Annotated in this window: 42 protein-coding genes and 5 pseudogenes (1 of these 47 running past the window's edge); 33 read left to right on the top strand and 14 right to left on the bottom strand. The window is 49.8% G+C overall.

Annotation, left to right across the window (positions count from 1 at the left end; all coding sequences use genetic code 11):
* Positions 1-1,042, top strand: a pseudogene (gene pflB / locus DXA97_RS01580) (formate C-acetyltransferase); it begins 1,210 nt to the left of the window's first position.
* A gap of 118 nt (positions 1,043-1,160) precedes the next feature.
* Positions 1,161-1,912: pseudogene (gene pflA, locus DXA97_RS01575) on the top strand (pyruvate formate-lyase-activating protein).
* Positions 1,913-2,001: 89 nt separating this feature from the next.
* On the opposite strand, the gene nagB reads toward pflA, so the two are convergent.
* Entirely contained in the window at positions 2,002-2,733 is a 732-nt protein-coding gene (gene nagB / locus DXA97_RS01570) for a glucosamine-6-phosphate deaminase (RefSeq protein WP_118718330.1), read from the bottom strand.
* A 153-nt stretch (positions 2,734-2,886) separates the two neighbouring features.
* Between nagB and nagA the strand changes: the two genes are divergently transcribed.
* Positions 2,887-4,188 (top strand): N-acetylglucosamine-6-phosphate deacetylase, encoded by a 1,302-nt coding sequence (nagA, locus tag DXA97_RS01565; protein WP_118718329.1) that lies wholly within the window; start codon positions 2,887-2,889, stop codon positions 4,186-4,188.
* Positions 4,189-4,357: 169 nt separating this feature from the next.
* Here the strand turns inward: nagA and DXA97_RS21445 are convergent, their stop codons facing one another.
* The 4 genes from DXA97_RS21445 to DXA97_RS01555 all read right to left on the bottom strand — a co-directional run bounded on the left by DXA97_RS21445 (position 4,358) and on the right by DXA97_RS01555 (position 6,994).
* Positions 4,358-4,642: a hypothetical protein gene (locus DXA97_RS21445; protein WP_279221114.1), complete on the bottom strand. Its 285-nt coding sequence runs from the start codon at positions 4,640-4,642 to the stop codon at positions 4,358-4,360.
* Positions 4,642-5,058: a hypothetical protein gene (locus tag DXA97_RS21440; RefSeq protein ID WP_279221113.1), complete on the bottom strand. Its 417-nt coding sequence runs from the start codon at positions 5,056-5,058 to the stop codon at positions 4,642-4,644. Before DXA97_RS21440 ends, DXA97_RS21445 begins: the two co-directional genes overlap by 1 nt.
* 5 nt (positions 5,059-5,063) lie before the next feature.
* A complete protein-coding gene (locus DXA97_RS21435; RefSeq protein WP_279221112.1) occupies positions 5,064-5,738 on the bottom strand; it encodes an SLC13 family permease in 675 nt (224 codons plus the stop codon).
* Between the two features lie 335 nt (positions 5,739-6,073).
* Positions 6,074-6,994 carry a LysR family transcriptional regulator gene (locus DXA97_RS01555; protein ID WP_118718328.1) on the bottom strand — a complete coding sequence of 307 codons (921 nt, stop codon included), beginning with the start codon at positions 6,992-6,994 and terminating at the stop codon, positions 6,074-6,076.
* A gap of 307 nt (positions 6,995-7,301) precedes the next feature.
* Here DXA97_RS01555 and DXA97_RS01550 point away from each other — a divergent pair, with 307 nt between their 5' ends.
* Complete coding sequence (locus DXA97_RS01550; RefSeq protein WP_118718327.1) at positions 7,302-8,642, top strand: enolase C-terminal domain-like protein; 1,341 nt, start codon at positions 7,302-7,304, stop codon at positions 8,640-8,642.
* Positions 8,643-8,778: 136 nt separating this feature from the next.
* On the opposite strand, the gene DXA97_RS01545 is transcribed toward DXA97_RS01550, so the two are convergent.
* Complete coding sequence (locus DXA97_RS01545) at positions 8,779-9,687, bottom strand: LysR family transcriptional regulator (RefSeq protein ID WP_118718326.1); 909 nt, start codon at positions 9,685-9,687, stop codon at positions 8,779-8,781.
* 271 nt (positions 9,688-9,958) lie between these two features.
* On the opposite strand from DXA97_RS01545, the gene DXA97_RS01540 reads away from it, so the two are divergent.
* From DXA97_RS01540 to DXA97_RS01525, 4 genes are all read left to right on the top strand, one after another.
* Positions 9,959-11,422, top strand: coding sequence for an NAD(P)/FAD-dependent oxidoreductase (locus DXA97_RS01540; protein WP_118718325.1), 1,464 nt, complete (start codon positions 9,959-9,961; stop codon positions 11,420-11,422).
* Positions 11,419-12,654 carry an FAD-dependent oxidoreductase gene (locus tag DXA97_RS01535; protein WP_118718324.1) on the top strand — a complete coding sequence of 412 codons (1,236 nt, stop codon included), beginning with the start codon at positions 11,419-11,421 and terminating at the stop codon, positions 12,652-12,654. Before DXA97_RS01540 ends, DXA97_RS01535 begins: the two co-directional genes overlap by 4 nt.
* On the top strand, positions 12,648-13,010 hold the full coding sequence (locus tag DXA97_RS01530) for a DUF1667 domain-containing protein (protein ID WP_118542411.1): 363 nt from the start codon (positions 12,648-12,650) through the stop codon (positions 13,008-13,010). Before DXA97_RS01535 ends, DXA97_RS01530 begins: the two co-directional genes overlap by 7 nt.
* A 129-nt stretch (positions 13,011-13,139) precedes the next feature.
* A complete protein-coding gene (locus DXA97_RS01525; RefSeq protein ID WP_118718323.1) occupies positions 13,140-15,785 on the top strand; it encodes a hypothetical protein in 2,646 nt (881 codons plus the stop codon).
* Positions 15,786-15,872: 87 nt separating this feature from the next.
* Here DXA97_RS01525 and DXA97_RS01520 read toward each other — a convergent pair whose 3' ends face one another.
* Positions 15,873-16,790, bottom strand: a complete 918-nt coding sequence (locus DXA97_RS01520) for a LysR family transcriptional regulator (RefSeq protein WP_118718322.1) — start codon at positions 16,788-16,790, stop codon at positions 15,873-15,875.
* A 261-nt stretch (positions 16,791-17,051) separates the two neighbouring features.
* On the opposite strand from DXA97_RS01520, the gene DXA97_RS01515 reads away from it, so the two are divergent.
* Positions 17,052-18,839, top strand: a complete 1,788-nt coding sequence (locus DXA97_RS01515; protein WP_118725484.1) for an alpha/beta hydrolase-fold protein — start codon at positions 17,052-17,054, stop codon at positions 18,837-18,839.
* 305 nt (positions 18,840-19,144) lie between these two features.
* Positions 19,145-20,383 (top strand): NAD(P)-dependent oxidoreductase, encoded by a 1,239-nt coding sequence (locus tag DXA97_RS01510; RefSeq protein WP_118718320.1) that lies wholly within the window; start codon positions 19,145-19,147, stop codon positions 20,381-20,383.
* A 61-nt stretch (positions 20,384-20,444) separates the two neighbouring features.
* Here the strand turns inward: DXA97_RS01510 and DXA97_RS01505 are convergent, their stop codons facing one another.
* Positions 20,445-21,377, bottom strand: a complete 933-nt coding sequence (locus DXA97_RS01505) for a LysR family transcriptional regulator (protein WP_118718319.1) — start codon at positions 21,375-21,377, stop codon at positions 20,445-20,447.
* 212 nt (positions 21,378-21,589) lie between these two features.
* Here DXA97_RS01505 and DXA97_RS01500 point away from each other — a divergent pair, with 212 nt between their 5' ends.
* Both DXA97_RS01500 and DXA97_RS01495 read left to right on the top strand, forming a co-directional pair.
* Positions 21,590-22,906 (top strand): lactate racemase domain-containing protein, encoded by a 1,317-nt coding sequence (locus DXA97_RS01500; RefSeq protein ID WP_118718318.1) that lies wholly within the window; start codon positions 21,590-21,592, stop codon positions 22,904-22,906.
* Positions 22,907-23,149: 243 nt separating this feature from the next.
* Positions 23,150-24,238 (top strand): iron-containing alcohol dehydrogenase family protein, encoded by a 1,089-nt coding sequence (locus tag DXA97_RS01495; protein WP_118718317.1) that lies wholly within the window; start codon positions 23,150-23,152, stop codon positions 24,236-24,238.
* A 207-nt stretch (positions 24,239-24,445) separates the two neighbouring features.
* Here DXA97_RS01495 and DXA97_RS01490 read toward each other — a convergent pair whose 3' ends face one another.
* Positions 24,446-25,354 (bottom strand): LysR family transcriptional regulator, encoded by a 909-nt coding sequence (locus DXA97_RS01490; RefSeq protein WP_118718316.1) that lies wholly within the window; start codon positions 25,352-25,354, stop codon positions 24,446-24,448.
* A 380-nt stretch (positions 25,355-25,734) separates the two neighbouring features.
* The gene (locus tag DXA97_RS01485; RefSeq protein ID WP_118718315.1) at positions 25,735-26,607 is read right to left on the bottom strand and encodes a hypothetical protein; all 873 of its coding nucleotides are present in this window, start codon (positions 26,605-26,607) and stop codon (positions 25,735-25,737) included.
* Between the two features lie 98 nt (positions 26,608-26,705).
* Here DXA97_RS01485 and DXA97_RS01480 point away from each other — a divergent pair, with 98 nt between their 5' ends.
* From DXA97_RS01480 to DXA97_RS01455, 7 genes are all read left to right on the top strand, one after another.
* Entirely contained in the window at positions 26,706-27,827 is a 1,122-nt protein-coding gene (locus DXA97_RS01480) for a hypothetical protein (protein WP_118718314.1), read from the top strand.
* A 113-nt stretch (positions 27,828-27,940) separates the two neighbouring features.
* Entirely contained in the window at positions 27,941-28,378 is a 438-nt protein-coding gene (locus DXA97_RS01475; protein WP_118718313.1) for a tripartite tricarboxylate transporter TctB family protein, read from the top strand.
* Between the two features lie 18 nt (positions 28,379-28,396).
* A complete protein-coding gene (locus DXA97_RS01470) occupies positions 28,397-29,878 on the top strand; it encodes a tripartite tricarboxylate transporter permease (RefSeq protein ID WP_118718312.1) in 1,482 nt (493 codons plus the stop codon).
* A gap of 447 nt (positions 29,879-30,325) precedes the next feature.
* Positions 30,326-31,291 (top strand): hypothetical protein, encoded by a 966-nt coding sequence (locus DXA97_RS01465; protein WP_243107508.1) that lies wholly within the window; start codon positions 30,326-30,328, stop codon positions 31,289-31,291.
* The gene (locus tag DXA97_RS20585; protein WP_243107507.1) at positions 31,288-31,464 is read left to right on the top strand and encodes a hypothetical protein; all 177 of its coding nucleotides are present in this window, start codon (positions 31,288-31,290) and stop codon (positions 31,462-31,464) included. The genes DXA97_RS01465 and DXA97_RS20585 overlap by 4 nt, the downstream gene beginning before the upstream one ends.
* 194 nt (positions 31,465-31,658) lie before the next feature.
* Positions 31,659-32,096: a tripartite tricarboxylate transporter TctB family protein gene (locus tag DXA97_RS01460; RefSeq protein WP_118718311.1), complete on the top strand. Its 438-nt coding sequence runs from the start codon at positions 31,659-31,661 to the stop codon at positions 32,094-32,096.
* A 19-nt stretch (positions 32,097-32,115) separates the two neighbouring features.
* On the top strand, positions 32,116-33,603 hold the full coding sequence (locus DXA97_RS01455; RefSeq protein WP_118718310.1) for a tripartite tricarboxylate transporter permease: 1,488 nt from the start codon (positions 32,116-32,118) through the stop codon (positions 33,601-33,603).
* 130 nt (positions 33,604-33,733) lie between these two features.
* On the opposite strand, the gene DXA97_RS01450 is transcribed toward DXA97_RS01455, so the two are convergent.
* Both DXA97_RS01450 and DXA97_RS01445 read right to left on the bottom strand, forming a co-directional pair.
* Positions 33,734-34,660, bottom strand: coding sequence for a LysR family transcriptional regulator (locus DXA97_RS01450; RefSeq protein WP_118718309.1), 927 nt, complete (start codon positions 34,658-34,660; stop codon positions 33,734-33,736).
* A gap of 68 nt (positions 34,661-34,728) precedes the next feature.
* A complete protein-coding gene (locus DXA97_RS01445) occupies positions 34,729-35,853 on the bottom strand; it encodes a LysR family transcriptional regulator (RefSeq protein WP_118718308.1) in 1,125 nt (374 codons plus the stop codon).
* A 215-nt stretch (positions 35,854-36,068) separates the two neighbouring features.
* Here DXA97_RS01445 and DXA97_RS01440 point away from each other — a divergent pair, with 215 nt between their 5' ends.
* The 9 genes from DXA97_RS01440 (at position 36,069) to DXA97_RS01405 (ending at position 46,059) form a co-directional block, all read left to right on the top strand.
* Complete coding sequence (locus DXA97_RS01440) at positions 36,069-36,710, top strand: SLC13 family permease (RefSeq protein ID WP_118718307.1); 642 nt, start codon at positions 36,069-36,071, stop codon at positions 36,708-36,710.
* Positions 36,707-37,351 carry an SLC13 family permease gene (locus DXA97_RS01435; protein WP_118718306.1) on the top strand — a complete coding sequence of 215 codons (645 nt, stop codon included), beginning with the start codon at positions 36,707-36,709 and terminating at the stop codon, positions 37,349-37,351. Before DXA97_RS01440 ends, DXA97_RS01435 begins: the two co-directional genes overlap by 4 nt.
* A 133-nt stretch (positions 37,352-37,484) precedes the next feature.
* Positions 37,485-38,408 (top strand): alpha/beta hydrolase, encoded by a 924-nt coding sequence (locus tag DXA97_RS01430; protein ID WP_118718305.1) that lies wholly within the window; start codon positions 37,485-37,487, stop codon positions 38,406-38,408.
* Positions 38,409-38,654: 246 nt separating this feature from the next.
* The gene (locus DXA97_RS01425; protein WP_118718304.1) at positions 38,655-39,287 is read left to right on the top strand and encodes a TetR family transcriptional regulator; all 633 of its coding nucleotides are present in this window, start codon (positions 38,655-38,657) and stop codon (positions 39,285-39,287) included.
* A 113-nt stretch (positions 39,288-39,400) separates the two neighbouring features.
* Complete coding sequence (locus DXA97_RS01420; protein WP_243107506.1) at positions 39,401-40,558, top strand: efflux RND transporter periplasmic adaptor subunit; 1,158 nt, start codon at positions 39,401-39,403, stop codon at positions 40,556-40,558.
* Positions 40,559-40,589: 31 nt separating this feature from the next.
* Positions 40,590-43,634 carry an efflux RND transporter permease subunit gene (locus tag DXA97_RS01415; protein ID WP_118718303.1) on the top strand — a complete coding sequence of 1,015 codons (3,045 nt, stop codon included), beginning with the start codon at positions 40,590-40,592 and terminating at the stop codon, positions 43,632-43,634.
* Between the two features lie 30 nt (positions 43,635-43,664).
* The gene (locus DXA97_RS01410) at positions 43,665-44,582 is read left to right on the top strand and encodes a TolC family protein (protein ID WP_243107505.1); all 918 of its coding nucleotides are present in this window, start codon (positions 43,665-43,667) and stop codon (positions 44,580-44,582) included.
* Positions 44,579-44,833, top strand: coding sequence for a TolC family protein (locus DXA97_RS20580; RefSeq protein WP_243107504.1), 255 nt, complete (start codon positions 44,579-44,581; stop codon positions 44,831-44,833). The genes DXA97_RS01410 and DXA97_RS20580 overlap by 4 nt, the downstream gene beginning before the upstream one ends.
* A 14-nt stretch (positions 44,834-44,847) precedes the next feature.
* Entirely contained in the window at positions 44,848-46,059 is a 1,212-nt protein-coding gene (locus tag DXA97_RS01405) for a TolC family protein (RefSeq protein WP_118718302.1), read from the top strand.
* Between the two features lie 3 nt (positions 46,060-46,062).
* Here the strand turns inward: DXA97_RS01405 and DXA97_RS01400 are convergent, their stop codons facing one another.
* Complete coding sequence (locus tag DXA97_RS01400; RefSeq protein ID WP_118718301.1) at positions 46,063-46,734, bottom strand: stage II sporulation protein R; 672 nt, start codon at positions 46,732-46,734, stop codon at positions 46,063-46,065.
* A gap of 109 nt (positions 46,735-46,843) precedes the next feature.
* On the opposite strand from DXA97_RS01400, the gene DXA97_RS01395 reads away from it, so the two are divergent.
* The 3 genes and pseudogenes from DXA97_RS01395 to DXA97_RS01385 all read left to right on the top strand — a co-directional run bounded on the left by DXA97_RS01395 (position 46,844) and on the right by DXA97_RS01385 (position 49,258).
* Positions 46,844-47,902 carry a D-alanine--D-alanine ligase family protein gene (locus DXA97_RS01395; protein ID WP_118718300.1) on the top strand — a complete coding sequence of 353 codons (1,059 nt, stop codon included), beginning with the start codon at positions 46,844-46,846 and terminating at the stop codon, positions 47,900-47,902.
* 5 nt (positions 47,903-47,907) lie between these two features.
* Positions 47,908-48,728 (top strand): annotated as a pseudogene (gene murI, locus DXA97_RS01390) (glutamate racemase).
* Between the two features lie 119 nt (positions 48,729-48,847).
* Positions 48,848-49,258, top strand: coding sequence for a DUF1934 domain-containing protein (locus DXA97_RS01385; protein ID WP_243107503.1), 411 nt, complete (start codon positions 48,848-48,850; stop codon positions 49,256-49,258).
* Positions 49,259-49,344: 86 nt separating this feature from the next.
* Here the strand turns inward: DXA97_RS01385 and DXA97_RS01380 are convergent, their stop codons facing one another.
* Positions 49,345-49,791 (bottom strand): hypothetical protein, encoded by a 447-nt coding sequence (locus tag DXA97_RS01380; protein WP_118718299.1) that lies wholly within the window; start codon positions 49,789-49,791, stop codon positions 49,345-49,347.
* A 203-nt stretch (positions 49,792-49,994) separates the two neighbouring features.
* Between DXA97_RS01380 and DXA97_RS01375 the strand changes: the two are divergent.
* Positions 49,995-53,851 (top strand): annotated as a pseudogene (locus DXA97_RS01375) (DNA-directed RNA polymerase subunit beta).
* A gap of 18 nt (positions 53,852-53,869) precedes the next feature.
* Positions 53,870-57,522 (top strand): annotated as a pseudogene (gene rpoC / locus DXA97_RS01370) (DNA-directed RNA polymerase subunit beta').
* Positions 57,523-57,671: the final 149 nt, after the last annotated feature.

Genomic DNA, 57,671 nt, shown 5'->3' with positions numbered 1-57,671 from the left:
GGGGCGATGACTACTCCATCTGCTGCTGCGTATCTGCTACCCAGACCGGTAAAGAGATGCAGTTCTTCGGCGCACGTGCAAACCTGGCTAAGTGCCTGCTGTATGCTATGAACGGCGGCCGCGACATGAAGAGCAGAGAGCAGGTTGGTCCGGAGTTAAGACCGATCACCTCCGAGTATCTTGATTACGATGAGGTCATCAGAAAATACGATGTTATGATGGACTGGCTGGCAGGTCTGTATGTAAATACCTTAAACCTGATTCAGTACATGCATGATAAATACTTTTACGAGGCAGCTGAGATGCTCTGATCGATACCGATGTTCGCCGTACCTTCGCAACCGGTATTGCTGGTTTCTCTCACGTAGTAGACTCCTTAAGTGCGATCAAGTACGCTAAGGTAAAAGCAATCCGTGATGAGGAAGGCATGATCATGGACTTCGAGACTGAGGGTGACTTCCCGCGTTATGGTAACGACGATGACCGTGCAGATGATATCGCAGTATGGCTGTTAAAGACCTTCCTTGAGAAGTTAAAGAAACGCCACACTTACAGAAATTCCGAGGCTACTACCTCCATCCTGACCATTACCTCCAACGTAGTATATGGTAAGGCAACCGGTAACATGCCAGATGGAAGAAGAGCAGGCGAGCCGTTATCTCCTGGTGCAAACCCGTCTTACGGCGCAGAGAAGAGCGGACTTCTTGCTTCCTTAAACTCTGTTGCAAAGCTTCCGTACGAGTGGGCTCTGGATGGTATCTCCAATACCCAGACCATCAATCCGGACGCACTGGGTCACGACGCTCAGGAGCGTATCGACAACCTGGTACAGGTTATGGACGGCTACTTCGATCAGGGCGCTCATCACTTAAACGTAAACGTATTTGGTACCGAGAAGCTGATCGACGCTATGGAGCATCCGGAGAAAGAGGAGTATGCAAACTTCACCATCCGTGTATCCGGCTATGCTGTTAAGTTCATCGACTTAACCAGAGAGCAGCAGATGGATGTAATCTCCAGAACCTGCCACGCAAGCATGTAATTTACGGACGGAAGTCTGATAAAAAACACTCCGGGGGGAACGAAAATTTCCTTATACCGGAGTGTTTTTACTTTTCGGGAGATACTATAATCATAGAAACAATACAGGAGGAGAGTTCATGGAAGAGAACAAAGCACTTGTGGGTCATGTGCATTCCCTGGAGACCTTTGGTCTGGTAGACGGACCGGGTGTCCGCACCGTGGTATTTTTGCAGGGCTGCAGAATGCGCTGCCGTTACTGCCATAACCCGGAGACCTGGAGTATGTCCGGCGGCGAAGAATGGACCGCAAAGGATCTGTTCAACCGGGTGTACCGCTACCGTACGTACTGGAAAAATAACGGCGGTATTACCGTGAGCGGCGGAGAACCGCTTTTGCAGATCGACTTTCTGCTGGAATTTTTTAAGCTGGCGAAGGCAAAAGGCATTCACACGACACTGGATACGGCAGGAAATCCGTTTACCAGGGAAGAGCCGTTCTTCGGTAAGTTCCGGAAATTAATGGAACTGACGGATCTGGTCATGCTGGATTTTAAAGAGATGGATGGCGTGCGCCATAAAGAACTGACAGGTGTTGCGAATGACAACATTCTGGATCTGGCAAGGTATCTTTCCGACACCGGAAAAGATATGTGGATCCGCCATGTGCTGGTACCTGGCTCACCGACCAGGAAGATGATCTTAAGGCTATGCGAGGTATGCTTGATGAATTAAAGACCGTGAAAAAGGTAGAAATCCTGCCGTATCACAGTCTGGGACTGTTCAAGTGGCAGAATCTGGGAATTCCGTACACGCTGGAAGGTGTACCGGCTCCGACGAAGGAAGAAGTGGAGCGGGCCGAGAAGATTCTGGGAATCAGGAAAGCAGATTAAACTGGTAATCTTATTTAAATGAAAAATAACATATGGGATGAGGTTCAGCTGCGATCATGTATCACAGTGGACTTCATCCCATATTTGATTTAGATCTCCATTTTACTTAAGGCCGATTCATCTGCCACAATCGTGACATCATTATGCAGCTGCAGAATGGATGCCGGTACCTGCGGAGTGATAGGTCCGCAGATGGTGGCTTTTAATGCATCGGCTTTGTCTTCGCCGCTGACTACCACCAGAATCTTCCTGGCCTTCATGATGCTTCCGATGCCCATGGTGTAGGCCTGTCTCGGAACATCATCTTCAGACTCGAAGAAGCGCTTGTTGGCATCAATGGTGCTTTCGGTCAGGTTGACGCAGTGGGTTTCGCGGGCGAAGGAGTCTGCCGGTTCGTTGAAACCGATGTGGCCGTTGCGGCCAAGTCCGAGAAGCTGTAAGTCTATGCCGCCGGACTGACGGATGATTTCTTCATATGCCGCGCAGGCTTTTTCCGGGTCCGGTTCCAGACCGTTAGGCACGAATGTGCGGGTTTTATCAATGTTGACATGGTCGAACAGGTTGGTGTTCATAAAATAGCGGTAGCTTTGCGGGTTTTCCGGACTTAAGCCTTTGTACTCGTCCAGATTGATACTGCTAACCCGGGCAAAATCCAGATCGCCCTTGTTGTACCACTCGATAAGCTGTTTGTAGGTGCCGGTCGGGGAAGAACCGGTGGCCAGACCTAATACACAGTGAGGTTTCATGATAACCTGTGCGGAGATGATGTTGGCCGCTTTGCGGCTCATGTCCTGATAGTTTTTTGCTTTGCAGATGTTCATAGTAAGTAATACCCCCTTATTCATTATAAAATACCCCTTCCACCTTAAGTATATCGGTTTTTTGCGGAAATACAATAGAAAAAACAGTTCAGCAAAAACTATTGTAATTCTGCGCAGAGTCAACTATACTACGCCCATAGGGGGTGCATACGCATGATCATTAAAAATGTAAAGATTTACACAGAAGAACAGAAATTTGTACCTGGCGAAATCGTGGTTCTGGGAGACCGGATTACAGAGGTGCGTGCAGATGGGAAGAAGACACAGACTGCCGCAGAAGCTCTGGAAACGGAGCCTTCAGTAAACGGATCTTCGGAAGATGAAGAAGCGGAAGAGGTCGTGGTGGACGGGGAAGGCGCTTACGCCATTCCGGGTCTTATTGACCTGCATTTCCATGGATGCGTGGGGGCAGATGTCTGCGATGGAACACCGGAGACGCTGAAAAAGATTGCACAGTATGAGGCATCTGTTGGAGTTACAGCCATTGCTCCGGCTACCATGACGCTGCCGGTGGAGGAGCTGGAGCAGATATTGCAGAATGCAGCGGCTTATAAGCGGGCGCAGGACGAACACAGGGCGGCGAATGCGGCAGCAGGTCAGAGTGTGCAGAAGGCAGAACAGGGAGCAGACGGGATGCCAGAAGGAAAATTGGAATTTCCGGAGGCAGATCTTCTCGGCCTGAATATGGAAGGCCCGTTCATCAGCCCGGTCAAGAAGGGTGCGCAGGATGAGAAAAACATTGTTCCCTGCAACGTGGAAATTGCAAAACGTTTCCTGAAAGCATCCGAAGGTCTGGTGAAATTTATTGGCATTGCGCCGGAGGAGAGCAGCGAGGCAGTTGCCTTTATTCAGGAAATGAAAGATTCCGTGGATATTTCCCTGGCGCACACCAATGCAGATTATGATACGGCCATGGCAGCCTTTGCGGCCGGGGCAAACCATGCAGTGCATCTGTACAATGCAATGCCGGCCTTTACCCATCGGGCACCGGGAGTCATCGGTGCGGTGGCAGACAGCAGGCATGTAATGGTGGAACTGATCTGTGATAATGTACACATTCATCCGGCGGTGGTGCGGGCTACCTTTGCCATGATGGGAGCGGACCGGATGATCCTCATCAGTGACAGCATGCGAGCCACCGGAATGCCGGACGGTACTTACACGCTGGGCGGCCTGGATGTCAGCGTGAACGGAAACCGGGCAACCCTGGTGGATGGCGGTGCACTGGCCGGTTCCGTGACCAATCTGATGGACTGCATGCGCACGGTAGTGAAGGTTATGAAGATCCCGCTGGAAACGGCAGTGGCCTGCGCAACAGCCAACCCGGCCCGGTGCCTGGGTGTGTATGACACCTACGGTTCTATTTCGGAAGGGAAAAAAGCAGATATCGTACTGCTGGATGAAGACCTGGAATTGAAAATGGTGATCAAGGACGGTCAACTGCCATTTCTTTAAAATACCGCCACAGTGTAAGGTATTTCAAGGTGGATGGAGCACGGGAAAATTTTGCAGTGCGCGCCGCGTATTAAAAAATTAAAAATGACAAGATGCAAAAAAGAACCTCGCCTGATAGATATATTTCCATCGGGCAAGGTTCTTTTTTGTTTCATGATAAAGCAATATTTTATTTCCAGATCATATTTAAGATCAGCAGCTCAACGATACCGACACCTGTCATGATGAAGGATACGGCTGTCTTACAGCGAAGCTGGTCTTTGATCTCGGTCAGACCGAACATACCGTTGAACACCCAGAAACCACTGTCGTTGAAGTAGCTGAATGCGATCGCGCCGATACAGGAAGCCTGTGCCAGCAGAACCGGATTTAAGCCCAGGGTGGTGATGAGCGGAGCAGTCAGGGAGGCTGCGGTGGTGATCGCTACGGTTGCGGAACCAAGTGCAAGACGCATCAGGCACCGATCAGAACCGGGATCAGGATAGCTGGGATCGGCCAAGAAACTACGGTTGCGCCGAGTACATCGCCGATACCGCTGACTTTGATGATATTTCCGAGGGAACCGCCTGCACCGGTGATCAGCATGATCATACCGGTATCCTTGATGCTGTCGCCCATGATGCTCATGAGCTCATCCTTCGGGATGTCTTTGCCAAGGCCGTAAACAGCCAGGGTGGTTCCGAGTGCAAGTGCTACGATCGGGGAACCAAGCAGGGTGATGATGCTGTAAACGAAGCTTTCTTTGTCAACGCCTACGAAGTCGCATACGGTCTTGCTCAGGATGAGAACAAGCGGGATCAGGATCGGAGCAAGGGACTCGCCCAGGCCCGGAAGCTCTTTGTTACCCATGATCTCATCTAACTGATCCATGGTCTTTAAGTACTCTTTCTTGAACTCTTTGCGGTCATAAGTACCATCTTCACGCGGGATCTGGTAGATTTTTTTGCGATCCAGTTTGCGTAGAGCAGAGCTGCGATGAGGATCGGAACAGACATCAGCGCACCGGTGATGATCATCTGGCCAACGTCAACGCCCATCATACCGGCAGCGGTTAACGGACCCGGAGTCGGCGGAACCATTACGTGGGTACACTGCAGACCGCAGGCAAGTGCCAGAGCCAGAGCAATAACAGATTTACCGGTCACGCGGGACATTGCCTTACATAACGGGGCAAAGATTACGATCGCGGAATCTGCGAAAACCGGGATAGATACCAGCCATCCGGTGATACCAAGGGCAAGCTCCTCTTTACCGCTGCCGATCTTTTTGATGAAAGAAAAGGCCATACGCTCTGCAGCGCCGGTTTTCTCGAGGATACCGCCCATCATAACGCCGAGGCCGATGATGATACCGGTACTTTTTAAAGTGTTTCCGAAGCCATCCTGAATTGCAGTGATCGCATCGGATGGGGACATTTTGCCGATCAGGCCTGTGATCAGTGCAGCAAGCAGCAGCGCGATGAAAGTGTGGGTTCTGGTCTTCATAACCAGAATGATCATGATCGCGATGCCTAAGAACAGGCCAAGCAGCATCTGGGTTTCATGTGACATATTCATACCTCTTTCTGTAATGTGCTGTTACCGTTTTGGCGTTGCCTAACAGTAACAAGTTTGCTCACTTTTTTGTCCCTGTCTGTTCCAGAAGACCAGGAAAAATTTTCCAGCAGAAACATGGTTTTAGGAACCAGGGCTTTTATCGCACCAAATAGTGGGGGATGCGGCCGCAAACCTTGTGTTGAAAGGAACTGCGGTAAGTGATAAAATAAAGACAAGAGGCATTATAACCAAATTTAATACATAAGTAAAATTAACTGTACTAAGCCATCTCTTAAAAAAATTAATAGTGTATCTTAGCTGGACTGCTTCGCAAGGCGTCTGGAACGTGCTTAATAGAGCGGTGCGGAGTTCTCCCAGTATTCCCGTGCAAGACGGATGAATTCTCTGGCACCGGAGTTTAAGTAGCCGTGCTTCTGGCAGCAGATGGCGATTTCCCACGCAGGGCGCTCCGGCAGGGAAAAGCATGCAACCCCATCGCCCAGTCCGAGGGTATAGTATCTTGGGATGATACCGCAGCACAAGGTAGACTGCACCATAGCGGCAATGCCGCCGGTGTTATTGGTCTCGAACAGGATATTGGGAACAAAGCCGGCTTTTTCGAACAGCGTGTCGCATGCAGAGCGCAGGGTGGAGGATTTATCCATCAGTACAAAGGGCTCATAGCGCAGGGCAGTCAGGTCCATGGTGGCAAGTGGCTCCCCGGGCGCAGCGGCTTTTTCTGCGAGCGGGTGGGCTGCCGGAATCATGAGTACCAGCTCTTCCTTTTTTAAAGGGTAGTAGGTATCGATCGTGCGGTCAATGGACCGGAGGGTCATAAGGCCTACATCGACCTCTCCCCTTGCGATGGCCTCCTGCTGGGCGCGTACCCGCATTTCGATCGGCCGTACATCGAGGTTTGGGTAGTTGCGGTGCAGCTCGGGGTAAATGGCGGTGAACATGCGCAGGCCGCGTCCCGGAGTCAGGCCGATGGTCAGGTGGCCTTTGCGGGCACTGACAACATCGTAAATCTTGTTGTAGGTGGTGTTTTTGATCTGAAGGGCAGTTTTGGCTCCTTCGATGTAGATTTCCCCGGCCTCCGTCAGGCGCCAGTTGGCGCGGGAACGGTGGAATAACGGGGTGCCCAGTTCTTTTTCCAGCTTGAGCAGCTGCTGATTTAAAGCAGACTGGGTGATAAAAAGTTTTTCTGCGGCTTTGGTAATGTTGTTTTCTTCCGCAATCTTTAAGATATATTCAATTTGTTTGGTATCCATGTAAACCTCCTCATGCAGATACGCAGGACCGGAGTTTCTTCCATATATAGTGTAGGTTGAAATACGGTGCTTTTCTGCGGTACGCCGCGATTGTAAATAGAATCCATAAACAGATGTGGCGGTCAGGCCACAGAATTGTCATGAACCGATTATAACAGGTTTGCAGCAGAAATAAAACAAATAAAAATATTAAGAGAAACATAAAAACTATTAATTTTACTTATTTGCTTGCAGGTGCTATGATAACATCAGCAAGAGAAATAAGAACTCAATAAATTTTTCATATAATTTTAAGGAGGGTATTTCAATGAATCAGATTCCAACAATCACAAAGATGGAAGTTTTCCCGGTTGCAGGACATGACTGCATGGAGCTGAACTTAAGCGGCGCACACGCTCCGTACTTCACCCGTAACATCGTCATCCTGACCGACAGCACCGGTAACGAGGGTATCGGTGAGGTTCCTGGTGGTGAGAAGATCACTGCAGCATTAGAGCAGATCAAAGATCTCGTAATCGGCAGCAGCATCGGCGATTACAAGCAGACCTTAAACAAAATCCGTGCTTGGCTGGCAGCTAACATCAAAGACGACAAGCGTGGTCTTCAGACCTTCGACCTGCGTGTAGGCGTACATGTAGTTACCGCAGTAGAGGCTCCGCTTCTTGACTTACTTGGTAAGTTCTTAAACGTTCCGGCAGCTGCTCTGATGGGCGACGGCATCCAGCGTGAGAAGGTTCAGTTCCTTTCTTACCTCTTCTATGTAGGAGACCGCAAGAAAACTGACCTTGAGTACGAGGAAGAACCGGATGCAGATTGCGACTGGTACCGTCTGCGTCACGAGGAGGCTCTGACTCCAGAGGCTATCGTGGCACTGGCAAAGGCTACCAACGAGAAATACGGCTTCGTAGACTTCAAGTTAAAGGGCGGCGTTTTAGCTCCGAAGGAAGAGGTTAAGGCTGTAGCTGCAATCAAGGAAGCATTCCCGGAGGCACGTGTTGACCTTGACCCGAACGGCTGCTGGAGCTTAAAAGAGGCTCTGGAAGTTGCTCCGGACTTAAAGAAGGTTCTTGCTTACTGTGAGGATCCGTGTGGTGCAGAGGATGGTTTCTCCGGCCGTGAGGTTATGGCTGAGTTCAGAAAAGCAACCATGATGCCGACCGCTACCAACATGATCAACACTGACTGGCGCCAGATGTGCCACGCAATCGCTCTGCAGAGCGTAGATATCCCGTTAGCAGATCCGCACTTCTGGACCATGGAAGGTTCCGTACGTGTTGGCCAGCTGTGCAACGACTTCGGTCTGATGTGGGGCTGCCATTCCAATAACCACTTCGATATCTCCCTGGCTATGGTTGTACAGTGTGCAGCTGCAATCCCGGGCAAGATGAACGGTATTGATACCCACTGGATCTGGCAGGAGGGCCGTGAGCGCCTGACCAAAGAGCCGATGCAGATCGTTGGCGGTTGCATCGACCTGCCGAAGAAGCCGGGTCTTGGTGTAGAGGTTGACCGTGACCAGGTTATGAAGGCTCATCAGCTGTACATGGATAAGTGCTACGGTAAGGGCGCTCGTAACGACGCTGTTGGTATGCAGTACTTAATCCCGGGCTGGACCTTCGATAACAAGAAACCGTGTCTGGTTCGCTAATCAAGCGCAAACATTCAATAGAAGTTTTAATAAAAAGAAATGCCAGATTCCGGCAAATCGCCGGAACCTGGCGTTTTTTGCTTCAGTGCATATCGTGATTGACGGTGGACATTTTGCGGCAGTTACCAGATTGCATTTATGTTTCCCAGTATTTCTTGCATAACTCCAGAAAATATTCCTCTGCATGGCTTAAGTAGGCATCTTTTCTGCAGCACATGGTAACTTCCCAACTGGGACGCTCCTCCAGGCGGAAATAGCGGATTCCTGGATCTGGTTTGGCGAATACTTCCGGAAGCAGTGCGCACCCTACCTCGGCCAGTACCATGCGGTATTTGCTGACGTTGCTGCTGGTGGAAAAGAGCACCTGTGGCTGGAATTTAGCCTGGGAAAACAGTGCTTCCTCCAGTTGATACATGGTAGAGCGGCGTGCAATGAGGATGAAGGAATCCTGTGCAAAGCGGGAAAGACTAATCTGGGGCGCAAGGGCTGCTTCACTGCTTCCGCTTTGCGCAAGTGGGTGCGAGGTTGGAATGGCCAGAAAGATTTCTTCCTCTTTCATAAGGAAATACTGGTTAGCATCCTTCTGGGCCTGGACCAGGGTGATGAGGCCCAGATCGAGTTCTCCCCGTGTGATCAGATTCTGCATGGTGCGGACATTACATTCTACGGGCTCAATGCGGATGTCCGGAAATTTCCGGTGAAACTCCGGGTAGATGGCTGTAAACATGTTGACACCGCGCTCCGGGATGAGCCCCAGGGTGATGCGGCGGCTGCCGCTTTCTTTTAAATCTTGAATCTGGCTGTAGGCATCTTTCTTTAAATTCAGGATCTGTCTGGCGGTCCGCACATAGATTTCCCCGGCCGGAGTCAGCTGCCAGTCGGAGCGGTTTCGGACAAACAGGGCGATGCCGAGTTCGTTTTCCAGCTTTTGCAGCTGCTGGTTTAAGGCAGACTGCGTGACAAAAAGCTTTTCGGCAGCTTTGGTGATGCTGTGTTCTTCGCTGATCTGAATGATATATTCTAGTTGTCTAGTATCCAAGATCATATTTCCTTTCCTATAATAAAAATACAGGCTGCGCAGAAATCTGGCGCAGGTCCCCAGGTGATGTTATACGGAATTATCAATGTTAGAAAAACTAATATAAGTATTATTTATATAAATTTGACTGACATACGTGCTTATTATACAATGTGATTATCAATAAGACAAGCTGTGCTGGAAAGGCAGCGCAGTTGGAACAGCGAGAATCCCGGGGCAGCGGTGAGTGCAGTGGGATTTTTGCAGGAACGAAGTGAGAAAGTGAGGATGGATCAGTATGATGTCCTATGATGTGATCGTAATCGGCGCGGGAGTTGTCGGTTCGGCTGTGGCACGTGAGTTATCACGCTATCAGTTAAACGCGGCAGTGCTGGAGAAGGAGCTGGATGTGGCATGCGGAAACAGCAGCCGCAACACCGGTATGCTCCACGCAGGATTTACCTACAAACCAGGCAGCTTAAAGGCAGAGTGTGCGGTGGAAGGAAACCAGGAGTTTGACCAGGTGGCTAAGGAGCTGGGTGTTCCGTTCAAGCGGACCGGAAAACTGGTTGTCGGCTTTACCGACCATGACCGCGAGAATATCTTAAAGTACAAAGCGATTGGTGAGCAGAATGGTGTCAAGGGCATGCGCATGATCGACAAGGACGAGATCAACCGCATCGATCCGAACGCAGGCGGTGAGTTTGCCATGTATGTGCCGTCTTCCGGTATCCTCGATCCGATGCAGTACACCATCGGTCTGGCTGAGAATGCATGCCAGAACGGTGTGAAATTCCATTTTGGACAGAAGGTAACCGGCATCACGAGAGATGAGGCAAAGGATGTCTGGATAGTAACGACTGAGACCGACACCTTTGAGACGAAGTGGGTCATCAACTGCGCCGGTATGTACGCATCTGAGATCTCTGAGATGCTGGGTTACCCGAATTACCCGGTAAAGGGCTTTAAGGGTGAGTATTATGTGCTGGATAAAAAGGCAGGAAAGTTCCTTTCCATCCCGGTTTACCCGGCGCCGAATGACAAGGGCGGTTTCTCCACCCACGCAACCCCAACGGTTGACGGAAACGTGCTGGTAGGACCGGACTCCTATGTGACAGAAGGCCGCGAGGACTATGTGGTGACCAAGGAGCATATGGACGGACTGTTCCGTGACGGAAGCAAGATGTTCAAACAGATGAAGCGCGAATACTTTATCCGCAATTTTGCCGGTATCCGCTGGAAACGTTACAATCCGGAGACTGGCGAGATCCTGGATTTCCTGTTAGAGTCCGATGATACGCATCCGCATACCGTAAACCTGGTTGGCATTGAGTCTCCGGGTGTGACCTGCGCATTGCCGTTAGCAAGACGTGCAGTAGCACTGTTAGTTCAGAAGGAGCAGCCGCAGAAGAACGAAAGCTTTAACCCGGTACGTCCGGTGAAGAAGCGCTTCCACGAGATGAGCCATGAAGAGCAGCAGCAGGCAATCAAAGAGAATCCGCTGTACGGCGAGGTGGTCTGCCGCTGTGAGACCGTGACAAAGGCTGAGATCCTGGATGCGATCCGCAATCCTCTTGGTGTCTGCACGGTAACCGGCATCAAGAACCGCACCCGCGCGACCATGGGACGCTGCCAGGGCGGCTACTGCGAGACCCGCATTACCGAGATGATTGAGCAGGAGAAGCATCTTGCTCCGGAAGAGGTACGCTATTCCAAACGTGATTCTTATATTTTCACAGGAAAGGTCAGGGACGTAAAATGAGAAATGTAGATGTAGTAATTATCGGCGGCGGCCCGGCTGGCCTTGCGGCAGCCCTGGAGCTTTGGAAAAAGGGTATTCATGATATTTTGATCTTAGAGCGGGAAAAGGGACTGGGCGGAATCCTGCGCCAGTGTATCCACGATGGTTTTGGTCTGACCCGTTTCGGCGAGACCTTGAGCGGACCGGAATATGCTTCCCGCTTTGCAAATCAGGTGAAAGAGCTGGGCATTCCGTACATGACAGATACCACAGTCCTGGAGCTGACACCGGACAAGCAGGTGTTCGCGGCATCTCCGGAGGGACTTTTGGAGATCCAGGCGAAAGCTGTGATCCTGGCTATGGGCTGCAGAGAGCGCACCCGCGGCGCCATCAGCACACCGGGTACCCGTCCGGCTGGCGTGTATACAGCAGGTGTGGCACAGGCTTACATCAACTTAAAGAACCGCATGCCGGGTAAAAATGTCGTGATCCTCGGATCTGGCGATATCGGCATGATCATGGCGAGACGTATGACCCTGGAGGGAGCGAAGGTACTTGGCGTATTTGAGATCCAGCCTTATGCGAGCGGACTTCCGAGAAACATTGAGCAGTGCTTAAACGACTATAACATTCCGCTGCACTTAAGCCACTCCGTAACCGAGATCCGCGGTGTGGATCGCCTGGAGAGCGTTGTGATCTCCGAAGTGGATGACAAGCTGCAGCCGATTCCGGGAACCGAGAAGGAGTATCCGTGCGATACCCTGATCCTTTCTGTCGGACTGATCCCAGAGAACGAGCTGACCTGGATGGCTGGCGCGAAAGAAGACCTGGGCACCAAAGGCGCATCCGTTGACGAGAACTTCCAGACCACCGTTCCTGGTGTGTTTGCAGCAGGAAACGTGCTCCATGTGCATGACCTGGTAGATTTCGTTTCCATGGAGGCAGAGGAGCTGGCAGACGGAGCAGCCCGCTACATCAAAGAGGGTTCTCTTCCGGAGTGCGGACTTGCGATCACCGGAGATAACATGGTAGGTCAGTTAACCCCGGCCCGTTTCAGCGGAACCGGCAATGTGACCGTGTCCTTCCGTATGAGAAAACCGGTGAGAAACTGTACCGTAGAGCTGTGGCAGGGTGATCATCTGGTAAAACAGAAGAAGTTCCCGAAGGCACTTCCGGCTGAGATGATCCAGATCGCGTTGAAACCGGAAGAGCTGAACGAAAAGGATAACCTGGAGGTGAGAGTGGTATGTTAAGAACCTTTACCTGTATTATGTGTCCGCAGGGCTGCGAGATCACTGCGGAGGGAAATGAAGCACCATATACCATTACCGGCAATAAGTGCAAACGTGGTCATGAATATGTCGAGCAGGAGCTGGTAAACCCGATGCGAAACATCGCAACCTCCATTCTGGTAGAGGGCGGAGAGATGCCGCTTGCCAGTGTCCGATTAAGCGCACCGATCCCGAAAGCAAAGATCTTCGATGTCATGAACGAAATCCGCAAGGTAAAACGCACTGCGCCGGTTCATGAGGGCGAGGTTGTCATTGAGAATGTGCTGGGACTGGGCAGCAATGTCATTGTGACCAGGACTGTGGAAGCAGAGAAATAAATTTTTCTTAGAGCATTATAAAAAATATGAATGCATAAGGATTTACAATAAAAGAATAACGAACCGTGATTTGCTTTTTCCTGACAAAATTCTTAAACTGATGGTAACAAGGTTAATCAGGAGGGTATTATGGGAAAGCAAAGAATGAAAAAAGCATTATCGGTTGCACTGAGTGCTTCGATGGCAATTGGTGCGTTGGCTTCCGTACAGCCGTTTCCGGCAGTAGCTGCGGTAACCAGCGGAATTGTGACAAGACTTGCAGATGATATGGTGGTAGCAAACAGTGTTTATGGCTGGGTTACAGAGGATGCAGCAGAAAACAGCGACCATACTATCAGTATCAGGATCATGCCAGCAGGACAAACCAAAGAGGCAGAGTATACCACAGCAGTGAGATACGGCTCTTCGAACGACATGACGAAAGCATCTCAGGCAGGAAGCATTGTCAACCGGTGTACGAAAGGCAGTTTTGTTGAGATTTGCCTGAACAAAGCAGGACAGGTCATTGATATCCGGAGAGTACTCCAGAGCGGACTGAACTTTGATACCGCAAAATATGGCGGAGATCTGACTGCAATTGGCAGCACGGTTTCAAACAAAGGCGTAAATTATTCCGACATCTACCGCGATGATTCCGGAAAAACCGGCGCATTGACCGGTACGGCCGGAAGAATGGTAGCGATGGGATGGCTGTTGAATAAAAACGGAGTTGACCGTACCATCACAGTTGGCGATGGAAACCGGACAACAGATGTATTCAATGAAACCTATAAGGTTGCAGATAATGTAAAAGTATACAGCATTAAGACGGATGGGGATTTTTCCGCAACGAAGATCAGCTTCAACGGAGAGGCTGTTGTGCCGGATACCGAGCAGGAGGGCAGCGCGCCGGCAGACGTATCGAAGGTATTGACTGCATCAGAACTGAAAAACGGTTTTATTTATGATACGCCGTCAGAGAAGCGTACACAGGTTGTGGTAATCTTTGATCAGGATTATGAGCATTTCGGTGAGAATTCCGGAGATGCTGTGGTAACCGAGATTTATGAATATGAGGGACATGAGGATGTCAGCAAGTTTGTAGGACTTAAGCCGGAAATCGTGCGGATCGGAAGTGATTTCTCTACAAAAGAGCAGGGAAGTCCAAAACCGACGAATGCACCGTTCCTTGTGGCAGCAAGTCCGATTGAAGTTGTTGGAAATAAGATGTGGACAATTGGAGATATTGAAGACAACTGTCCGATCTTCAAAGGAGGTACCGATAAAAATGGCGGAAACTTCCTGGTTCAGTTTGATACAGGATGGCCGCGTAACGCTTATCAGTACATGAAGAACATTGAGAAGACCGGCAACGATCCTCGTGATCTGGATATGCTTCTGGTTCCGCATGGACATGGCGATCACTATGGTTCTCTGTATGATGAGTGGGAAACCATTGTGCGTTCAAAAAATAATGTGAATAATGAGATCAGCCCGATCGTTTACGAAAGTTATGAGGATACGATTGGTTTTGATGTTCATAACTTCCCGGAGATCAAGGGAATCTATGATGACCAGTCTGTCCGCTCCATCATCACAAACTGGTATCCGAATGATACCTGGAATAAGCTGGGCGACGGATTATCCATGATGGTGACTTTGACACCTGGTCATTCCCAGGGCTGTGGTTCTGCTGTATTCGATGTACAGGTGCAGGAAACCATGAAAGACGCAAAACTGACTTATGAGTATGAGCCGGGCAATGCGGCTGCAGATTCCGAGGGTTATGTCCGCAAATACAGTGACTATAAACCTGGTGACCACATCATGTTCGCGTATATGGGCGGTTACGGCATCAATGGTCTGGACAGCGCAAAAACAGCCGGATTCCGGAGAACTGCTTTTGTAAGTTCTCTGCGTTACATTGAGAGCGTCTTCAGCAATATGGATGTTCCGGGACAGAAGGGCCGGAAGGCAGATGGCGTTTACAATCTTGCCCAGCATACCAATCAGTATCCGTATACGGAAACTGCAGAAGTTATGAAAGAGTACAATAAGGCAACTGGTCAGAATTATAGCTTCCTTCATTTCATGAGAGAAGGCCGGGAAGAGATCATCAACTTCTGTGAGAAGAGAGCTTCTGCTATGCTGTACAGTGACTATACCAAACAGTATATGAAGGATTACGAAGCAAATGGCAACAGCAGTCCTTTCTATACCTATGACGGAATTCAGATCAAGACTGATATCACAAGTCCGAAGCTGAAAGACAGTACCTTGGAGGATGCTGGTCCGTACAAGCATAATGGCGGCCAGACAACCATTCAGATCAGTGATCAGGCAGATATTCTGGTTATGCATGGATACGATGTATTCCTGAATAAGGGCGTAGTACCGGAGAGTGCAAAGATCATGACAAAATCTGCAGATACCGGAATTGCCAAGAGCAACTGGAATGTAGTAAAAGGTTTTGCGTTTGCAAAAGACGGTTATGTCTATGACCCGGACAAGTGGTATGTTCAGATCGCTGCGCATGTGAATGATGGCTACGATGGAAATGTCTACAGCAATCAGGGAGCAAACCAGGGTGTTGAGCTGCTGAGCGGTCCGGTAGATTCCCTTCGCGGAACCGGATGGACAGAGATTATCCGTACCGGCGCCATGACCAAAGAGCAGGCAGAGGCAGTTGCTGCTTCCCTGGAGCAGGGCAAGAGCTATACGGTAAACTTAAAGAAGACCGGTGACATCATCAACAATGAAGAAGATGTTATGAAAACATTTGTTCCGGTTAACTAGTTAGAGAAAATAGAAAAAGGATTGGAAACGGATCGGAAAGCCGCCGCCGCAGCTTTTCGGTCCGTTTTTTTAAAAGAGGGGGAAACCTTATTTTTTAGACAGATAATTCATAATCAGATTTTCGGTCAAAAAGGAAGCATTGGTCCGGTAGTATCCTTTTTTCCAGATTGCGTACATGGACCAGCTCAGCTTCTGCGGAAGCTGAAAGTACGCAATTTCATCATCAAAGGAACGGTACCAGGCGGGAAGAATGCTGCAGGCAACGTTATTCCGGATAAGTTCCAGAATTGACTGGTTGGCATTTACATGCAGAATGACATTGGGGGTTATGCCCAATTCTGCAAGGTAGTTTAGGATCATCTTGTTGGATGAAGTAAAGGGTGATGTTAAAATGTAAGATGCCTGGGAGAGCTGGCTGCAGTCGCAGACAGAAAGATCCGCAAGGGCGGTGCTGCCTGCCGCGGCGCCCTGGGACAGCGGATTTTCCCTGGAAACGGCAAAAAGAAATTGCTCTTCTGTCAGTGCATGATACGCAATCCCATTTAATTCTGAATGGTCTGGAAGCAGGACAAAACCCAGATCAGCGGCCCCGCGGATGATACGGTTTAACTGACGATGCACGCTGGTTTGGATGGCATTCATCGTGATGTGGGGGAATTTTCTGTGAAAATCCGGGAAAATGGCTGTCATGATCTCTGTTCCGCGCTCCATGGGCAGGAGGACGGAAAGAGAACCGGTCTGATTCTGGGAAAAATCATTCATGACAGACAGTGCGTCATTTTTGTTCAAAAGGATGGAGTGGGCGTATTTTACGAAAACAGTTCCGGCCTCCGTCAGGGTAACATTTCCGTGCGAGCGGTGGAACAACTGGACACCGAGTTCTTTCTCTAACTTGATAATCTGCTGGGTAAGAGCAGGCTGAGAATAAAAAAGGTGTTCCGCAGCTTTGGAAAAACTGCCTGTATCCGCAACTTCTACAACGTATTCTAACTGGTTGAATTCCATAATATCCCTTCCTGTTCTGGTTCTTCTGAATGTTGGTTCCCTGCTTTGAAGTTTTCTAAAAAATATCTGTAGTGGATTACAGTCTAAATGTACATATATATATTAACAGGTTAGAGTGCAAATGAATGATCCGTTTTTTAAGAATATCATTAGAAAAAATAAGAAATAAGAATTCGTGATGAATGGATAATGGTTTATGATTTGCTTTTTCAAGCGAGATTTTTTAAACTGGGAACAGAACGTATTGGGAAGGAGAAGGTTATGAAAGCAAAAAGAGTATTTACAGCAACATTGTCATTGATCATGGCGGCATTCCCGCTGACAGCCTTTGGGGCAACCGTCACAAGCGGCAATCAGCTGCAGGATCCGGTACCGCTCACTTCTGTAGTACAGGAGACGGTAACAGTGGATCCGAACAATCCATTGGGAACGGCGCTGGCAGGCGGGTATTATTCCGTGGATCTTGCTTTGGAGAATGGAAGCAACCGAACCGCGTATCAGTATGTGCCGAAAACCGTAGGATACAGACAGCCGGAAGTAGCCATTGCAGTGCCGTCTGGAGCGGAAGCCGGCCAGTTTATTCTTGATTCCGGCTGGAAAGCGGTAGCGGATGAAAATGGAATCTGCCTTGTATTGATGACAGCGGAAAATGGCGCTTGGAAAGCGGATGAGTCTGCGTATACGGATGCCGTTGTAGAGTTCATGGATGGCCGCAAATATCTTCAGACACAGGATTCGGCTTTTTATATGGCAGGCTATGGGGATGGCGCAAATACCGTTATGAGTGCTGCCCTGGATAAGTCGGAATTATTTGCCGGTTTTGCCGCATTTGGTGTAGATAACTTTGATGTGCGTTTGCTGGAAGCAGCCAAGTCCGCGCCAAGCAACGCAAAAGGAGTTATGAAGAGTGAAGTGGCAGTTCCGATGTGGATTGGCGCAGAGTCTGTTACACAGCCGGTAAATCAACTGGTTGAGTTCTGGAAACAGGCTAATTCCTGTGGAAACGAGGTTTCATCCAATCAGTATGCATCCATGATTTATCAGCCGGTCGGCTATCTGGCAAAGACCAATCAGATTACTTACCAGGATTGCTCCAAGGTTATGGTAACGCTTGGTCTGGATCAGACGCAGAAACCGGAATTTACAAGTAATCTGTATAACAATTTCCTGAAACGGACACGCCGTCAGGACAGCGGTGATATCAACGCGCTGCGGGCATTTGGCACCAATGCGGAGCGCGGAATTGAACGGAAAACCATGAAATCCAATGGAACGCTTCGCGAGTTTTATGTTTATGTTCCGACCGCAGTGAAGAATGGAAGCATGAAGAATGTGCCGGTTGTATTTGCGTTTCATGGAGGCGGCGGTTCTGGTGAGGAATTTGCGGCACGTTCCGGATGGGACAAAGTAGCGGAAGAGAGAAACTTCATTGTGGTATTCCCAACGGGATGCAGAAGTGACAGTAAGTTTAAGGCAAGTACAACCTGGAAGGTGGATGATCTTCCATTCTTCTCTGAAATGCGTGCCTATATGCTGAGAAACTATTCCATTGACGCAAGTCGTATTTATGTGAGCGGACAGTCTATGGGCTGTTTCATGAGTTCTACGATCGCCTTAACACATCCGGAATGGATTGCTGCATGCGCAGCGACCTCTGCGCGTGTTATGCCGAGCGAAACTGCCAATGTCAACACATCCCTGGTTATGCCGTATATGTGGTCTGTCGGTGAGAAAGATAAGTATTTTGTTGAGGGCGGAAAGGACTACGGAAAAGTTCCTGCCTGCATTGGAGAGTGGCGCGTGCGCTATGATATTTCGGCAGATGAGTCCAACACCTATACTTATCAGAATGGTAATTTCCATGGTTACGATTTTAAGAATACGCAGGGCATTACCTTAGTGCGTGAACAGTGGGTAAAAGATAAAATCCACGCAATGCTGCCGGATGAAGTGTATACGTTATATGACTTCATGAGCAGCTATTCCAGAGGCAGTGACGGCACTTCCTATTATATGAACATGCCGATCACCGGCACTTCTGATCATTAGAACGAAGTGTTTCTTTGGGAGATAGATGGAGAAGGAATCTGTTTGTTAATTAACAGCTGAAAAATTCTGTTGCAAATTAGAAAAAATGGTCTGGAACCAACGGTTTCAGGCCATTTTTTCGTGCATTCCCGGCATAGGAATTCTGCACATTGTACGAAATTCAAAAATACTTGATGCCTTTTTAACTTAACTTGTATACAGAATACAGTAGGTGTAGAATAAGACTGAAGTTGAGAACATGAGTATAAAAATGAAAAACAGGCCAGTTGTCTGATTACTGGTCAAGATGAAAGGGAGAGAATGTTATGGCAGTACATGTAATTAATGAAGCAAACCGTTGTCTGAATTGTAAGAAACCGATGTGTATGCAGGGATGTCCGATCCATACCCCGATCCCGATGATGATCAAGGCGTTTAAAGAAGGAAACTTAAATGAGGCCGGGGAGATGCTGTTTGAGAATAACCCGATGTCCATGATCTGTTCCCTGGTGTGTAACCATGGAAACCAGTGTGAGGGACATTGTGTTCTGGGACGCAAAGGCGAGCCGGTACACATCAGCAGCATTGAAAATTATGTTTCCGATACTTATTTTGATAAAATGCAGATTCCGTGCCAGCCGAAGAATGGCAAGAAAGTGGCAGTTATTGGCGCAGGTCCTGCAGGAATTACGATTGCGATCTTGCTGGCAAAAAAGGGATATGGCGTGACGATCTTTGATTCCAGAGATAAGATTGGCGGTGTGCTGCAGTATGGTATTCCGGCATTCCGTCTTCCAAAGTCGATCCTGGAGCGTTATAAAACAAAGCTTCGTGAGATCGGCATTAAGATTCGTCCGAACACCACCATTGGCGGAGCATTGGAGATCAAGGATCTGTTCCGTGACGGTTATCAGAGTATTTTCATTGGTACCGGTGTGTGGAGACCGAAGACTCTGGGTATCAAGGGAGAGTCTCTGGGACATGTGCATTTTGCGATTGATTATCTGGCAAACCCGGATTCTTATGAACTGGGAGACAGCGTGGCAATCATTGGCATGGGAAACTCTGCCATGGATGTGGCGAGAACCGCGCTTCGAAAAGGAAGCCGCCGCGTAACATTGTATGCGCGCGGACTGACCAGTCAGGCAAGCGAAGACGAGACGGCTTACGCAAAGTTAGACGGCGCGCAGCTTGCGTTTGGCTGGCAGCCGGTAGAAATCAATGATGACGGTCCGGTGTTTAAAAAGGTATTATTTGATGAAGAAGGCAAACAGACCGGCGTAGATGCGACGCCGGTTCAGGTTCATGCGGACAGCGTGATCATCTCCATCAGCCAGGGACCGAAGAGCAAGCTGGTCAATACCACTGAGGGCTTGAAAGCATCCGAGAATGGACTTCTGGTGACCAACAGTTTTGGCGAGACCACGCATCCGGGCATTTTCGCGGCAGGTGATGTCGTGCTGGGTGCCAAGACCGTGGTACAGGCAACGGCTTATGCCAAGATGGTGGCTGACGCGATGGACAAATATATGCGCGGGGAACTTATGGAGGCACCGCAGGCCTAGAAGCCAAAGAAAGGCCCTGCGGTGGATGAAGTCCGGGATATCGGCTTGCGCGGTAATTGCCTCAGCGCAGTTCCAGTGCCCCCCAGTATTCTTTTGCCAGCTTGATAAAGGCGTGGGCGGCATCGGTTAAGTAGCTGCCCCGCTTGCAGCTGACGGTGACGTCCCAGACCGGATGTGAGGGTATGGAGAAGAATGCCACATTTTCAAAGGTGCTGCGGTGGGCACCGGCGGCGAAAAACGCAGGGACCACGGTGCAGCAGATGTTGGCGGAGACCATTTCCAGGGCATTGACGGAACGCTGGGTATAGAACAGGGTTCTTGGGGAGAAGCCGCATGTCTCAAAGTGATTTGCCAGCATGCGAAACATTGTGGACTGCTTGTACATCATGGCGAAGGGGTCGCTTTGCAGAAGGGAAAGATCGAGTTCTGCATAGCGGCTCTTTTCTGTTTCACGGGCGTACCGGCAGGCCGGATGTGAGGCGGGGACGGCCAGAAGGAGTTCTTCTTTTGCCAACGGTGTATAAATGTCATCGGTGCGTTGGTCTTCGGATAGGGTGAGAAACGCAAGATCCAGTTCTCCGTTTCGCAGCATCTGCTGCTGGTCACGGACGCTGTTCTCATAAATGCTGATGGTGACTTCCGGGTAGTCCTGGTGAAACAGCGGGTAGATATGGGTGAACATCGTGCTTCCGTGCTCCGAAGTGATGCCTACGGTGAGCGTGCCGCGGTGCGCGTTTACCAGATCCTGAAGCCGTTTGTCGGTTTCGCGGCGGATCTGTAAGATTTCCCGGGCAGATGTCAGGTAGACGTTGCCGGCTTCTGTGGGGGTCCAGCCATTGCGGGAACGGTAGAAGAGCGGAGCGCCGATTTCCCGTTCCAGGTTTGCCACCTGCTGGGTCAGGGCGGATGGAGTAACAAAGAGTTTTTCCGCGGCCCGGTTCAGTTTCTGTTCTTCGGCAATGGTGACGATATATTCGATTTCCTTGAGGTTCATGAGAATCAGGACTCCTTTCTGTATGGAATGATATGCGAAATGGATAGTTTCAGTATAATCGGATTTACGACGGCAGGCAAGATTTACATTAAGATTAACTAAATAAAACACAAGAAGGTTTAAATTTACTTTCTTATATAGGGCTGATATGATAAACGTATCAGAAAAAATAAGAACTGTCACAAGTGTTTTTTATAAATTAGGAGGGTACTATGAAAGAGATTCAGTCAAACGGCAAGGTTTCTGAGTTACTGCGCGATGTGAGCATTCCGAAAATGTTCCACGCAAGACAGACATTCCCGCGTGATTTCATCCGCCCGGAGGATATTCCGGCAGTGGTAAACCGCGAGATGGGGCAGGAGCAGTTTTCTTCCCTGATCAAACCGGGGATGGAGATCGCCATTACCGCAGGAAGCCGCGGAATCCGCAACGTAGACATTATCACAAAGGCAATCGTTGACTTTGTAAAGGCAAAGGGAGCACATCCGTTTATCGTTCCGGCTATGGGAAGTCACGGCGGCGCAACCGCAGAGGGACAGTTAGAAATCCTGGCAGGCTACAACATCACCCCGGAGACCATGGGCTGCCCGATCAAGTCTTCCATGGAGGTAGTGGAGCTTGGTGTTTCCGAGCGCGGAAGAACCGTTTACTTAGATAAGAATGCTTATGAGGCAGACGGTATCATTGTTTCCTGCAGACTGAAACCGCACAACGCATTCCGTGGTCCTTACGAGAGCGGCCCTTGCAAGATGATGACGGTAGGCCTTGGTAAGCAGAAGGGCGCTTCCCTGGTACATACCGATGGTATGGATGTTATCTCCAAGAACATCCCGACCATGGCAAAGGTGGTTCTGGAAAAGGCAAAGATTCTGTTTGCGATCCCGTGCATCGAGAATGCATACGATGAGACCTGCAAGATCGAGGCAATCCTGGCCAAGGATATCATGACAAGAGAACCGGAACTGTTAAAATTCGCGTTCTCCAACATGCCGAAGCTGATCGTGGAGGAGACCGATGTCCTGGTAGTCGATGAGGTTGGCAAGAACTTCAGCGGCACCGGTGTAGACCCGAACATCACCGGAACCTTCTCTACCCCATACGCAACCGGTGGTATCAAGGTTCAGCGTACCTGCTTCCTGAATTTAAGTGAGGAGTCTCACGGAAACGCACTGGGCTGCGGCCTGGCTTCTGCCATCACCAAGAAGATCTTCGATGAGATGGATGTCGAGAAGATGTATCCGAACTGCATTACCAGTACCGTACTGGCATCCGCGCGGATTCCATGCATCGTTGCCAACGATAAAGAGGCAATGCAGATCTGTGTGCGCACCTGCAACAAGATCGACCGCGAACACGCAAGAATGGTGCGTATCGCAAACAGCCTTCATATTGGTGAGATCATGCTGTCTGAGTCCTACTACGAGGATGTTAAGAATGGCAAGTACCCGGGCGTAGAGGCTCTGGACGAGCCGAAGCCGCTGGAGTTCGATGAGAACGGCAATGTCATTACCCCGGTTGGGCTGGGCTAAGGCATACGGCTGATAGAAAATAGAATTGCCTGTAACTGTGCGAGGGCAGAAAATAGCTGTAAATTGTCAGTGACACACAGTAAAACTGAGGAGATTCTGCGAAAGCAGGGTCTCCTTTTTGTGCTGACAAAGAATTATTTAGAGAATTCTAAAAACTATGAGTTTTACTTATAGTACGCCGGACGCTATAATGAAGCCAGAAACAAAAAGTATTACAAAACAAAAAGACAGGGGTAGAGGAAAATGGAAAAAATCGTATTAGATACCGCAATCAAATTTGGAGCAGGAAGATACCGTCAGGAGCAGGGGCTCTTAGAGCAGTGCGGCGAGGAAGTAAAGCGTTTTGGTAAAAAAGCTTATATCGTTGCAGGTCCGCGTGCATTTGCAGCAGTCAAAGAGCGCCTGATCCCGGGATTTGAGAAAGCAGGTTTGGAATACGTAGTCGAGATTTACGAGGGAGCATGCAGCTACGAGGGCGCAAAAGAGTACGGAGATAAGGCTCTTGCAGCGGGCTGTGATGAGGTTGTCGGCATCGGCGGCGGCAAGATCATGGACTTTGCAAAGGCTGTTGGTGAGTCTGCAGGTCTCGGCGTAGTCAATATCCCGACTTCCATGTCTACCTGCGCACCGTTCACCACGATGAGCGTTATGTACACACCGGAAGGCGCAAAGAAGAACTGCTGGAGATATGAGCATGAGATCGATGCAGTCCTGGTTGATATGGATGTGATCGCGCAGTGCCCAATCCGCTACAATGCAGCAGGTATCCTGGATGCAATGGCAAAACGGATCGAGATCCAGAACGGAAAGCCGGTTATGAGACTGGAGGACAACCCATACGATCTGTACATGGCATTCAAGATGGCTGAGAATACTTATGAGGTTCTGGAAAAATATGGCCAGCAGGCGATCGAGGACAACCGCCAGCATAAAGTAACCAAGATCTTAGAGGAGGTTGCTTTCGTGAATATCGCAGTGACCGGTGTCATCGCAAACATCACCAAGAGCTTCAGCCAGTCTGCCCTGGCTCACATGATCTACGATGGAACCCGTACCTTCTTCACCCAGGAGGCAAAGAAGGCACTTCACGGCGAGATCGTTGCAGTTGGCCTGTTTGCACAGCTGTACTACAATCATCTGATCGAGGAGAAGGACCAGTTAAAGGCTTACATGAAGTCCATGGATATGCCGCTGACCTTCGATGAGCTCGGCGTAGAGAGTACCGATGAGAACTTAAAGATTCTTGAGGATTACCTGATCGACTCCCCGTATGTTGAGAAGAGCGAGGAGAGCTATGCATGCCTGCACGAGGCAATGCGCCAGATGCGCTAATTCCTATTCTGCAAAATAAAAAAGGAACGCTGCGCTGGGAAACGGCAACGAGATGCAGAGAAAAACAGCGCATGTAATAAGTAATCGAATAAGAAATGAAAAAAGATGGGACTGCCATATGATGTGGTGGTCCCATCTTTTTTTACAAATGATACAAAATTTACAAATGATACAAAATCGATAAATGTGACATTAACTGGTGCCGTACTAACAGATATAAAAGGTTTTTGCAATCTCGATAAAGCGCTGGGCCGCCTGGCTTAAGTAGCGCCCTTTTTTATAGCTTGCGGCAATCTGCCAGCAGGGGTGTGACGGCATGGAAAAGATGGAAATGCCGCTTAGGTCTCCCTGAACGTAGTAGGCCGGAATGAGACCGCAGCAGATCCTCGCACGGATCATAGTGAGAATGGTGTTGTTGTTCTGGGTTTCGAATAAGATATTCGGCTCAAACCCGGATTCCTGGAAAATATGCTCGACCAGGCTCCACATGGTGGATTTCTTGTCCATGAGCACAAATGGCTCGTATTTGAGCAGGCTTAGATCGAGGACCGGCCATGGGTGTCCGGCACAGGGAACAGCTGACTGGCAGATTGGGTGTCCGTCCGGGACAGCCAGAAGGATCTCCTCGCTGGAGAGGTTGATGTAGTTGTCCTTGGTGCGGTCGTATTCGTTTAACGTCATGAAGGCCACATCGAGCTGGTCCCCGGCAATCATGGTCTGCATTTCCTTTACCCGCTTTTCGACTGGGACAACTGTGATCTCCGGGAATTCCCGGTGGAAGATCGGGTAGACATTTCCGAAAATGGCAACGCCGCGTCCCGGCGTAAAGCCGATCGAGAGCATGCCTTTCTGCCGGTTAGCCACATCCCGGATCTGCTCGTAGGTATTTTTCTTGATCTGCAGGATCTGTTTTGCGTTCTTTACATAGATCTCCCCTGCTTCGGTTAGCCTCCAGTTTGAGCGGGAACGGTGAAACAGCGGGGTGCCAAGCTCTTTTTCCAGCTTTAAGAGCTGCTGGTTTAACGCGGGCTGTGTGATGAACAGCTTTTCTGCTGCATGGGTAATGTTGTTTTCTTCTGCAATCTTTAAAATATATTCAATCTGTTTTAAATCCATATGAAATCTCCATATCAGACAGGCTCTGCCTGATGCTTCTATTTTTTCGGAAGGTATTGCCGGGCACGCATGCGTGGACCGTGATGGGAAATATTTTCAATAGGAATTATAGCACAGGAAACCTGCTGTGACAATTTAATATAAGAAAAATTTAGAGAAAACTAAAAAATATATACTTTACGAGAAAAGTATTATGCAATATAATCAAAATATGCCGAATAAAATGACAAGAATTTGTGCAAAACTATTAAAAATGCGTAAAGAAAAATTTGTTTGGCATTAAAAAAATGTAAAGATGGGTGTTAAGAAATCTTGTCAGACCTGTTACTGTCCACGCGTTGCGCAAACAGCAACAGGATTTGCAGAGTAACATTAGTCTTTTAAGAGACAGATCTGGCAAGATCAACCAGGTAAGAAAGCTCCGGAAATGGATCGAAGCTGATCGTTTTTTCTGTAGGCTTCTCTGTGAGGGAAAGCGCACGGGTTAAAAACCGTCCGCGGATGAAGACATCCATCGAAGAACCGTGGACACTTACCGCAACGTATCCGGGAGTGTACTTCATAAGAGACTTTAAGCTTTTACAGAAGGAGTAGGAAGGCTGCTGGTCCGTTCCCTTTGGACGGTAGAGCACGCAGTGAGACTTTAAGTCCTCATCCTCTAACGGGGCATTTTCGTAGCTGATGCTGTTTGCAAAGTACTCCATGCGGATCGGGGTCGGGACCGAGGTTTCATCCAGTACCCTAAAATGCAGTCCGGAGTCAGATGGCAGTGTGATATGGGCCCAGACACCGGCATCGAAGTGGACACGGGGTTTGCCCTTTGCGGCGAGCTTAAAGCTCTGCGGGATGGTGGCATCGCACAGGGTGACAGGAACACCTTTGATAGTTCCGCTTACCTCCCAGCGAAAAAGCGGGGCACCGCCCTTTTCACTGTGGACCGGCATCAGGCGGGCCTGCTCTAAGGTCTCCTCGGTGATGTTCTGGTGTGCTTTTTCCAGAATCTTGTCAGTTCCAAGCTTTTTGCAGACGGTCAGCTTTAAGTTTGCGTTTGAATATGCGTTGGTGTAAGCCTTCTGGTTCGGACGCAGCACAAACAGGTGGAATACCACTGCAATGGCAAGCATAACGAAGACCAGCGGGCGCGTGATGAAAAACATGGCCAGTGTGGCAATCAGGAAAAAAAGCATGAAGAGTACGCACAGCCGGTAACGCCGGTAGGCGTGCGAAACAAGTGTCAGATCTTCTGAAATCATTTGTGAATATCCCCTTTCAAAAATTGTGTATTCATTCTAGCACAGTTATCTGGAAAGGTGAAGATATTAAATTTTCTTAACAGGAAGGGAGAAAGAAAATGAAAAAGACATTCAAAAAGGTAATCGCAGTTGCGGCATCCGCAGCAATGGTATTTTCTATGGCAGGCTGCGGCGGCAAAACAGAAAGCGCAGCAACCACCGCAGCAGGCGGACAGTCTGAGACTGCAGCAGCAGATGCAGGCGCAAATGTAGGGGGAGGAAACAGCAGCTTAAAGGGCCAGAACGTCCGCGTGGTGATCGGTTCTACCTCTACCTCTGGTGACTCCTACATGATCGCAGATCTGGTAACCCGTTATTTAAGCAAGGAGATGGGATTTAACGGCAAGGTTGATGCGATCGGTAATGCAGCAGCCCTGGATGAGATGCAGAATGCAAAGGGCGATGGTAAGACGGTTATGATGTTCCACGACATGACGTTCTTAAGCGTTCTGTTCGGTTCTGTAGATGAGCAGTATTCCTTGGAGAACATGACGGTTGGTCCGCGCATCGGCCAGAACCCGGGCGCATGTTTCGGTGCAGCAGCTGAAAAAGGCTGGAATAACTTAAGTGATGTAACTAAATATCTGCAGGACAACCCGGATGCTACCGTATCCTTCAACATCGAGTCCGGCGCAACCTCCCATCTGGCATTTGTTGCTTATTATCTGTATATTCAGGATACCTACGGCGATGACGTAGCAAGCCGTATCAAAGCGATCGTTGGCGGTACCACTGCTGAGAAGCTTCAGAGACTGTGGGATCGTAACGCAGACGTGATCTACGGCGATACCTCTTCCTTTGAGCAGTACACCCAGGATGGTGTTGAGGATCAGTTAAAGATGACCATGTTTGGCTCCTGTGGTGAGGTAAAGGGCTTAGCGATCGACTCCATGGCAAAGGATGGCGTTACCTTCAATGGTGAGCCGTTTGAGTTTGCAAAAGACTTCTGCATGTACTTCCCGAAGGATATGGACGCAAATGTACTGGCTGAGTACGAGGCAGCTATGAAGAAAGTAACCGAGGACCCGGAATTTGTGGCAGATATGGAGAAGCTGTATTACAATGCCCTGACCGCAGACGAGGTTGGTGTAGAGGCTTCCAAGGAGTTCATCTACAACAAGCGTGATATGTGTAAAGACCTGATCGAGAAGGCTCCGTCCCTGGATACCCTGACCCAGTAAACCAAAATGACATGCCGTGGCTGCCGGAAAAATGACAGCCACAGGCATTGCTTTTAAAGAAATGCACTGCTGGGAATACTGCCCGGCAGACAAGCAGAAAGGGGAAACTATCTATGATCCATATTGTTTATTCGACACAGCACTGGATCGTGCCGAAGATCGTGATCGGAATCCTGATCGTCTTTCTGGCAGCGATCATCATTACAGAGGGAATGGCACGTGTAAAAGAGGGCAAACCGTTCTTTCAGAAACCTGGAAAATTCTTCATTGATAACTGCGATTATGTAAAGCTGTTTGGCACACTGATCCTGTTTATTGCTTACATAGCATGTCTGGATGTGATCGGCTTTACCGTGACCAGCATTATCTTTGTTTTCTTATTTAACGTATTGTATGCAGGAACCTCGAAAAAATCCCTGCTGGTCAGCATTATCATTGCAGTGATCAGCTCTGTGGTGGTTTCCGTAATGTTTGGCGTAATGTTTAACATTACTCTCCCGAGCGGAGTGTGCACCATGCCGTTCCCGGACTGGGGATTTACATTATATTAAGGAAAGGAGAGCTTGATTATGATTTCATTGGCTCATGTACTTATCGCGCTTCTCGGCGTGGTTGCAGGTATCATATTCGGAGCAATCCCTGGAATGACTGCGACCATGGCAGTAGCAGTATTCCTGCCTATGACCTACGCCTATGATCTGAATATGGCACTGTATCTGTTACTTGGTCTTTATGTCGGCGGTATCTCCGGTGGACTGGTTCCGGCAATCCTGATCAACATTCCGGGTACCCCGTCTTCCATCACCACCACCTTCGATGGTTACCCGATGGCAAAACGCGGCGAAGGTGAGAGAGCATTAAAGATCGGTATTTTATCCAGCTTTTTCGGTGGCATGATCTCTTTAGTCTGCCTGTGGCTGTTCACCCCGCTCTTAAGTGCAGCAGCACTGAAGTTCAGCGCAGTTGAGAAATTCCTCATCATCCTGTTCGCACTGACCGTTATCGCAGCTCTGTCCAAGGGCCAGATGCTCCGCGGTGTATTCGCAGGCTTCCTCGGCGTATTGACCAGCCTGATCGGTATGTTCAGCGTAAACAATGCTTACCGTATGGTTCCGGCAATGTTCAAGTCCAAAATGCAGGACGGCTTCCAGCTGCTCCCGGTTCTGATCGGTCTGTTCGCGATCGCCCAGATCTTCGAAGAGGCAGAGGAGGGTATGCGTTTTAAGATTGACAAAGTGGATGGCGAGATGAACGGAAAATCCACATTCTCCCTCAAAGATTTCAAGGGCCAGGGCATTAACGTATTCCGTTCTTCCCTGATCGGTACCTTCATGGGTGTACTTCCGGGTGTAGGCGGTTCCGCTGCTTCCATTCTTGCTTACGCACAGGCAAAGAACTTTTCTAAGCATCCGGAGCTTCTTGGTACCGGTGTTGCAGAAGGCCTGGTAGCATCCGAGTCTTCCAACAACGGTCTGACCGGTGGTGCGCTGATCCCGTTATTAAGCCTTGGTATCCCTGGTGACTCTACAACTGCAGTCCTGATCAGTGCATTCATGCTGCAGGGCGTACAGGTAGGTCCGCTGTTCATTACCCAGAACCCGCAGACCTGGAATACCATCTTGCTTGCACTGCTTGCATGTAACATTTTAATGTTTATCTGCATGTTCTACCCGATCAAGTGGATCAGTAAGATTATCTACATTCCGCGTCAGAGAATGTACCCGGTTATTATCATGATCTGTATCGTTGGTGCATACGCAACCAAGAACGGCCGTATCTTCGATGTATGGGCATTGCTCATCTTCGGTGTTGTTGGCTATATCTTCGGTAAGATCAAGATTCCGGCATCCTGCTACTTAATCGGTTTCATCCTTGGTAAGGACCTTGAGAACTACTTCATCCAGGCAGTATCCGCAGCAAACGGAAGTCTTGGTGTGTTCTTCTCCAGACCGATCGGCCTGTTCATCTGGGTACTGATCATCATTTCCATTGCATACGCGATCTACGATGACAGAAACACCAAGAAAAAAGCACAGGCAAAGAATGCATAAACAATATAACAATTGATTGAACCTTAATAGGGCCGTGTGAGCTGCCGAAAGACAGCTCACACGGCCTTTGTCATATATTGAAACTATTTCGATTAAAAAAATTAACGGAACTCGTAAAATAATTAAATTTACTTTGAATACAAAAGGGAATATAATTATTAACAGAATCTGTACGGATTCGAGGGTCTATCTGAATATCTTCTGTATGGCACGTTAAAATACCATAAGAAAAATTTAGAGAAACCTAAAAATATAATACTTTACGAAAAAAAGACTATGCGATATGATAAATATATCGTTAAAAGATGATAAACTTTGTTAAGAAAGAATAAAGTCATCGATTAACCGGAATATCCCCTTTCTGGTGGTGCGGTCCGTGAGGCAGGCCACAGAAAGGTGAAGATATTATAAACTTTTCATTTTTACATTTATGAAGGGAGAAGGAAAATGAGAAAAGTATTTAAGAAAGCAACAGCAGTTGTAGCAGCTGCAGCAATGGTTATGTCCATGGCAGGCTGCGGAAGCAAAGCAGCTACCGAGACCACCGCTGCAGCATCTGAGGCAGCACAGGGCGGCGAGGCAGCAGCTACCGAGGCAGCTACCGAGGCAGCAAACGTAGGCGGCGGTGAGAGCAGCTTAAAGGGACAGAACGTTCGTGTCGTAATTGGTTCTACCTCTACTTCCGGCGACTCTTACATGATCGCTGATCTGGTAACCCGTTACTTAAGCAAGGAGATGGGCTTCAACGGTAAAGTTGATGCGATCGGTAATGCAGCAGCCCTGGACGAGATGCAGAACGCAAAGGGCGACGGCAAGACTGTTATGATGTTCCACGACATGACTTTCTTAAGCGTTCTGTTCGGTTCTGTTGATGAGCAGTATGCTCTGGAGAACATGACTGTTGGTCCGCGTATCGGCCAGAACCCGGGCGCATGCTTCGGTGCAGCAGCTGAGAAAGGCTGGAACAACTTAAGCGATATCACCAAATATCTGCAGGACAACCCGGATGCTACCGTATCCTTCAACATCGAGTCCGGCGCAACCTCTCATCTGGCATTCGTTGCTTACTACCTGTATGTTCAGGAGACCTACGGCGATGAAGTTGCTGGACGTATCAAAGCAATCGTTGGTGGTACCACCGCTGAGAAACTGCAGAGACTGTGGGATCGTAACGCAGACGTTATCTACGGCGATACTTCTGCATTTGAGCAGTACACCAAAGATGGTGTTGAGAACCAGTTAAAGATGACCATGTTCGGTTCCTGCGGCGAGGTTGAGGGCTTAGAGATCGACTCCATGGCAAAAGATGGCGTTACCTTTGATGGTGAGCGTTTGAGTTCGCAAAAGATTTCTGCATGTACTTCCCGAAAGATATGGACGCAAGCGTACTGGCTGAGTACGAGGCAGCTATGAAGAAAGTTACCGAGGATCCGGCATTCGTAGCAGACATGCAGAAACTGTATTACAACGCACTGAGCGCAGACGAGGTTGGCGTAGAGGCTTCCAAGGAGTTCATCTACAACAAGCGTGAGATGTGTAAAGCCCTGATCGAGAAGGCTCCGTCTCTGGATACTCTGACTCAGTAATCTGTCTGTATCAGGACAACACAAGAAACTAAAAAAGTGCCCTGCGCAGGCTTACAGGAGTGTGTGCAGGGCACATTCTTTTTCAAAAAATGGCAGCGGTTCCGGTCCCTCGGACAGCTGTAAAAAGTAACATGGATGTGCAGCCGCGCATCCAAAGATTTAACATGTAGGTAAACAAAAGGAAAGGGATAACTATGATTCAGATCGTATACTCAACCCAGCATTGGATCGTTCCGCACATTGTTATGGGTATTCTGGTTGTACTTCTGGCAGCAATCATTCTGACCGAAGGTATGGCTCGTGTGAAAAACGGTGAGCCGTTCTTTAAGAAACCGGGAAAATTCTTTATCGACAACTGCGATTATGTGAAGCTGTTTGGTACTCTGGTATTATTCATTGGCTTCATCGCATGTCTGAATGTCATTGGTTTTACTGTAACCAGTATCGTTTTCGTGTTCCTGTTCAATGTGCTTTATGCAGGAGTTGCACCAAAGTCTCTGTTAGTTAGTGCTATCATTGCGCTGGTAAGTTCCATCGTGATCGCTGTTTTGTTCGGTGTTGTATTTAACATCACCCTGCCGAGCGGTATCTGCACCATGGCATTCCCGCAGTTCGGATTCACTTTATATTAAGGAAGGGAGGAAAACATAAATGATTTCAATTGCTCATGTATTGATTGCAGCACTCGGCGTTGTTGCCGGTATCGTGTTTGGTGCGATCCCAGGTATGACAGCAACCATGGCAGTAGCAGTTTTCCTGCCTATGACTTATGCTTATGATCTTGAAATGGCACTGTATCTGTTACTTGGCCTGTATGTCGGCGGTATTTCCGGTGGACTTGTTCCGGCTATCCTGATCAACATCCCAGGTACCCCGTCTTCCATCACCACTACCTTCGATGGTTACCCGATGGCAAAACGCGGCGAGGGTGAGAGAGCACTTAAGATCGGTATTTTCTCCAGCTTCATCGGCGGTCTTATTTCCCTGATCTGCCTGTGGCTGTTCACCCCGCTTTTAAGTGCAGCAGCACTGAAGTTCAGCGCAGTTGAGAAATTCCTGATCATCCTGTTTGCACTGACCGTTATCGCAGCTCTGTCTAAGGGTCAGATGCTTCGTGGTGTATTCGCAGGTTTCCTTGGCGTATTAACCAGCCTGATCGGTATGTTCAGCGTAAACAACGCTTACCGTATGGTTCCGGCTATGTTCAAGTCCAAAATGCAGGACGGCTTCCAGCTGCTCCCGGTTCTGATCGGTCTGTTCGCGATCGCTCAGATCTTCGAAGAGGCAGAGGAAGGCATGCGCTTCAAGATTGACAAAGTAGACGGCGAGATGGACGGCAAGTCCACCTTCTCCTTCAAGGATTTCAAGGGTCAGGGCATCAACCTGCTTCGTTCTTCCTTAATCGGTACCTTCATGGGCGTACTTCCGGGTGTAGGCGGTTCCGCTGCTTCCATTCTGGCATACGCACAGGCAAAGAACTTCTCCAAACATCCGGAACTGCTTGGTACCGGTGTTGCAGAGGGTCTGGTAGCATCCGAGTCTTCCAACAACGGTCTGACCGGTGGTGCATTAATCCCGTTATTAAGCCTTGGTATCCCTGGTGACTCCACAACTGCAGTCCTGATCAGTGCATTCATGCTGCAGGGCGTACAGGTAGGTCCGCTGTTCATTACCCAGAACCCGGAGACCTGGAACACCATCCTGCTTGCATTACTTGCATGTAACATTTTAATGTTCATCTGCATGTTCTACCCGATCAAGTGGATCAGCAAGATCATCTACATTCCGCGTCAGAGAATGTACCCGGTTATCATCATGATCTGTATCGTAGGTGCATACGCAACCAAGAATGGCCGTATCTTCGATGTATGGGCACTGCTCATCTTCGGTGTTGTTGGCTATATCTTCGGTAAGATCAAGATCCCGGCATCCTGCTACTTAATCGGTTTCATCCTTGGTAAGGACCTTGAGAACTACTTCATTCAGGCAGTATCCGCAGCAAACGGAAGCCTTGGTGTATTCTTCTCCAGACCGATCGGTCTGTTCATCTGGGTTCTGATCATCATCTCCATTGCATACGCAATCTACGATGACAGAAACACCAAGAAAAAAGAAGCAGCAAAAAAAGCTAACGCTTAATTACATATGATAAAAAAGCCGCCCGCGTGGAATAAAATCTGCGCGGGCGGCTTTTTATTTCGTATGATGTATGGAGCAGGTGAGAGCGGCATAGCTTCTGAATGTTTAGGAAATTATGACTTCTGATTCTTTAGAAAACTGCTGCTGATTTTGTTCGGACACCGTTGATATGGGACTCTGCATCCTGCAAGAGCAGCAGGATTAAGTCTCTCACGGGACCGGTCAGGATACTGCTTTTCGGGTAAGCAATGACAATCTGGAAAAGGACCGGTGGCTGCAAGGAAAACAGGCGGCAGCCATGAAGCTGCCCGGCGGCGGAGCGGGGCAGAAAGGCGATCCCTTTCTGGTGTGCGACCATGTTTCCGGCTGCGTTGATATCACTGATCTCGCAGAGAATATCGGGAGCGAATGAAAGACCGGACAGAATGTTTCGTTCCAGGGTGCGGAAAAAGCTGTTGTGCTGGTTTAAGATAAAAGACTCTCCGGAAAGCTGGGAGAGATCGGCTCCATGCTGCTCGAAGAACGGAATAAGCGGATGGGAAACGGAAAGAGCCAGCATCAGCTCTTCTTCCCGGAGTGGGAGAAATTCCAGCATGGTGTGGGCCGCTTCCCCGGTGGCAGCCACAGCCAGATCGGCCATACCGTTTGAGAGATAGTCTTTGGCAATGGAGGCATTTCCGTCAATGGTACTGATCAGCGTATGTGGGTGGAGCTTTCGGAAGGCGGGCAGGATGTCCACGGAAAAATTGGGCAGCAGAATATTGTTGTAGATTAAGGTGATCTGGCGCTTTCCAGACTGGGAGAGCTTGCGGATATCGCTTAAGGCGTGCTCGTGGATGTTCTGGATGGAACGGGCTCCATTTACATAAATCTTCCCGGCGTCGGTCAGGCGCATCTCATTGTGTTCGCGCACAAAGAGCTTTGTCTCCAGGCGATCCTCCAGACGTTTGAGCTGTCGGCTTAAAGTGGGCTGGGAGATGAGGAGCCGGTCGGCAGCCCGGGACATGGAGCGCTCCTCGGCAATGGCAATGATATACTCTAATGTCTGAAATGTCATGGTAGTTTCCTTTCTGTTTCGTGTCAGGTGTCTGATGAAAAGGCAAAAGCAGCTTTTCTGGCTGTTTATCAGAGCAGCTGTCCGCTTTGGAATTCTTTCCAGATGGATCTGCCGGCTTCGTTAAGATCCAGCGTATAATAGGGAACCTCTTTGTCGGCCATGATCATCAGCCAGATAAAATAGCGCTCACTCTCGGACAGCACCTTTCCTTTTCTTAATATAATACACAGATCTAAGGAGTAGCGGGGAGAGAGCGACAGGTAGGCAATCTCCGGATCATCTAACTGGGCCGCAGAGCGGGGAAGAAACGCGATTCCGGAACCGCCGCGGACCATATTGCGCATAACGGTGGTATTGCTGCTCTCGTACACGACCGTGGGGGTGAAGCCGGCCTGGGTAAAAATATAACTCGATATATTGCGGATGGTATTGCCTGGGGTCATGAGAATGAAGGGGGAATCGGAAAGTTCTTCGGGCTTAACCTGTGGAAATTCACTGTGGGAATCCAAAACGCTGCTCGTTTGCCTGCTGTGCAGGGCAAGCGGATGGAAGGCAGGAACTGCGACTACGATCTCTTCCCGGAACAGGGTAATGTAGTCGAAGTCTGCGGATTCTGTGTCAAAGCAGGTTCCCAGGGAAAAGGAGAGCACGCCTTCAAGGACCATCTGGCGAAGCTCCCGCATATAGCCATCGCGGAGGCTGACGCGGATGGAGGGATACCGGGAAGAAAACTGGGAAAACACCTTGGAGGCGATCTCGGAACCGCGCAGTGGGGTAACGCCGATGAGAAGCTCTATGGGCGCCGTGGCCGAGAGCTGGCGGATGGACTGGAGTGTCCGTTCTTGTGTGGCAAGAATGCGCTTTGCTGCCTCCAGATAGATCCGACCGGCAGGGGTCAGGATGAGTTTCTTTTTGTCTCGGAGAAACAGATCCATTCCCAGCTCCTGTTCTAAGCCGGACAGAAAAACACTTAAGGTCGGCTGAGAGATGCCGAGGCGCTTTCCGGCCCCGGAAAGAGTACCCTCTTCCGCGAGGGCAATGAGGTAGGACATATTTTTGATCTGCATGTGCTGGTCCTTTCGTTCTTTGGCAATGAGAGCCTGCGATTTGCCTTTGTGTTGCCTGCAGCCGTCTCCGCTTTGCTTACAGCTTGGAAATTTCAGGACAACCGTGTTTTGGGATGCTTTCAGCATACTGTATCCCACCTGGAAAGTCAACAATGTATAGTTTTTTGTAATAATATATATAGCGAGAAATGGATTGTTTATTAGATAACAGAATGGTACAATCTCTACATAAACAAAAGAGATAAAAGAGCAAAAGGTACTGTGCTGTAAGGCCAATGATCATGAACTGCGCAGAAAGTCTATCCTTTTTTATCTAAAAATGTAATGAGGGAGAAATTGAGATGAATGTACAGATGATTATGGCATTATGTATCCTGGTATTCATGGTTGTAATGCTTTTGACCCATGTGCTTCCATATGGTGTAACAGCAATGATCTGCTGTGTTCTGTTTGTATTTACCGGAGTTTTAGATTTAAAGACGGCCTTTTCCGGCCTTTCCAGCAGCACTACGCTGATGATCGCGCCGATGATCGTAGTTGCGAGCGCACTCGGCAAGACAAGCCTGATCCACCGTTTAAGAGGCGTGATGGGCAAGCTTCAGGGTAAGAGCGGTTTTCTTCTGATCGCAGGTTTATGTGGAATGACCATTATCCTGTCCCAGCTGATGGGCCAGGTTGCCTGCATTTCCGTAATGCTCCTGTTTATCCAGACCTTTGATGATGACAGCGAGTATTCCCCGTCCAGATTGTTATTCCTGGTTGCTACCATCAACTGTCTGGCAACTTCCAAGTTCCCGATCGGTATGGGTGCAACCATGCCGGGAACCATTACTTCCTATTATCAGGGTCTGGTTGGTCCGGAGGATTGTCTTGGGATCACCGATTTCTTCAAAGCAGGAATCCTTCCGCTGATCGTGGGAACTATTTACTGCATTCTGTGCTACCGCCTGATCCCGAATGGTCCATTGATAAGAGCCAGGTGAAGGATGTAAAGGACACAGCTCCGATCTCTAAGAAGGATGAGTACATGATCTTTGGTGTGTTTGCAGTGATCATGCTTGGCTTCATGTTCACCAACCAGCTTGGCAGCGATATCACCAACGTGATCCCGTCTGCAGGACTTCTGGTCCTGATCGTATTTAAGGTACTGGAGATCCCGGAGGTTATGAAGACCCTGACCTGCGATATGGTATGGATGGTTGCCGGAATGAGCGTTGTTTCTACCGCACTTTCCAAAACCGGTGTCGGCGAGCTGATCGGCCAGACCGTATTAAACATCCTTGGCGGACATCCGAGCGGACTGTTTGTAAGTATCGTATTCTGCGTAGCTTGCGCACTGATGACCAACTTCATGTCTAACATGGGAACCATGGCACTGATGAGCCCGATTGCAGCTTCCACTGCACTGGCAGGCGGCATGAACGTAAAAGCAGTTGTTCTTTGCTGCTGCGTATCTGCATGGCTGGCATTCGTAATGCCGACCGGCTGCTCCGGAACCATGATGGCGTTTGGTATCGGAAACCAGAACCCGTTAAAAACACTGAGGTTTACGCTGCCATTGCTGGTTCTTACGCTGATTGCACTGATCATTGGCATTAATATTTTCTTCCCGATCTACGGTTAAGAAGAAAGAAACCTGCATCCGGATGAGGGTGCAGGTTTCCTGCATGAAATATAATGGAAAGAGAATGCACGATGTTGCATGAAAATGAAGGTGCAGCGAAAAGAATCCTGCATCGAAAAGAGGAGAATGAATCATGAAAAAAGTATTTGATCCGGGTACAAAGAAAAAGACCTTAACACTGGTTGATAATATCGTATATTCTACAGTAAAAGACCTGGAGGGCAACCCGCTGGAATTAAAGCTTTCTGTCCTGCTCCAGAACGGAAACAGTGAGATGCGTGCTGCTGTGGGTGAAGATGATCCGAAAGAGGACCACAGCCCGAAGCCGGCTCTGGTATGGGTACCAGGCGGCGGCTGGAAAGGCACAGATAAGAATATGATGCTTGGCGAGATGACCGAGTTTGCCAACGCGGGTTATGTGGTTGCTTCTATTTATTACCGCAGCAGTGCCCAGGGACATTACCCGGATCAGCTGATCGATGTCAAGACTGCGATCCGTTTCCTTCGCGCCCATGCAGCGGAGTACGAGATCGACCCGGAGCGTATCGGCATCTTTGGCCGGTCTGCAGGCGGACACCTCGCAGCTGCAGCGGCCATGAACCAGGATGGCTTTGACAGCGAAGAGTGGAGCGGTTATTCTTCTAAGGTTCAGGCCTGCAGTGACATGTTTGGACCGGTTGATATCAAGGCTCTGATGGAAAACGAGGAAAAACAGTTTTCAAATCCTTCCGCACGCTGGCATTGCATTGAGGAAACACACGGAGGCTGCCTGATCGGCGGAGACCCGACTACCATGAAGGAGCGTGGGGCAAAGGCAAGTCCGGTCAATATGGTAAATCCGGGTATGTGCCCGATCCAGATCCTTCACGGCGACAACGACCCGCTTGTGCCGGTAGCGATCAGCAGTGAGGTGCTCTACCAGAAGATCGTGGAAGCAGGCATGGAGGATAAGGCAGAGTTTTATGTGATCCCAGGCGCTGGCCATGGAACCAGAGAGTTCTTCCAGGACAGCACCAAGGAGCTGCAGGTTGCATTCTTCGATAAATACCTGAAATAGGGTAAAAATGAATAGGGAATATTAGAAAATAACGGCAGAAGCCGATGCAGAAGATGCGTCAGTTTCTGTCGTTGTTTTATTTTTGGGAAAAACAATTGCATGGGAACTCCGTAAGAAAACCATAAAGAAATTATAAAATCACATTCAGATACTTGACAAGATGACAGCTTGTCATTATAATGTGACATATTGTCATGTGAAAAAGTGACAGCTTGTCATAAAAATGACAAAAAGGAGGTGCAAAGCATGCCTACGGAGCGATTTTACCGTCTTCCGGAAGCGAAAAAGCAGATCATCCGGGAAGCAGCCATCAAGGAATTCGCAAGAGTCCCGTTTGATAAGGCTTCTATTAACCAGATCATTCAGAATGCGGATATTTCCCGCGGAAGCTTTTACACATATTTCGAGGACAAGCAGGATGTGGTCCGCTATATTTTTGAGGATCATGCAGCACAGCTCAAGGATTATTGCGAAAGCGAGCTGAACCGTAATGGCGGTGATTTTTTTACCATGTTAGACTGGCTGTTTGAGTTTACGATCCGCCAGCTGACGGAGTCGAAGGAAATGATCGAGGTGGTGAAGCATGTATTTTCCTACCAGGAGAATACCAGTGCATTTGGTATTGAATTTGGCTGCAAACCGCCGATGGGAGGAATAAAACCAGAGGAGTCCCCCGTACAATGGTTGTTAAAGAGAATCCGCCTGGAGGATTTTGCAGTGCAGTCGGAACAGAAACTCGATACCGTCATGCAGCTTGGTATGGTATCCCTTCTTCTGGCTATCCGGGCTTACTATCAGAATCCGGCTGATCTGGAAGCAATCCGGACCCGCTACCGGGATACGATGGAAGTGTTAAAGTATGGCGTGTTAAAAAAGTAAGCTGCTGTTCACGTAAGCGTGCCCGGCAGCAGAAATAACCCATAAAAGTAAAAAAGACGTAACTGTGAAGGTACTGAACAGTTACAAAAAGACGAGGATAAGAGGAGACAGCTATGAAAAAGAAAGTAGTAATTGCAGGAGTGGTAGTTGCGGCGATTGCGGTTGTGGCAGGTCTTAGCCTGACCCGCGGCAAGCAGACCGAAGAAGAAACCCTGATACCGGTTGTAAATGTGGAAAGTCCAAAGACCGGAAGCATTGAACTGTACCGCAGCCTGGTGGGCAAGGTTGAGCCGTCAGATGTGGTCTATATTTACCCGAAGGCAGCCGGTGAGATCACCGACGTGTTTGTGAAAGCAGGCGACATGGTCCAGGAGGGCCAGCCGATCTGCAAGATTGATACCAAGCAGGTGGAAGCCGCGAGACTCCAGATGGAATCTGCACAGCAGGCTTTAGGCGATGCCAATACCAACCTGGCCCGCCAGCAGGCATTGTTTGCGGCAGGCGATATCGCCAGTGTGGCATTTGAGCAGGCGCAGACCCAGGCAAAGAATGCACAGATCGCTTATGATTCCGCAAAGCTGAACTATGATTATCAGGTGGAATTTGCAAACGTGACTGCACCGATCTCCGGTAAGGTGGAGATCTGCAACGTCGAGGTCCATGACAACGTAGCATCCCAGGTTCTGCTGGCTGTTATTTCCGGCGAGGGCAGCAAGTCCATTACCTTCTCTGTTCCGGAGAAGATCGCTTCTGAGCTGCATGTCGGTGACCCGGTTACGGTCGATAAAAACGGAACCGATTACCAGGGTACCATCAACGAGGTCAGCAGCATGATCGACGATTCCACCGGCCTGTTTAAGATCAAGGCATCTGTGGACAACGGCGATGCGCTTCCGACCGGATCTACCACGAAGCTGTCTGTCATTTCTGACCGCGCAGACAATGTGCTGACCATTCCGGTTGACGCAGTTACTACTCCGGCGGTGACGCTTACGTTTATACCTATGACAACGGAACCGTGCATTATGTTCCGGTTGAAATTGGCCTTTACGATTCTGAGAAGGCACAGGTTCTTTCTGGTATCAATGCTTCCGATGAGATCATTACCACCTGGAGCTCTGAGCTGTATGAGGGCTCTCAGGTGCAGAAGGCAGACGCAAATGCAGCAGCTTCCACGGATTCTGAGAGCAATGCACAGGGCGAAACAGCAGACAATGCAGAGACCACCGAAAATGCAGAAAGCACTGAGCAGCTGCCGAGACAAACGGTAACTAAGGGTAAAGCAGAAGGAGGAAAACATCAATGGGATTAACAAAATCAGTCCTGAAGCGGCCGGTTACCGTGGTCATGGTAATCCTGTGCCTGATCGTGTTCGGTCTTCAGTCCGTGCTTGGATCTAAGCTGGAGCTGATGCCGAGCATGGATATGCCGGTTCTTATTGTATATTCCGTATACCCGGGTGCCAGCCCGGAAGACGTCAATGATCTGGTCAGCACCAAGATTGAGGACGAGATCGGTTCCTTAAGTGGTGTCGATACGATCCAGTCCCGTTCTATGGAGAACGTTTCCCTGGTCATCATCCAGTATGACTATGGTAAAGATATTGACGAAGCATACGACGACTTAAAGAAAAAGATGGACGCCATAGAGGGCGATCTTCCGGACGACTGCAATGCTCCGGTCATCATGGAGTTAAACATCGATGAGATGGATACCGTGTCTCTCGTGATCAATAACAAGGCAGAGTCCAATCTTTATAACTATGTTAACAACAAGATCGTTCCGGAGTTTGAGAAGATCACCACCGTTACCGATGTCAGCATCAGTGGTGGCCAGAAGGAGTACATCCAGGTAGAGCTGATCCCGGAAAAGCTGGAACAGTATCATTTAACCCTTGCTTCCGTGGCATCCTCCATCGGAAGTGCAGACTTTACTTACCCGTCCGGCGATACCATCGTGGGTGGACAGAAGCTTTCTGTCAGTGCCGGAACCGAGTATGACACAGAGGAATTATTAAAGACCATTCCGCTGAACCTTGGAAATGGCAATGTCATTTACTTATCTGATATTGCGAATGTCCAGACGGCTCAGGAGGATGCGGACAGTATCGCGCGCTACAATGGTGAGGATACCATTTCCATCGGCATCAAGAAACAGCAGAGTGCATCTGCGGTTGATGTTTCCAAGTCCGTAAAGCAGACCATCAAAACCCTGATGGATGCCGATGAAAACCTGGAGATCGTTACCGTAAACGATACCAGTGACAACATCACTTCTTCTTTAAAGAGTGTTATGCAGACCATGGTGATGGCAGTTGTGGTTTCCATGCTGATCATCTTCCTGTTCTTTGGTGAGATCAAGGCATCCCTGATCGTTGGTACCTCGATCCCGATCTCTATCCTGGCTGCCCTGATCCTGATCCAGGTTATGGGCTTCTCCTTAAACGTAGTTACCTTATCGAGCTTGGTACTTGGTGTAGGTATGATGGTAGATAACTCCATCGTAGTGCTGGAGAGCTGCTTCCGTTCAACGAAAGGAAAAGGCATTGTGGGCTACCGGGAAGCTGCCCTGGAAGGAAGCGGCATCGTGCTGCAGTCCATCATCGGTGGTACCGTGACCACCTGCGTTGTATTCCTTCCGCTGGCTCTCTTACAGGGTCTGACCGGACAGATGTTTAAACCGTTAGGCTTTACCATCATCTTCTGTATGGTGGCATCCCTCATCAGCGCAATGACCATCGTTCCGCTGTGTTACTGCTTCTACCGTCCGCAGGAGAAGGAGGAGTCCCCGGTGGGAGGCCTGATCCGTGCGATGCAGAACGGTTACCGCAGCATTATGAAGGTTCTTCTTCCGAAAAAGAAAACCGTGATCTTTACTTCCATCGCACTTCTGGTGGCTGCCTTCTGGATGGCTTCACAGCTGCGCATGGAGCTGATGGTTTCCGATGATACCGGTGAGATTTCCGTTTCCATTGAGACCCGTCCGGGCCTGACTCTGGAAGAAGAAGATAAGATCTACGCACAGGTCGAGAAAATCGTAACAGCCGACGAAGACCTGGATTCCTACATGCTGACGTCCGGCGGAAGCGGTATGTCCTCCATGACCAGCACAGGTGCAACCCTGACTGCCTACTTAAAGGATGACAGAAAACGTGAGACCAGCGAGGTTATTAAGGAGTGGAAGCCGCTCTTAAACCAGATCGCAGGTGCGAACATCTCCATGGATATCGCATCCTCCTCCAGCATGTCCTCCTCCAGCAGCAGTGGCATTGAGTACATCCTGCAGAGTACACAGTACGATGAATTAAAGGATGCATCTGACCAGATCACCAAAGAACTTCTGGAGCGCCCGGAGGTATCTAAGGTGCACAGTACCCTGGAGAACGCGGCGCCGGTTGTTAAGCTGAACATCGATGCCATGAAGGCGGACGCAGAGAACATTACCCCGCTTCAGATCGCAGGTACGGTCAGTGCCATGCTGGGTGGTAAAGAGGCAACAACCTTAAACGTAGACGGTGACGATGTCAGTGTTATGGTAGAGTACCCAGATGATGAGTACGACACCATCGACAAGTTAAAGGGCATTGTGCTTCCGAACAACGCAGGCGGTTCCGTAGCCCTGGCTGATGTAGCCGATGTGGTATTCCAGGATAGCCCGAATACCATTACCAGAAAAGATAAGCAGTATCAGGTGACCATCACCGGCGATGTACCGACCGACGATGCGCGCCAGATCGATGCGATCGAGAACAAATTATATAATGAAGTTGTAAGCAAGCATTTGACCCCGACCATCACCCGTGCCTTAAACTCCCAGGATGAGAGCATGAAGGAGGAGTTCGGCAACCTGGGTACCGCCATCATCACCGCGATCTTTTTGATCTTCGTTGTCATGGCAGCACAGTTTGAGTCACCGAAGTTCTCCCTGATGGTCATGACTACCATCCCGTTCTCCCTGATCGGTTCCTTTGGACTGTTATTCCTTGCAGACTGCCCGATCAGTATGGTATCCTTACTTGGATTTTTGATGTTAGTCGGTACCGTAGTAAACAATGGTATCCTGTATGTTGATACCGTAAACCAGTACCGGACCAAAATGGACCGTGACACAGCCCTCATTGAGGCTGGTGCGACCCGTCTTCGCCCGATCCTGATGACAACCTTAACCACCGTTGTATCCATGGTCCCGATGGCATTTGCTTACGGCGACAGTGGTAAGAGCATGCAGGGTCTTGCCCTGGTAGATGTAGGCGGACTGGTAGCTTCTACCATTCTGGCACTCTTAATGCTGCCGATCTACTACGAGGTCATGAGCCCGAAAAAGAAACCGGAACCTCATTACGATTAATAAGCCAGACGGCTTCGGAGGATGTTTATAATGAAACGATTCAAACAGACATTGTCTCTGGCACTTGCCGGAGTCATGGTGACGGCAGCGCCGGTGACGGCGTTTGCCGCCAGCCCGGAGTTCGCCCGCAGCGCTGAGGAGTGGGCAAAATTACGGGACAATACGATTGAGTACGATGAACTGGAAGGCCTGATCCAGGAATACAACGCCACCGTGCAGACCAACAATCTGGACCTGGCGGAGTTTAAGCGGAAATATGGTGATACCAAGGACGATGTATCATCCAAATACCGTGATATGGCCGATGAAATCTATTCCAGCATTACTTACCCGGACAGCGACGAGGCGACATACGGTATGATGGTCGGTTCGGTTGTCATGGCAGAGGTCCAGGCAAAGAATATGGAATCGCAGGCAGATGATAACCTGCAGGACAGTGAGATCGTCTACCTGAATTATAAGTCCGCAGAAAAAACGCTGGTGACGGTGGCACAGTCCAACATGATCAGTTATGAGAAGGACCAGCTGGCGTTAAAGCAGGCAGAGCTTGCAAAGCGTCAGGCAGAGATTTCCTTAACCTCCACACAGACGCAGGCAGCCCTTGGCATGAGTACGCAGGTAGATGTTTTAAATGCGCAGGAAAGCATCCAGAATGCAGAGCGCACGGTGGAGTCCTCGAAAGCAGCTATTGAGAATGTGCGCCAGAAGCTTCAGGTTATGCTGGGCTGGAAGTACAACGATACCCCGGAAATTACAGCGGTACCTGTTTCGGATATGAACCGCATCGCGGCAATGAACCCGGAGACAGATAAGGCGCAGGCGCTGGAAAACAATTACACCTTAAAGGTGAATAAAAAGAAGCTGGCAAATGCCACCAGCGCTAACACGAAGGAAAGCCTGCAGAAGACCATCGAGGATAATGAGAGAAAGATCGGCTCTGCCTGGTGACTAATTACCAGAATGTGCTGACTGCAAAGCTGGCATATGACCAGGCAGAAGCAAACCTGGATCTGGCAAAGCGGAATTTAAACAGCATGCAGCTGCAGTTTGACCAGGGAAAGGCCAGCAGAAACCAGCTGGAGAACCAGCAGATCACCGTAGAAAATGCAGAGCTTGCCTTAAAGACGGCAGACCTGACCCTGTTCCAGACCATGGAAACCTATGACTGGGCAGTGAACGGTCTTGCAAGTACCTCATAAGGAGCGTGTGTGATATGAAAAGAAAACATCAGATCCTTGCTTTGGGGCTTGCGGCAGTTCTTGCGTCTGCATCGGTGGTTCCGGCCTTTGCCGGGTATGCGCCTACCGGTCCCGGAGCAGAGCCGGGACCTGAAAAATACGATGCGGAAACGCTGGCAAAGCTGCAGGACAATGTTCTGGAATACGATGAGCTTACCCTGCGTGTGCGGGAGTATAACCCGAACATTTCGGAGGCCTGGAGAAAGTATGGAGAGTCGAAGGAAGACTACCAGAATATGCTGACGGAGCTGGAAAGCACCTATGATAAATCCATGGACAATATTGATGACGTTTTAAAGCCGTTAAAGCAGGCGAAAAAGCTGATGCCGCAGCTGAAAAGTTCGGTGAAGCAGATGGAAAGCTTAAAGAGCGGTTACCACAGTCTGGTCCAGGGAATCCGGGATACAGTGACGAACTGGGACACCAGCAAGGTCAACACGGCCACGATCCGCCAGTATGAAAAACAGGTGGTCTCCGGTGCCCAGAGTGCCATGATCGGCTACAATACCATCGTGGATAATAAGGCGACGCTGGAGACGCTGGTGGACCTGTACCAGAAACAGTGCGATATGTATGAGCGGATGGCAGGACTCGGACTGGCAAACCAGACGGATTTAGTCAGTGCACAAACGTCTCTCATCGGGGCGAAGGCCCAGCTGGCCTCGCTGCAGTCCCAGGAGGACAGCGTGTATCGTACCCTGTGTCTGCTGCTTGGCTATGATACTAACAGCGGTGTGCAGATCCAGAACCTTCCGGCTTTTGATATGGGCAGGTTAGATGGCATGAATCTGGAAGCAGACACAAAGAAGGCAATCGGCAATAACTATACGCTGATCGGCCAGAGAACCTCTGCAAAGGGCGAGACCAACGCCCAGATCGCAGCCCGACTGAACACGATCAACGAGGGTGAGCAGAAGCTGACGATCGAGATGCAGCGCCTTTACCAGGATGTTCTGGATAAAAAGGCTGCTTACGAGGCCGCGCAGACCGGCTATGCGGCTGCTGAAAAGAGCAATGGGGCAGCGCAGCGGCAGTACCAGAACGGTCTTTTGTCTGAGATGCAGTACGTCGGCACTCAGATCAGCTACAACCAGAAGAAGGCTGCAAAGGAAGCGGCAGAGCTTGATCTGTGGTCGGCCATGAATGCCTATGACTGGGGCATTGAAGGCTTGGCAACCGTGGAATAGCTGCTATGCCATTTGGCCTGTGCCGTGTGATGGCAGCACAGGATCAAGACAAGGAAAAAAGAAAAAACGGATTTTGACATCAGGGCGATGATCCTCTAACAGGGAGTAATCGCCCTGATTTAATTTATCCCGGAGCTTATCCCGGCTTTCTTCGGGGATCTCTTTGCACACTTCATCCAGAAAGCAGAAGCGCGGGTAGAGCACGCACCACCAGTTGTGCCCCTTCCCTTTTCCGAGGATCACCCGCGCAGCGTCGTAGGTTCCGCAGGGAATGACCAGGTCATCGTAGACCCGGGTGGGAAAGTATGTGCGCTCCAGAGACAGATGCGCCTGGTAAGATATCCCTTTTTGCATCAGAAAATGGCCGGCGGCACTTTCCAGGCCGGACTGGTTTTCTTCCAGCCAGGAAACCATGCTTTCTTTGCTGTTTACGGTTTCGGGCAGCCGGTCACAGATCCAGTCCAGCAGGTAGCTGCGCACCTCCAGCTTGACGGCCTGGTCCTCTTTGGAATCGCTGTTTGCAAGAATGTGAAACCGCAGGATGGATGGTGCGATGCGTCCGGCCAGATCTTCCCGGCTTTTTTGCAGGCTTCCCATGGAGAGAAGCAGAAAGAACAGAAGCAGCAGGAAAAATAAGGGTGGAAAGAGTGGACGCGACATAGATTTAGTTTTCATGGAAAAACCTCCGCTTCATCAATCTTTTTTTGTGTACTGTCACTTTTTAAGTGTTGACAGGTATGTTATAATTAATCAGACATTTTGAATAAAGAAAGGAAATCTTGTTATGAGTAAGAAAAAAATCGCAGTTCTGTTCGGCGGACAGTCATCGGAGCATGTTGTATCCTGTGTGTCTGCGGCAAATGTGATTGACCAGATAGATAAAGAAAAGTATGAGCTGCTTCTGATCGGTATCACCGAGGAAGGCCACTGGGTCAAGGCTGACAGTGTGGAGGAAATCCGTTCCGGGGCGTGGAGAGAGAGCAAGGCAGACGTTATCATCTCCCCGGATGCGACCAAGAAGTGTGCCATGATCACGGAAAATGGCGTGACCAGGGAAGAGAAGATCGATGTGGCATTCCCGGTCCTTCACGGACTTTACGGCGAGGATGGTACCGTTCAGGGAATCTTTGAGCTGGCTAAGATCCCGTACGTGGGCTGCGGCGTGCTGGCATCGGCAGTTTCCATGGATAAGCTTTACACCAAGATCATTGTAGATGACCTGGGTATCCGCCAGGCAGCTTATGTTCCGGTCATGCGCTGGAAGATGGAAAAGGATATCGATGCAGTGGTTGCACAGGTTGAGTCACGCTTTCAGTATCCGGTCTTTGTAAAGCCGTCCAACGCTGGTTCCTCCCGCGGCGTCAGCAAGGCAGAAAACCGGGAAGGCCTGGTAGCAGCCTTGAAGGAGGCAGCAAAGCATGACCGCAAGATCCTGGTGGAGGAGACCATTGTGGGCCATGAGGTAGAGTGCGCAGTTTTAGGCGGCGGACAGAAGCCGGTTAAGGCTTCCGGCGTCGGTGAGATCCTGGCAGCAGCAGAGTTCTATGATTTCGATGCAAAGTATAACAATGAAGAGTCCCGTACTGTCATCGGACCGGAGCTTCCGGGAGATTCCGCTGAACGTGTGCGCGAGGCAGCAGCAAAGATCTTTAACGCAGTCGATGGCTATGGCCTGTCCCGTGTCGATTTCTTTGTGACAAAGGAAGGCGAGGTCATCTTCAACGAAATTAATACCATGCCGGGCTTTACCGCCATCAGCATGTATCCGATGCTCTGGGAGGCAGCAGGCATCCCGAAGGCAGAGCTGGTAGAACGTCTGATCAGCCTGGCGTTTGAGAGGTAAGTGACATGATCGACAAAAACGCGCCGGTGGGCGTATTCGATTCCGGTGTGGGCGGCCTGACGGTAGCAAGGGAGATCATGCGGCAGCTGCCCGACGAGCGGATCATCTATTTTGGCGATACGGCGCGGGTACCGTACGGAAGCAAGTCCAGAGATACCGTGCTCCGCTATTCCAGACAAATCATCCGTTTCCTTAGGACAAAGGAGGTAAAGGCAATCGTCATTGCCTGCAATACGGCAACAGCCCTGACACTGGATACCGTGGCGGCCGAGTCGGATATTCCGGTCATCGGTGTGATCAATGCCGGCGCCCGGGCCGCCGTGGATGCAACACGCAACGGGCGGATCGGTGTCATTGGAACAGAAGCAACGGTCGGCAGTGGTATTTACACGGAAGTGATGAAGAAGATGAAGCCGGGAATTCAGGTGTTTGGCAAGTCGTGCCCGCTCTTTTGTCCGCTGGTAGAGGAAGGATGGCTTCATGATCCGGTGACAGATGAGATCGCATCCCGCTACTTAAGCGTGCTGAAAGAAAAGTATATTGATACCCTGGTAATGGGCTGCACCCATTACCCGCTTCTGCGATCGACGCTGAGACGCTGATGGGAGAAGATGTGACGCTGGTAAATCCGGCCTACGAGACCGCCATTGAGCTGCGTGGGCTTCTTGCGGAGAAGGGCTTAAGCCGCGACCCATTTGCGCCGTTTGCAGGGGAAAAGCACCAGTTTTATGTCAGTGACCTTGCGGAAAAGTTTACGGATTTTGCAAGCTCGATCCTGCCGCAGGACGTGAAAGAGACAAAGAAGATCAACATTGAGGAATATTGATCCTGCCTGTGAAACGCAGAACCGGAGAGAACTGCCAGAACGGGAAACAAAACGATATGCCATGAGAGAGTTGAGATTATGACAAGAGATGTATTGATCCGTTTAAGCGGCCTTCAGCCATGGAGGGCGATGAAGGAACGGTGGAGGTGATCACCTCGGGGGATTACTTCTGGAAAAACAATAAGCATTACCTGATCTACGATGAGGTGATGGAAGGGATGGATGGAGCCATCCGCAACACCATGAAGCTGACTCCGGAGAAGCTGGAGATCAAAAAAAGCGGACCGGTATCTGCGAATATGGTGTTTGAGCTGGACAAAAAGACCCAGACTCATTATGTAACCCCGATGGGAGAGCTGCTGGTGGAAATGACGACCAGCCGGATCGGGTTTGAGGAGGAGAATGACCATTTGAAGGTTGAGGTGGAATATGCGCTCGACATCAATTATGATCATGTCTCGGATTGCCGCATTGTCCTGGATATCACTTCAAAGGACTGCGCGAAGCTGGATCTGGGAAATGCACAATAGGAAAAGAAACAAAAGACATAAAAAAAAAGAGGCATTGCGCAAAACGCACTGCCTCTTTTTCTGCCCCGTGGGACATGCGGACAAGATTAATTCTCTTTCTTAAATCTTGCAAAGAAACCTTTTTTCTTCGGTGCCTGCGGGATTGCTCCGCCGCGGACACTCTTGATCTCGGTGATGTAAAGACCGCTCACAACCACTTTTGCCTCGGTCTTAACCGGGAGTGATGCAAATACACGCTCGTCTGCCATCAGGGTCATAACCTTTGGACCTACCTTCGCCTTTACAACCGGAACCTTTGCCCAGCGCATGTACTTCGGAGTCTGCTCGTAGACCATTTTCGGAAGACCGGAATCTTTGATCTTCATTTTCTTTTTGTCAATGACCAGCATGGATACAGTCTGTTTGGACATTTCCAGAAGCTGCTGCTGCTCTACCTGACGTTTTTCGAGCTTTCTTCCTAAGAAGTACAGAACCGCGAGGGCGATCACTGCGATCACCAGAATTACCAGCAAAACGTTTAAAAAAGTCTGCATGGGGAATACCTCCATTAGGTTCTTTTATGTAACAGGACAAACCTGTACAAAAAGTATAGCATTTCCGGCAAAAAAAATCAAGGAAAAACTTGACAGCTTGACAGACGTATGATATTATGGAGTGTGCACTATTGTGGCGTTCTGGGCTTTTTGCGCCCAAAAATATGCCAGAAATTAGATTAGAAAACAGGGGTGAAACGTCAATGGAGAAAAGCAGAATGCGCCCGGTAACATCGGGAAAGAGCGTTAGAATGAGCTACTCAAGACAGAAAGAAGTTCTTGAGATGCCAAACCTGATTGAGATTCAGAAAGACTCCTATCAGTGGTTCCTCGATGAAGGATTGAAGGAAGTATTTGAAGATATCTCCCCAATCTCCGATTTCGCAGGTCATTTAAGCCTCGAATTCGTTGATTTTACATTATGTAAAGATGAAGTCAAATATAACATCGAAGAATGCAAAGAACGCGACGCAACTTACGCTGCACCTTTAAAGGTAAAGGTAAGACTTTACAATAAGGACAAAGAAGAGATCAACGAGCACGAGATCTTCATGGGAGATCTTCCGCTTATGACCGATACCGGCTCATTCGTAATCAACGGCGCTGAACGAGTTATCGTAAGCCAGCTGGTTCGTTCTCCGGGTATCTACTACGGAATCGGCCATGATAAGATCGGTAAAGAGCTGTACACCTGCACGGTTATCCCGAACCGTGGTGCATGGCTGGAGTATGAGACCGACTCCAATGATATCTTCTACGTTCGTGTAGACCGTACCCGTAAGGTTCCGGTAACCGTACTGGTGCGTGCACTGGGCTATGGCACCAACGCAGAGATCATCGATCTGTTCGGCGAGGAGCCGAAACTGCTGGCAAGCTTTGGCAAGGATACTGCAGAGAGCTATCAGGATGGCCTGTTAGAGCTCTACCGTAAGATCCGTCCGGGCGAGCCGTTATCCGTTGATAGTGCAGAAAGCCTGTTAAACAGCATGTTCTTTGACCCGCGCCGTTACGACCTGGCCAAAGTCGGCAGATATAAATTCAATAAGAAGCTTCACTTCAAAAACCGCATCAAGGGCCAGATCCTGGCTGAGGATGTAGTGGACATGACCACCGGAGAGGTTTTAGCAGAGGCTGGCGCAAAGATCGACAAAGAGCTGGCAACCACTCTGCAGAACGCAGCAGTTCCGTACGTTATGATCCAGACCGAGGAGCGCAACTACAAAGTCCTGTCCAACTTAATGGTTGACCTGGCAGCTTATGCAGACTTCGATCCGAAGGAAGTCGGTGTTACAGAATTAGTATATTATCCGGTATTAAAAACTATTCTGGAAGAAGCTGGCGATGACCAGGAAGCATTAAAGAAACTGGTTCATAAGAACATCACCGAGCTGATCCCGAAGCATATCACCAAGGAAGACATCATCGCTTCCATCAACTACAACATGCATCTGGAAGGCGGCATCGGTAACGCAGACGATATCGACCATCTGGCAACCGCCGTATCCGTGCTGTTGGTGAGCTGTTACAGAACCAGTACCGCATCGGTCTGTCCCGTATGGAGCGTGTGGTAAGAGAGCGTATGACCACCCAGGATATGGACGGCATCACTCCGCAGTCCTTAATCAACATCAAGCCGGTTACCGCAGCAGTGAAGGAGTTCTTCGGAAGTTCCCAGCTGTCCCAGTTCATGGACCAGAACAACCCGCTGTCTGAGCTGACCCACAAGAGACGTCTCTCCGCATTGGGACCTGGCGGTCTGTCCCGTGACCGTGCCGGATTCGAGGTTCGAGATGTACACTACACCCATTACGGACGTATGTGCCCGATCGAGACTCCTGAGGGACCGAACATCGGTCTGATCAACTCCCTTGCAACCTATGCAAAGGTAAATGAGTACGGCTTCATCGAGGCTCCGTACCGTGTGGTAGACAAATCCGACCCGGCTAACCCGCGTGTAACCGACGAGGTGGTATACCTGACTGCAGACGAGGAGGATAACTTCGTTGTCGCACAGGCAAACACCCCGCTCGACGAGGAAGGCCATTTCATTAACAATAACGTAGCCGGCCGTTTCCGTGAGGAGACTTCCGAGTTCCAGAAGAGAGCCATCGACTTAATGGACGTATCTCCTAAGATGGTATTCTCCGTAGCAACATCCATGATCCCGTTCCTGCAGAACGATGACGCAAACCGTGCACTGATGGGATCTAACATGCAGCGTCAGGCCGTTCCGCTTTTAAGAACCGAGGCGCCTGCAGTAGGTACCGGTATCGAGGGCAAGGCTGCTGTCGACTCTGGTGTCTGCGTAGTAGCAAAGCATGCCGGTGTTGTTGAGCGTTCCGCTTCCAACGAGATCATCATCAAGCGTGATGACAACGGCGCAAAAGATGTTTATCATCTGATCAAATTCTCACGAAGCAACCAGTCCAACTGCTACAACCAGAAGCCACTCGTTTACAAGAACGACCACGTTGAGGCAGGCGAGGTCATCGCAGACGGTCCGTCCACCAGCAACGGTGAGATCGCTCTTGGTAAGAACCCGCTGATTGGTTTCATGACCTGGGAAGGTTACAACTACGAGGATGCGGTTCTCTTAAGTGAGAGACTGGTTATGGAAGATGTCTACACCTCCGTTCATATCGAGGAGTATGAGGCAGAAGCCCGTGACACCAAGCTTGGACCGGAAGAGATCACCCGCGATGTTCCGGGTGTCGGCGACGACGCATTAAAAGACCTGGACGAGAGAGGTATCATTCGTATCGGTGCTGAGGTCCGTGCCGGTGATATCCTGGTCGGTAAGGTTACCCCGAAGGGTGAGACCGAGCTGACTGCTGAGGAGAGACTGCTCCGTGCGATCTTCGGTGAGAAGGCAAGAGAAGTACGTGATACTTCCTTAAAAGTACCGCACGGTGCTTACGGCGTCATCATCGACGCAAAAGTATTTACCAGAGAGAACGGCGATGAGCTGGCTCCTGGCGTAAACCAGAGTGTCCGCATCTACATTGCACAGAAGCGTAAGATCTCTGTCGGCGATAAGATGGCAGGACGTCATGGTAACAAGGGTGTCGTTTCCCGCGTACTTCCGGTAGAGGATATGCCGTTCCTTCCGAATGGCCGTCCGCTGGATATCGTCTTAAACCCGCTGGGCGTACCTTCCCGAATGAACATCGGACAGGTCCTGGAGATGCACTTAAGCCTTGCATGTAAAGCACTTGGCTTTAACATTTCCACCCCGGTATTCGAGGGCGCGAACGAGGTAGACATCATGGATACCCTGGAAATTGCAAACGATTACGTAAACACCTCCTGGGAGGAGTTTGAAGAGAAATACAAAGATACCCTGAAACCGGAAGTTATGGATTACTTAGGTTCCCATCTGGAGCACCGTGAGCTGTGGAAGGGCGTTCCGCTCCGCCGCGACGGTAAGGTAAGACTGCGTGACGGACGTACCGGCGAGTACTTCGACAGCCCGGTAACCATCGGTCACATGCATTACCTGAAGCTGCATCACCTGGTTGACGATAAGATCCATGCACGTTCCACCGGCCCATACTCCCTTGTTACCCAGCAGCCTCTGGGTGGTAAGGCACAGTTCGGCGGACAGCGTTTCGGTGAGATGGAGGTTTGGGCCCTGGAGGCATATGGTGCATCCTACACCCTGCAGGAGATCCTGACCGTGAAGTCCGATGATGTTGTCGGACGTGTGAAGACCTACGAGGCAATCATCAAGGGCGAGAACATCCCTGAGCCGGGTATTCCGGAGTCCTTCAAGGTACTGTTAAAAGAGCTGCAGTCCCTTGGCCTGGATGTAAGCGTACTGCGTGATGACGGAACCGAGGTTGAGATTGGCGAGAACGTAGACTACGGCGAGACCGACCTGCGTGCCATCATCGAGGGCGACCGCCATTACAACCGCGACGAATCCTTCGGTGACTATGGTTACCAGAAGCAGGAGTTCAAGGGTGAAGAGCTGGTTGATGTCGATAACAACGACGACAGCAGCGATGATTTCGAAGGGGAATCCGACGATTACACCGACGATTCCTTTGATGAAGAATAATAGAAGGGAGTAACGCTCATGCCTGAGACAAATGAAACTTATCAGCCATTGACATTTGATGCCATTAAGATTGGCCTGGCTTCCCCGGAGAAGATTCTGGAGTGGTCACACGGCGAGGTAAAAAAGCCGGAGACCATCAACTACCGTACCTTAAAACCGGAGCGCGACGGTCTGTTCTGTGAGCGCATCTTCGGACCGAGCAAGGACTGGGAATGTCATTGTGGTAAATATAAAAAAATCAGATACAAAGGCGTAATCTGCGACCGCTGCGGCGTTGAGGTAACCAAGTCCAGCGTCCGCAGAGAGCGTATCGGCCACATCCAGCTGGCTGCTCCTGTATCTCATATCTGGTACTTTAAGGGTATCCCGAGCCGTATGGGTCTCATTCTGGATATCTCCCCGAGAGTATTGGAGAAGGTTCTGTACTTTGCATCCTACATCGTTCTGGATGCAGGTCAGACCAGCCTGCAGTACAAGCAGGTACTCTCCGAGAAAGAGTACCGTGAAGAGGTCGAGAAGTGGGGCTACGGCAACTTCCGTGTCGGAATGGGTGCTGAGGCTGTTCTCGAGCTTTTAAAGAGCATTGATCTTGAGAAAGAGTCTGAGATGCTCAAACGCGAGCTGAAGGACGCAAGCGGCCAGAAGCGCGCAAGAATCATCAAGAGACTGGAAGTTGTAGAAGCATTCCGCAACTCCGGAAACAAGCCGGAGTGGATGATCATGACCGTGATCCCGGTTATCCCGCCGGATATCCGTCCGATGGTACAGCTGGACGGCGGTCGTTTCGCAACCTCTGACTTAAACGATTTATATAGAAGAATCATCAACCGTAACAACCGTCTTGCACGTCTTCTCGAGCTTGGTGCTCCGGACATCATCGTCCGCAACGAGAAGCGTATGCTGCAGGAGGCTGTTGACGCCTGATCGATAACGGACGCCGCGGCAGACCGGTAACCGGTCCTGGAAACCGTGCACTGAAATCCCTTTCCGATATGCTGAAAGGTAAACAGGGCCGTTTCCGCCAGAACCTGCTTGGTAAACGAGTTGACTACTCCGGACGTTCCGTTATCGTCGTAGGACCGGAGCTGAAGATCTACCAGTGTGGTCTTCCGAAGGAGATGGCGATCGAGCTGTTCAAGCCGTTTGTTATGAAAGAGCTTGTACAGAACGGAACCGCTCACAACATCAAGAGTGCGAAGAAGATGGTAGAGCGTCTGCAGTCTGAGGTATGGGATGTCCTCGAAGATGTTATCAAAGAGCATCCGGTTATGTTAAACCGTGCACCTACCCTGCACAGACTGGGTATCCAGGCATTCGAGCCGATCCTGGTTGAGGGTAAGGCAATCAAGCTGCATCCGCTTGTATGTACCGCATTCAACGCAGACTTCGATGGAGACCAGATGGCAGTACATCTTCCGCTTTCCCAGGAAGCACAGGCAGAGTGCCGTTTCCTGCTCCTGTCTCCGAACAACCTGTTAAAGCCGTCTGATGGTGGCCCGGTAGCTGTTCCTTCCCAGGATATGGTACTTGGTATTTACTATCTGACCCAGGAGCGCCCAGGCGCAACCGGCGAGGGCATGATCTTCAAGAGCGTCAACGAGGCAATCCTTGCTTATGAGAACGCTGCTGTGACCCTGCACTCCCGCATCAAAGTAAGAGTCACCAAGACCATGCCGGATGGCACCGAGATGACCGGTGTGGTAGAATCTACCTTAGGCCGTTTCATCTTCAACGAGATCATCCCGCAGGACCTTGGCTTTGTAGACAGAAGCATTCCGGGCAACGAGCTGCTTCTTGAGGTTGACTTCCACGTAGGAAAGAAACAGTTAAAGAAGATCCTGGAGAAGGTCATCAACGTACATGGCGCTACCCAGACTGCTGTTACCCTGGATGATATCAAGGCAATCGGTTACAAGTATTCCACCAGAGCTGCCATGACCGTATCCATCGCGGATATGACCGTGCCGGCATCCAAGCCGAAGCTGCTGGCTGATGCCCAGGAGACCGTTGACCGTATCGCAAAGAACTTCCGCCGTGGCCTGATCACTGAGGAAGAGCGTTATAAAGAGGTTATCGAAACCTGGAAGACCACCGATGACCAGCTGACCAAAGACCTGTTAGGCGGTCTGGATAAGTACAACAACATCTTCATGATGGCAGACTCCGGTGCGCGAGGATCTGATAAGCAGATCAAGCAGCTGGCAGGTATGCGTGGACTTATGGCAGATACAACCGGTCACACCATCGAACTTCCTATTAAATCCAACTTCCGTGAGGGTCTTGACGTACTGGAGTACTTCATCTCCGCTCATGGTGCACGAAAGGGTATGTCCGATACCGCACTGCGTACCGCAGACTCCGGTTACCTTACCCGTCGTCTGGTAGACGTATCCCAGGATCTGATCGTGCGTGAGGTAGACTGCTGCGAAGGCAAGGATATCCCGTACATGGAGATCAAGGCATTCACCGATGGCAAAGAGACCATCGAGAGCCTGGAGGAGCGTATCACCGGCCGTTATATCGCTGAGACCATCACTGATCCGGAGACCGGAGAAGTGGTTGTAAAAGCAAACCATATGTGTACTCCGAAGCGTGCTGCTGCTGTTATGAAGGCACTGAACAAGATGGGCCGTGATTCCGTAAAGATCCGTACCGTCCTTAGCTGTAAGTCCCATATCGGTGTCTGCGCAAAATGTTATGGTGCCAACATGGCAACCGGCCAGCCTGTACAGGTTGGTGAGGCAGTCGGCATCATCGCTGCACAGTCTATCGGTGAGCCTGGTACCCAGCTGACCATGCGTACCTTCCATACCGGCGGTGTAGCAGGTGGAGATATCACACAGGGTCTTCCGCGTGTCGAGGAGCTGTTCGAGGCACGTAAGCCGAAGGGTCTTGCAATCATTACCGAGTTCGGTGGTGTTGTAACCCTGAAAGATACCAAGAAGAAACGTGAGATCGTGGTTACCGATCCGGAGACCGGCAACTCCAAGACCTATCTGATCCCGTACGGTTCCAGAATCAAGGTTCAGGACGAGCAGGTGATCGAGGCCGGTGATGAGCTGACCGAAGGTAGCGTAAACCCGCATGACATCTTAAAGATCAAGGGTGTCCGTGCCGTACAGGATTACATGATCCAGGAAGTACAGCGTGTATACCGTCTGCAGGGTGTAGAAATCAACGATAAGCACGTTGAGATGATCGTTCGTCAGATGTTAAAGAAGATCCGCATCGAGGAGAGCGGCGACAGCGATGTGCTGCCGGGCGTATCCATGGATGTCCTCGACTTCAACGAGATGAACGAGGCTCTGATTGCAGAGGGCAAGCAGCCGGCAGAGGGCAAGCAGGTTATGCTTGGTATTACCAAGGCATCCCTGGCTACCGATTCCTTCCTGTCTGCAGCATCCTTCCAGGAGACCACCAAGGTTCTGACCGAGGCGGCTATCAACGGTAAGGTTGACCATCTGATTGGTCTGAAGGAGAATGTTATCATCGGTAAGCTGATCCCGGCTGGTACCGGTATGAAGCGTTACCGTTCCGTAAAGCTCAACACAGATGCTGAGCCAGAGGAAGAGATCGCTCTGGAGGATGATGACGAGATCCTGCTTTCCGGCGATGACGATATGGCGGAGGAAGCTCCGGAAGTATTCGATATCGACGATAGCGAAGAGTAAATAAAATGAACCGCCTTTTCTGCTAATAGAGGTCCGAAAACGCCTGCCCCACCTTACTGCGTCGCTTCGCCTTCACCCAGAGTCCCGTGTTCGGACGGTGCTAGCTGACAGCTGTTTGCGGATAGTCGGACAAAAATGTCCGACTACCT

Origin of the sequence: Clostridium sp. OF09-36, assembly GCF_003481985.1 — a bacterium.
Taxonomy (GTDB): Bacteria; Bacillota; Clostridia; order Lachnospirales; family Lachnospiraceae; genus Brotaphodocola.
This window is presented reverse-complemented; position numbering and strand designations above follow the sequence as displayed.

Excerpts from the sequence above, each read along its gene's own strand:
- nagB (WP_118718330.1), bottom strand. The coding sequence starts at position 2,733 with ATGAACATCTGCAAAGCAAAAAACTATCAGGACATGAGCCGCAAAGCG.
- nagA (WP_118718329.1), top strand. The coding sequence starts at position 2,887 with ATGATCATTAAAAATGTAAAGATTTACACAGAAGAACAGAAATTTGTA.
- DXA97_RS21445 (WP_279221114.1), bottom strand. The coding sequence starts at position 4,642 with ATGCGTCTTGCACTTGGTTCCGCAACCGTAGCGATCACCACCGCAGCC.
- DXA97_RS21440 (WP_279221113.1), bottom strand. The coding sequence starts at position 5,058 with ATGGATCAGTTAGATGAGATCATGGGTAACAAAGAGCTTCCGGGCCTG.
- DXA97_RS21435 (WP_279221112.1), bottom strand. The coding sequence starts at position 5,738 with ATGTCACATGAAACCCAGATGCTGCTTGGCCTGTTCTTAGGCATCGCG.
- DXA97_RS01555 (WP_118718328.1), bottom strand. The coding sequence starts at position 6,994 with ATGGATACCAAACAAATTGAATATATCTTAAAGATTGCGGAAGAAAAC.
- DXA97_RS01550 (WP_118718327.1), top strand. The coding sequence starts at position 7,302 with ATGAATCAGATTCCAACAATCACAAAGATGGAAGTTTTCCCGGTTGCA.
- DXA97_RS01545 (WP_118718326.1), bottom strand. The coding sequence starts at position 9,687 with ATGATCTTGGATACTAGACAACTAGAATATATCATTCAGATCAGCGAA.
- DXA97_RS01540 (WP_118718325.1), top strand. The coding sequence starts at position 9,959 with ATGATGTCCTATGATGTGATCGTAATCGGCGCGGGAGTTGTCGGTTCG.
- DXA97_RS01535 (WP_118718324.1), top strand. The coding sequence starts at position 11,419 with ATGAGAAATGTAGATGTAGTAATTATCGGCGGCGGCCCGGCTGGCCTT.
- DXA97_RS01530 (WP_118542411.1), top strand. The coding sequence starts at position 12,648 with ATGTTAAGAACCTTTACCTGTATTATGTGTCCGCAGGGCTGCGAGATC.
- DXA97_RS01525 (WP_118718323.1), top strand. The coding sequence starts at position 13,140 with ATGGGAAAGCAAAGAATGAAAAAAGCATTATCGGTTGCACTGAGTGCT.
- DXA97_RS01520 (WP_118718322.1), bottom strand. The coding sequence starts at position 16,790 with ATGGAATTCAACCAGTTAGAATACGTTGTAGAAGTTGCGGATACAGGC.
- DXA97_RS01515 (WP_118725484.1), top strand. The coding sequence starts at position 17,052 with ATGAAAGCAAAAAGAGTATTTACAGCAACATTGTCATTGATCATGGCG.
- DXA97_RS01510 (WP_118718320.1), top strand. The coding sequence starts at position 19,145 with ATGGCAGTACATGTAATTAATGAAGCAAACCGTTGTCTGAATTGTAAG.
- DXA97_RS01505 (WP_118718319.1), bottom strand. The coding sequence starts at position 21,377 with ATGAACCTCAAGGAAATCGAATATATCGTCACCATTGCCGAAGAACAG.
- DXA97_RS01500 (WP_118718318.1), top strand. The coding sequence starts at position 21,590 with ATGAAAGAGATTCAGTCAAACGGCAAGGTTTCTGAGTTACTGCGCGAT.
- DXA97_RS01495 (WP_118718317.1), top strand. The coding sequence starts at position 23,150 with ATGGAAAAAATCGTATTAGATACCGCAATCAAATTTGGAGCAGGAAGA.
- DXA97_RS01490 (WP_118718316.1), bottom strand. The coding sequence starts at position 25,354 with ATGGATTTAAAACAGATTGAATATATTTTAAAGATTGCAGAAGAAAAC.
- DXA97_RS01485 (WP_118718315.1), bottom strand. The coding sequence starts at position 26,607 with ATGATTTCAGAAGATCTGACACTTGTTTCGCACGCCTACCGGCGTTAC.
- DXA97_RS01480 (WP_118718314.1), top strand. The coding sequence starts at position 26,706 with ATGAAAAAGACATTCAAAAAGGTAATCGCAGTTGCGGCATCCGCAGCA.
- DXA97_RS01475 (WP_118718313.1), top strand. The coding sequence starts at position 27,941 with ATGATCCATATTGTTTATTCGACACAGCACTGGATCGTGCCGAAGATC.
- DXA97_RS01470 (WP_118718312.1), top strand. The coding sequence starts at position 28,397 with ATGATTTCATTGGCTCATGTACTTATCGCGCTTCTCGGCGTGGTTGCA.
- DXA97_RS01465 (WP_243107508.1), top strand. The coding sequence starts at position 30,326 with ATGAGAAAAGTATTTAAGAAAGCAACAGCAGTTGTAGCAGCTGCAGCA.
- DXA97_RS20585 (WP_243107507.1), top strand. The coding sequence starts at position 31,288 with ATGAAGAAAGTTACCGAGGATCCGGCATTCGTAGCAGACATGCAGAAA.
- DXA97_RS01460 (WP_118718311.1), top strand. The coding sequence starts at position 31,659 with ATGATTCAGATCGTATACTCAACCCAGCATTGGATCGTTCCGCACATT.
- DXA97_RS01455 (WP_118718310.1), top strand. The coding sequence starts at position 32,116 with ATGATTTCAATTGCTCATGTATTGATTGCAGCACTCGGCGTTGTTGCC.
- DXA97_RS01450 (WP_118718309.1), bottom strand. The coding sequence starts at position 34,660 with ATGACATTTCAGACATTAGAGTATATCATTGCCATTGCCGAGGAGCGC.
- DXA97_RS01445 (WP_118718308.1), bottom strand. The coding sequence starts at position 35,853 with ATGCTGAAAGCATCCCAAAACACGGTTGTCCTGAAATTTCCAAGCTGT.
- DXA97_RS01440 (WP_118718307.1), top strand. The coding sequence starts at position 36,069 with ATGAATGTACAGATGATTATGGCATTATGTATCCTGGTATTCATGGTT.
- DXA97_RS01430 (WP_118718305.1), top strand. The coding sequence starts at position 37,485 with ATGAAAAAAGTATTTGATCCGGGTACAAAGAAAAAGACCTTAACACTG.
- DXA97_RS01425 (WP_118718304.1), top strand. The coding sequence starts at position 38,655 with ATGCCTACGGAGCGATTTTACCGTCTTCCGGAAGCGAAAAAGCAGATC.
- DXA97_RS01420 (WP_243107506.1), top strand. The coding sequence starts at position 39,401 with ATGAAAAAGAAAGTAGTAATTGCAGGAGTGGTAGTTGCGGCGATTGCG.
- DXA97_RS01415 (WP_118718303.1), top strand. The coding sequence starts at position 40,590 with ATGGGATTAACAAAATCAGTCCTGAAGCGGCCGGTTACCGTGGTCATG.
- DXA97_RS01410 (WP_243107505.1), top strand. The coding sequence starts at position 43,665 with ATGAAACGATTCAAACAGACATTGTCTCTGGCACTTGCCGGAGTCATG.
- DXA97_RS01405 (WP_118718302.1), top strand. The coding sequence starts at position 44,848 with ATGAAAAGAAAACATCAGATCCTTGCTTTGGGGCTTGCGGCAGTTCTT.
- DXA97_RS01400 (WP_118718301.1), bottom strand. The coding sequence starts at position 46,734 with ATGAAAACTAAATCTATGTCGCGTCCACTCTTTCCACCCTTATTTTTC.
- DXA97_RS01395 (WP_118718300.1), top strand. The coding sequence starts at position 46,844 with ATGAGTAAGAAAAAAATCGCAGTTCTGTTCGGCGGACAGTCATCGGAG.
- DXA97_RS01385 (WP_243107503.1), top strand. The coding sequence starts at position 48,848 with ATGGAGGGCGATGAAGGAACGGTGGAGGTGATCACCTCGGGGGATTAC.
- DXA97_RS01380 (WP_118718299.1), bottom strand. The coding sequence starts at position 49,791 with ATGCAGACTTTTTTAAACGTTTTGCTGGTAATTCTGGTGATCGCAGTG.